Origin of the sequence: Granulicatella sp. zg-ZJ (genome assembly GCF_010892355.1) — a bacterium.
Classification (GTDB): Bacteria; Bacillota; Bacilli; order Lactobacillales; family Aerococcaceae; genus WM01.
This window is the reverse complement of sequence record NZ_WNJY01000015.1, coordinates 1-45,950: the sequence shown is the minus strand read 5'-3', so window position 1 is coordinate 45,950 and position 45,950 is coordinate 1. Positions and strand designations below refer to the sequence as shown.

The following is a 45,950-nucleotide window of genomic DNA, read 5'->3' as shown; positions in this document are numbered from 1 at the left end:
ATGTGACCGTACAACGTGTCTTAGATAAATATACAAAACAAGTTAAACCGTCTTTTCATTATCTACCTAAGGTACTATGTATCGACGAATTTAAGTCTGTGACATCTCATTTAGGGAAGATGAGTTTCATCTGTGTAGACGGATTAACACACCGTATTATTGATGTGTTACCTAGTCGCCAATTAGACCATTTAATCACTTATTTTAAACAATTTTCTAAAAAAGCAAGACATAGCGTTCGCTATCTTGTTATGGATATGAATGCCAATTATGGCAAACTTATTCAGAAGGTTTTTCCTAATGCCGTTATTGTCACAGATAGATTTCATATCATACAACATATACATCGGAATTTAAATACACTACGTATAAGAGAAATGAACTCCGAGTTGTAAAATAAAGTGCAAAAGCAAAATAGTGTTATAAAAACAAAAAAGACAGATAATTAACTTACTAAAATCCACTACAAAATTAGCAAGGTTATTATCGTGTCTAGAATAAATTATAACACAAAGCAACAATATAAGCAGCTATCCTTATCACCGTTTTCCACTGTTTGATTGAATGACGCATACACAAGGGATAGCCGATTATTTATTGGAATAAGTCCCCAAACTACGAGCTACATACGATGTCGTTCATCAATTAAGAGATGCCTTACATATAGAGATTTTAAACGATTTGAAGAAATACTCATATGGGCTAAACAGGAAGCTATTTCTCCTGGTTTACGTAGAGTGCTGAAAACTTTTAAAGGATATTTACCCTATATTAAAAATACTTTTATCTATCATCATTTCACTAACGGTACACTTGAAGGTATCAATAATGCAATTAAAGCACTTAAGAGAAATACCTATGGTTATCGTAACTTTTCACATTTTAGAAATCGTATTTTATTAATGTGTAAGTTATATGTACTGTATACCGTACCATCTACTTCACTAGTTGCTTAATAGTTTAAGTCAAAAGTGACGTACGAATAGCTCCTCCCCCGCACAGCGTGGGAGAAGAGAAATGTATCGTGTACATTTCGGTGAGCCGTACATCACTTTGTGACTTAAAGTAAAAAATAGTGACGTAACATTTGTTACATCACTACCTTTTATGAGTCATCAACCCTATTTGACATAGAGCCACTATTTCTCTCCATCAACACAATTTGACGAAGAGCCTGATTTTCAAAGTATAGCAGACTACATTTGCTTCAAATCAGAAATACGTTTGATTACAGTTTCTAATTGTTGTTTGTAATCATTGCCTTTTTGTTTTTCGGATTCAATGACATGTGCGGGTGCTTTCGCTACAAAACCTTCATTTGCTAGTTTATTTTCGACACGCGACACTTCTTTTTCTAATTTTTCTTTTTCTTTTTCAAGACGTTTGATTTCATCTTCAATATTGATTAAGCCAGCTAGTGGTAATAATACTTCTGCACCACTGATAACAGCTGTCATCACTTCTTCATCTAAGGAAATCTCTGTATCAATCGTTAGTGTAGACGGATTGCAGAAACGTGTGATGTAATCTTTATTGTCGATGAGTAAATCACTGATTTCTTTTGTATTTGCTTTAATGTATATTGGTACTGCTTTGGACAATGGCGTATTTACTTCGTTACGAATATTGCGTACCGTACGAATTAACTCGATTAAGCGTTCCATACTATCTAATGACACAGCGTCTATTTGCGCTTCATTTACAACTGGATAGCTTGCAATAACAATGGATTGCTCAGGATATAATTGTTGCCAAATTTCTTCTGTTACAAATGGCATCATTGGGTGCAACAAACGTAATGTATTGTCTAAAACATAGAGTAAAATACTGCGTGTTGTATGTTTTGCTTGTTCATTGGTACCATTTAATGTTTCTTTCGACATTTCAATGTACCAATCACAAAAATCATCCCAAACAAAGTTATATAGTTGACGTCCTGCCTCACCAAATTCAAACTTATCAAATAAATCTGTCACACGTTCTACTGTTTGATTAAATCGTGTTAAAATCCAGCAATCTGCTAATGTTTTTTCACCAGATAAGTCAATATTTTCTGGTTTTAAGCCTCCTAAGTTCATCAATGTGTAACGACTTGCATTCCAAATTTTATTGATGAAGTTCCAAGCAGCTTCGACTTTCTCTTCCATGTAGCGAACATCTTGACCTGGAGCAGAACCATTTAATAAGAACCAACGTAATGAGTCAACGCCATGTTGTTCAACCACATCCATTGGATCAATTCCATTTCCAAGTGATTTACTCATTTTACGACCGTCTTTATCACGAATCAGTCCGTGAATCAACACATTTTGGAATGGTTTTTGTCCAGTAAATTCTAAACTTTGGAAAATCATACGACTTACCCAGAAGAAAATAATATCATAACCTGTTACTAATGTATTTGTTGGGAAATAACGTTGGTAATCTGATGCTTGTATATCAGGCCAGCCCATTGTTGAAAATGGCCATAAAGCAGAACTAAACCATGTATCTAAAACATCTTCATCTTGTATCCAATGTTGACTATCTTCTGGTGCTTGCATACCTACATATAATTCACCTGTTTCTTTGTGATACCACGCTGGAATTTGGTGCCCCCACCATAATTGACGAGAAATAACCCAGTCATGAACATTTTCCATCCATGTTAAATACGTCTGTTCAAAACGTGGCGGATAAAAATCTACTCTATCTGCTGTTTCTTGTGCTTTTATTGCCTGCTTAGCCAAGTCTTTCATTCTCACAAACCATTGTGTAGATAATCTCGGCTCTACAACAACTCCCGTACGTTCTGAATGTCCAACACTATGTATCATTTTTTCGATTTTTACAAGATAACCTTGTTCTTGTAAATCTGCAACTACACGTTTACGTGCTTCAACATTCGTTAATCCTTGATAACGTTCACCTGCCAATTCATTCATCGTTGCATCATCGTGCATGATGTTAATCATTGGTAATTGATGGCGTAATCCTAGCTCAAAGTCATTTGGATCATGTGCAGGTGTTACTTTCATAACGCCCGTACCAAATTCTTTATCAACATAATCATCTGCAATAACCGGAATTTCTTTATTAACAAGTGGTAAAATAACTGTTTTTCCGATGAAATCTTTATAACGTTCATCTTCTGGATGTACCACAACAGCTGTATCTCCTAACATTGTTTCTGGTCGTGTCGTTGCCAATTCTACTGAACCACTTCCGTCTGCTAAATCATAACGAATATGATAGAAAGCTCCTTCAACATCTTTATGAATCACTTCAATATCCGATAGAGCTGTTTTTGCAGCTGGATCCCAGTTAATAATATATTCGCCACGATAAATAATACCTTTATTATACAAATCCACGAATACTTTACGAACAGCTTCTGAAAGACCACTATCTAATGTAAAACGTTCACGATCGTAGTCAACAGACACCCCCATTTTTGCCCATTGTGAACGAATAGTTTGAGCATACTCCTCTTTCCATTCCCATGTTTTTTCAAGGAATTTTTCACGACCTAAATCGTATCGAGAAACACCTTCTCCACGTAATTTTTCTTCTACCTTCGCTTGTGTCGCGATGCCGGCGTGATCCATCCCCGGTAACCATAATGTGTCATATCCTTGCATACGTTTTTGACGAATAATCGCATCTTGCAATGTCACATCCCACGCATGCCCTAAATGCAATTTACCCGTCACATTTGGTGGTGGAATAACGATGGAGTAGGGTTTTGCATCAGGATTGGCATTTGGTTTAAAAACGCCACTTTCTACCCATGTCGTATATTTTCCTTCTTCTACTTCTTTTGGATTATATTTTGTTGATAAGTCCTTTGTCATTAGTTTCTCCTTTTGTCTTTTATAAATTACTTTTTCTATAAAGCACTTAAATAAACAGTTATCATTTTATATATCGTACTTTATCCACTTTATAATGAACGTTATTTTTTAATCCATTCTCTTTCTTCTTTTAAACATTTTTTCATGTTTTTACTGCATCTGATTGATAATGATAGTAACGTTTTTACCGTCCCGTATAAGAAATCGTTTCAAAGACTCCCCCTAAAAATACATTGTTTTCCATTAGCATATTCGATACTAAATGATTTGTAATTAAGGCAATAAAATTCACATAATTACCACATTCTACAATGTCTACAACTTTACATTCAATGGATATATCAAGCAAGAGCATCAATCACTTTCGATTTTTGATATTAAGTCAAATCTATCCTGTTCAATTTCTGCATCATGTTTTTCATCGACAAATTCCCGTAAATTCTTTATGTAAACTCATTTGTTTTGTACTCTTATTACCATTAAATAAACCAATGCCCGTTGTGTCACCTTTATATCCTAAGAAAAAGATGAAAATTTTATTGATCATATTTTTCTTCGTTTTTCGTATTTTGTTCTTGCCATTCTGATTTTAATAATCCATAGCGTAATTCATCACATATTTGATTGGCATACTTATCACGCAAACGCAGGCGAGCTTCTAATGTAAAGCCTAATTTTTCTGCAACTTTTTGACTTCGTTCATTCAATGAATGACACGCAATTTCCATTTTAGAAACATTTAACAAAGTAAAGCCTATATCTATCAATGCTTTAGCTGCTTCTGGCACATAGCCACGTCCCCAAAAATCTGGATGTAACACATAGCCAATCTCTAAAATATCTCTATTGGCACCATGTCTGCGATTAAAATCAACTGAACCTATCACTCGGTCACTTCCCTTAATCGTAATACCATATCCGTCAGGAATATCGTGCTCTTGATGACTTTTTGGAAGATTTTTCATAAATTCTATTTCATCATCTACTGTTTTTATAACTGGAAACCCACAATTATCAGCAACATCTTCAATACTCGCATACAAAAACATATCCTCAACATCATCGAACGTTCGTGTTCTTAATATTAAACGATCCGTTTCGAGTTTAGGTAAATGGTAGCCGTCATATTCTCCAATAATGTTCATACTCTTTTCCTACTTATCTAAATAACGTTTAAATGCTCCTACTTCTTGAACATCCGATGTCAAATAACGATAGGCACGTTTTTTAGAATCTCCAACAAACTCAACTGGATTGACTTTCCCATGTATTAAATGCCCATTTTCATCAACACACTCTTCATCAATCCATCTCTCTTCAATCGTCGCAAGAATATGCGTATACACACCAACTTCTGTCATGCTCACAACTTGGCATTCAACATTATAAAAACACTCTGTTAAAATTGGAGCATCTACTTTTTCGCCTATCGTAAAATGTGTGTTCGCTTGGTTTAATTTATCTTTTCCGCGATTAAATCCGAATAATTCAATCAATTCCATTTGATTTTTATCAGGTACATTTAAGGTAAACTGACCTGTTTTTTTGATTTCTTCAAAAGAATGATTACCATTATATAATGCAATCGCTACTGTATTAGATACTGTATAAGCAGCGTTAATTGTTGTCACATTATAGCCATACAATTCATCTTTATATCCAATCAAAACGACTGGTGACCCGTAAAATAATTTATTTGTTTCAATATGTACTTTTTTCAAATGTATTCTCCTTTATCCTATTCCTCTAAGTTGATTATAAAAAAACGTCCTAAACAGATAGTTTATCTGTTTAGGACGCAAAACGTGGTACCACCTAAATGTTATACTTTTTATTAGTAACGAAGTATCTCTCCGAACAAACTTACTCATATTCAGTTTGTTAACTCATAAGCTACCTTCATTTTTTTTTATGTAGACAGATTTCACCAAGACTGTCCTCTCTAAAACATATCCAAAAACTACTCCTCTTAATCAACGTAAGTAAATTTTAACATACTCTTTATTAAATGTGAATGAAAAAGATTTACTTTTCTTGATTTTTACGGTTTTTTCTGACATAAATCAAACCACTCATAAATACGACTATAAATCCAACAGTTGTGATATTTGTTTCACCTGTTTTTGGTAAACTATTTTTATTTTCTACTTGTTTTTGTTGTGTTTCTTGTGCATTTTCTGATGTACTTACTGTGTTGTTTGATACATGATAACGTGATAAACCTTTATCAGTATGATATTGTGTTGTTACCTCACGAGCAATTGTAATTGGTTGACTAACAACAGGTAAACCATCTTTTTCTTTTGATGTTTCTGTTGATGTTTCTCCTGCTGCTCCCTCTGATGCTTGTTCATCATTTTTTGGGTTAGGTGCAACACCATTTAAAGCTGTTTGTGCTGCTTTTAATTGATTTAAGGCTTCATTAACTTCTTCTTGCGTTGCTAATTCATTTTTCAATACAGATTGTGCTTTTGCTGCTGCTTGATTATAAGCTTCTTGTTTTTCTTTTGTATCATATTTATAAGCATCGCTTGTTGTCACTTTATCATATTGATCATACGTTTCTTGTAAAGCGGATTTATCAACAACTGGTTTATTTTCTGGCTGAGTAATCGCAAAAATACTAAATCCTGATGTTTCAAAACTTAATTGTCCACCTTCAATTTTAGTAAATAATTGTTCAAATGTACCATCTTCTTTTTGGTGATACACTTTTGTTCCTTCTGGATAAGTACCTGATAACGTCACTGTACGATTACCATCTACTTTTATTTTATTACCATTTTTTGTTAAGTAAATATCATAGAATGTTACAGTTTGATTTTTTGGATTTACTTGTTGATTAAACTGTGTAGTTAAGTCGGTTACAACAGTGTCTTCTGTTTGTTCTTCAACAACAAGTTTTACAGTATTCACAACAGGATTTGTTAAGGTCACAGTACCGGCTACTTTATCATCCGCATTTGTACCAACAATATTTACATATTCTGGCACAATCAATGATACATCTTTACGATTTGATTTATGTTCTACTGTGAATGTAAAATCATTTTCTGATGCTGCATAATCTTCTGGTAATTCAATGTGAACTGTATAATCCCCTACTGGTAATTTTCTTTCAAAAATGAACGGATTATATTTACTTTGTGGTAATTCTGTTTTTTCACCATTCGCATCTATTGCAAAAACACGTGCACCTTCTGGAAGTGGTTTATCAAATAATACACCAAATTTATTACGGAAGATTTCTTGCATTTCAAATGTTGCGACTTGGTCTGGATTTTCTTTTGTTAACTGAACTGTCACAACTTTATTACCAACAAGTTTCACATCGTCTGTTAATAGAACCAATTCCACTGTATATGTGCCATAAGGTAATGCATAAACAGATTTACCATTTCTTGTAAATGTATCTGTCACAATTTCGCCTTTATCATTTTTAATCACATGACGTGAAATCACACCGTGTAAATCAAATGCTTCTCCGTCTAATATAAATGATAATCCGATTGTTCCTTTTTCTTCTGAAGGGAATTTATCTGATAATTTAAATGACGTTGTGTTGCCTGCATAGTCTATAATCTCAAATGTGAATTTAGATGGATCAACATTTTCTGGTAATGTGTATGAACCGTCATCATTTGGTTCAACTTCTATTTCTTCATTTTTATCATTTTTATAAGTTAATCCTTCATAACTAATGCCACTACCGTCTTCTGTAATGCGAGAAGGTTTAAATGTTCTTGTTTCTTTATCGTATGTTCCACCGACACCATCATACATTGGTGCTTTTGTATCAATTTTTACATTAAAACTTGTTTCTTGCATTTCAGAGCCAGAAACATCTGCACGATATGTTACAACATATTGATAATCGCCGTCTGGTAAAACACGATCATCATTGTCTTTACCGTTCCATTCTGTTTCACTTAGAATAGTTGATTTCACATTTTGACCACCGTCATAATATGTTTTTGCACCTTGTCCATTTCCTGTTTCAAAAACAGGATGTTCACGTTTCACATCGTCTTTTTTATAAACTGCTAAGTGCATGTTTTCATAGTTTCTAAGCACCACAGCTTTTAGTGCTACTGCATCTTGTTTTCCATCGCCATTTGGAGAAAAGGCAATTTTTGAATCATCAAATTCAGGTTCAGTGTCTGTTTCTCCTAAAACCACTTCTTTTTTACCATATTTACTTACTAAGGCTGTAAAATGATTTTCTGGATCTCTTTGTTTTTCTTCTTCTGAAGCATTAGGATCTGCATAGAAGTAGAAAGGTTTTTCTGATTCTTTAAATGCATAGATTGGTTTTTCTAAAACTGGTAAGTTTTCAAAATGACCTTTAAACCCAACATAAGGTAAGCTAATCACGTGGTCTTGTGTTTGTGGATCAGAGAACACAACAAAGCCTTCGATATATGTACCATTTTCAAATGTTTGGCTTAATTTTTCATTAAATTCAGAAATATCGATAGGAATTTGAACACTCGTTGTACCATTTGCTGGAACAACAATTGTTTGTCCTTCAACTGTTTTCAATAAACTTGGTTTTAGCGTCACAAGCCCATTTTCAACATCATCTGTATTAACAGTCGTTTTATAATGCAATGTTTTATCTTGATTAGATACATTGTGTACAACTAAATTCAACACAAATTGATTATCAATATTTCCTAAAACAACACTGCCATAATCATTGGTACCTGTTACATATAAATCGCCATAAGCAGCTTTATCTACATCAATAATACCTGCACCTTGTTGTCTTGGTGATGTATATGTTCCTTTTTCTGTATTCACATGAGGATTTGCGGTACTCATCACTAAATGCTTCAATAAAGCTTGCAATGACTCAGGTGATAATTCTGAAAAACGTTGTTTTAATACTTGTTTGACTAGTGCTACGGCACCGGCAACGTGTGGAGAAGCCATACTTGTTCCACTTTCTGTTCCGTATGTACCATTGTTAAATGAAGAATAGATAGAACCACCTGGTGCTGTTACGTCTGGTTTTAACTCTCCATCAGATGACATTCCCCAACTTGTGAAATCTGTTAGTGTATTTGCTTTGTCATTTGGAATTTTAGCTAATTCTTTTTTAAAGACTAGTTTATAATCACCTGAATGTTCTGACAATTCTTTCCCAAAAGAATGCCCTAAAGAAACAATTGGAATTTCTTTATCTAAATCATTTAAAATCATTCCCATTGTGTCTTCTCCACCTACTTCGTGGTTAAAGATAACAACCCCTGCAACTTCTCTTAACATTGCACGTATAACTTTTTCAGTAAATGGAATTTCTCCACGTTGAATTAGTGCAACTTTATCTTTTAAATCATTTTCGCCAAATTGTTCAAAATCTTCTTCTTTACCCAAATTTACATAAACATATTCATATTCTTTTGTTGGATCGAATAATTTTTGATATGTACGAATCGGCGCTATACCATTATGTTTTGTTGCATCATTTGCTAATTGTGGCACACTAACAACAGAGGAATTTAAAACTGAATTGTTCATCGCTGCAACAGAAATAGAATCATACGCAATAGATGGATCCCCTACTAAACCATAATCTGGATTACTTGCTAGAGGTGCTCTATATCCAAAACCAAATGTATTACTATTCCCTGCTGCAATAACAACAGTAATACCGGCTTTTCTAGCTAAATCAATGGCACCAGATACTGCTTGTCCTATTTCTAAAGTAGATCCTGCTGATGACCCTAAACTCATGTTAATTGAGTCAGCACCTAATTTTACTGAATCTTCAATGGCTTTCACATAAATAAAGGAGCTTGTTCCTTTCCCTCTTTTATCTGAGAACACACGCATAAACATCAGTTGCGATTCAGGAGCAACTCCTGCTACGTAATCGCCATTTGGTGCTGGTTTTGTTGGATTCCCAACGGCTGTCCCCGTTACGTGCATACCGTGTGAGTCTTCTTTTTCTTCTTTTATATCATCGTTCCAATCATTATAGTTAAACGCATAAACCAATTTATCACTATACCATTTTCCATAAGTAATACCGGCTTTTTGCTTTGCATCTTCTAATTCTTGTTTAGATTTATATTTTGCCGTTGATGTATCTGTAAGATGCAAGACATCATGTTCTGGATCAATACCAGAGTCTATAATAGATACTAATTGTCCTTGTCCTTTTATATTTTTATCCCATAGTGCTTGAACATTGATCAGTTGATTACTGTCAATTGCTTTTCCATAGTTGACCGGCGTATTAGATTCATTCGAATCCGCATTTAATGTCGGCACTTCGTAATCAACAGATACGTCTACTGATTCAACATCATTCAAGGCTTTAATTTCTTTTGCTTGTTTATAAGTTGTTTCTAATGAAACGCCATTAAATAATAGGTCGTATTCAAATAATTTTTTATACTCAATTCCTTTTGCTTGTAATGTTTTCAAAAATGCTTCACGTGCTGGTTTAGTTTGCGTTTCACGATTAGCACGACCTTCAGGTGTTTTTAAACTATTTGGATCAACTGCTGCTTCTTTTAATTTAACGATAACTTGTACAGTATCATTATCTTGATAAGGTTTTTCACCAGCAGTAATATTCGACAATTCCTCTTGTGCGTAGGCAATGTATTGCGTTGTTGGTAACACCAATGGTTGAACAATGCCAAACCCTAAAGTCAACGCCATCATACTTACCGTCAATTTTTTAGAAAATTTCAACATTCCCACTCCTTTATTAAATATAAATAACAAAAATGTTATTTCGGTTACTGATAAATTAAATTAAACACCTTAAAATGAAAAAAGTCAACATTTTTTATGGCAAAATTTTCATTTTTTATAAAAAATGAAAAAAAAAGTAACATTTCTATATTATTTAATGTTTTTCAATTTATATATGTTATAATCGTTCTTGTCATAATGAAATGGCAAATTTATTTGTAAAGGAGAAATGTATAGTGGCAGAAAAATACAGTGTTGTTTTAAAGCACGTTACAAAATCTTATGATAACCAAGATATATTAAAATCCATTGATATGGAATTAGAAAAAGGTAAATTTTATACCTTGCTAGGTCCATCTGGTTGTGGTAAAACAACAATTTTGAGGCTAATTGCTGGTTTTAGTTCTGCAACGAGTGGAGAAATTTATTTAGACGGAGAACAAGTCAATAAAATTCCTGCTCATCAACGAAAAGTAAATACCGTTTTCCAAGATTATGCATTATTTCCACATATGAACGTTTTTGATAATATTGCATTTGGTTTATCTGTTAAAAAAATAGATAAAGAAACCATTAAAGAAAAAGTAACAACCGCTTTAAAAATGGTACGTCTAAGCGGTTATGAAACACGCAAAATATCAGAAATGTCAGGTGGACAACGTCAACGTGTTGCCATCGCTCGTGCCCTTGTGAATGAGCCAGAGGTACTATTACTAGACGAACCCTTATCAGCGCTTGACTTAAAGCTCCGTACAGATATGCAATACGAATTACGTGAATTGCAACGTCGCTTAGGTATCACATTTGTTTTTGTCACACATGATCAAGAAGAAGCATTGGCAATGTCTGATTGGATTTTTGTCATGAACAATGGAGAAATTGTCCAATCAGGAACTCCAGTAGATATTTATGACGAACCAATCAATCGCTATGTAGCTGATTTTATTGGTGAGAGTAATATTATTGATGCAAAGATGATTGAAGATTACAAAGTAGAATTTGTTGGTAAAATTTTCGATTGTGAAGATGCTGGTATTCCAAGTGGAGAAGCCGTTGAAATCGTTATTCGTCCTGAAGATATTGATATTACAACACCAGAAAAAGGAAAATTAGTTGCAACTGTAGATACCATGTTATTTAGAGGTGTATTTAATGAAATTATCGCTTATGACGAAGACGGCAATGAGTGGATGATTCACACAACCGATAAAGTAAAACCTGGTGCGAAAGTAGGATTAAATTTTGAACCTGACGATATTCATGTTATGAGATTCAATGAATCTGAAGAAGACTTTGATGCTCGTCTTGAACAATACGAAGACTGAGGAGGCTGAAAATTGAAAAAGAAACACTATAATTATGCTATTCCTTATTTATTATGGATTGTGTTATTTGTCATTGCCCCACTTGTATTAGTTCTTTATCAATCTTTTTTTGATAGCAATGGACAATTTACTTTAAATAATTATATTCACTATTTTACCTCGGCTAATTATGTCAAAATGACAATCAATTCTTTTTTGTATGCGTCTCTTGTTACACTAGTGACCTTGGCTTTCAGTTATCCTATGGCTTATTTATTAAGTAGAACAAAACATAAACAGTTATGGATTCTACTCATTATTTTACCAACATGGATCAATTTATTATTAAAAGCATACGCCTTTATTGGTTTATTTAGTCAAACAGGTACAATCAATGAATTTTTAACATTTATTGGTATTGGACCTCAACAATTATTATTTACAGATGCTGCATTTTTAATTGTTGCAGCGTATATTGAATTGCCATTTATGATTATGCCTATTTTCAATTCTATTAACGATATTCCTTATTCAATGATTGAAGCTAGTGAAGATTTAGGAGCTTCTCGATTAACAACATTACGTCGGGTTATTTTTCCTTTATCTTTACCAGGCGTTCGAAGTGGTATTCAAGCTGTATTCATTCCCTCATTATCTTTATTCATGTTAACACGTTTAATTGGGGGAAATCGTGTCATTACATTAGGAACAGCCGTTGAACAACATTTCCTTGTCACACAAAACTGGGGAATGGGATCTGCTATTGGCGTTGTTTTAATGGTACTCATGATTATTGTTATGTTCTTGACACGTGATAAAAATGAAGCAGGAGGACTAAGAGATGAATAAATTTAAATGGCAAAATATATATTTATGGTTTATGTTTGCTGTGCTTTATTTACCTATCTTCTACTTGATTTTTTATTCATTTAATGCTGGTAATGATATGAACCGTTTTACCGAATTTACATTAGAACATTATACAAAAGTCTTTGAAGATAGCCGCTTGATGATTTTTATTATCAATACGTTTATTTTAGCTTTATTATCTGCATTGATTGCAACTGTAATTGGGACCTTCGGTGCAATTATGATTTATTACTTTAAAAAGAATACAACAAGACAAACTTTTTTAAATTTAAATAATATTTTAATGGTAACACCTGATGTTATGATTGGGGCAAGTTTACTGATGTTATTTACATTTTTGCTTCCTGTAAAATTAGGATTCTTTAGTGTATTGATAGCCCATGTTGCCTTCAATATTCCAATTGTTGTGTTAATGGTTCTACCAAGATTATACGATATGAATGATACAATGATTACTGCCGCTCAAGATTTAGGGGCAAACGCTCGGCAAATCATGGGACGCGTTATTTTACCAAGTATTTCAAGTGGTATTTTTGCCGGATTTTTCATGGCATTTACTTACTCATTAGATGATTTCGCTGTGACATTCTTCGTCACAGGGAATGGATTCAGTACCCTTTCTGTTGAAATTTATTCTCGTGCTAGACATGGTATTAGTTTAGAAATCAACGCTTTAAGTACGTTAATGTTTTTATTATCCTTTGTACTAGTTATTGGATATTACATTATTCAAACAACAGAACAAAGACGAAAAAAACGATAATATAACATAGAAACGGGGTACAATATGAAAAAATTATATCAGAGTGTTTTGCTTATTCTTGTGATATGCATCGGACTATTTGGTATTAAATATCAAGTAGAACATACACAAGGATTAACCGGAGATAAAGTCATTCATTTTTTTAACTGGGGAGATTACATTAACCCTGAACTCATTGGGGAATTTGAAGAAGAAACAGGCTATAAAGTCGTTTATGAAACTTTTGATTCTAATGAAGCAATGCTGGCAAAAATTAAACAAGGTGGGACATCTTATGATGTTGCTGTGCCAAGTGAATATATGATTCAAACAATGATTCATGAAAACATGTTAAACACCTTGGATTACTCAAAATTAGATAATATACGTCATATTGATGAACGATTTCTAAACATGCCATTTGATCCAAACAATCGTTACTCTATTCCTTATTTTTGGGGAACTTTAGGAATTTTGTATAATACAAAATTCGTTGATGAAGAAGAACTTCAAACATGGAATGACTTGTGGAATCCAAAATTTAAAAATAATATTTTAATGTATGATGGTGCTAGAGAAACGTTAGGTATAGGTCTGCAATCTCAAGGATATTCCTTAAATGAAACAAATACAGATGCTTTATTACAAGCTACACAAAAAATGAAGCAACTTATGCCAAATATTCGTGCAATCGTTGCTGATGAAATTAAAATGTATATGGCAAAAAATGAAGCAGCCATTGCGGTTACTTTTTCAGGAGAAGCATCTACTGCTCTAGATGAAAATGAAGATTTAGCCTATACTATTCCGAAAGAAGGATCAAATATTTGGTTTGATAATATTGTCATTCCAAAAACAGCAGATAACTTGGACGGTGCTTACGCACTCATCAACTTCTTATTACGTCCAGATATTGCGGCACGTAATGCAGAATACATTGGCTATGCCACACCAAATAAAGATGCAAAAGAACTGATAGATCCTGAAATCACATCTAACAAATCATTTTACCCAGATGATGATTTGATTAGTCGATTAGAAGCCTATAAAGGATTATCCAGGGAAAAAAATAATCAGTTTAATGATTTATTTTTAGAAATAAAAATTGAAAATAAATAGATTTACTCTATAATACAAAAGAGGTGAATTGATGCTGAAAAACGTCAATTCACCTCTTTTATCTACAATAAATTGTGTCAGTTTGGTTACCATGCAATAAAATACTAAATTTCAGTATTTTAATTATTCTCAATAGTAAAAAAGGCAGCGAGTGGCTAATGCCATTCACTGCCTTTTTCACTATTTCTTTATACAATACAATTTGATGAAAAGTCTATTTTATTCAATACCTAAAATATCTTTAATATCATCATTTGTTAACTCATGACGCATCATCACATCATTGACAACTTCATCAAAAATAGCTTTCTTTTGTTGTTGCATATCATTCATCTTATCTTCAATAGTTCCTTGAGAAATCAATCGGTATACTTGTACCGTTTTTTTCTGACCAATACGATGCGAGCGTCCCATTGCCTGTTCTTCAACAGCAGGATTCCACCATAAATCATACAAAATAATGGTATCGGCACTCGTTAAGTTTAATCCTGTTCCTCCAGCTCGTAATGAGATAAAAAAGACATCGTGTTTTCCAGCATTAAATGCTTTAACCATATCCATTCGTTGTTTTGTATTTGTTTGCCCCGTTAACATAAAACTATCGTGTCCCATGTTTTTTAAAGCATCTTGTAAGATAGCAAGCATACTTGTAAATTGAGAAAAAACTAATAAACGATGCCCTCCAGCAATAGCCGTTTCAACAAGTGTTAAAAATTGTTCTAATTTACCAACATCACCGACATAATCATCCATAATCAATTTTGGATGACAACAAATTTGGCGTAAGCGTGTTAATCCAGATAAAATTTCTAATTTATTTTTTGTAAATTCTTCACTAGAATAATGCGCTACTCTTGTTTGAATATTTTGCAAATACCCTAAATATAATGCTTTTTGTTCTTTACTCAGTTCATTATACAAAACTGTTTCAATTTTTTCGGGTAATTCTGTTAATACATCTGATTTTAATCGGCGTAATAAGAATGGTTTTGCCATTTTTGCGATTGTTTTTGTATCTAATTTTTTATAATCTCGAACATGTGGAAATAAACCTGGTAGAATAAGTGAAAAAATAGACCAAAAGTCTTCTTTTCTATTTTCAATAGGTGTACCACTCAATGCAAAAATAACATGCGCAGATAAATGGCGTAAACTACGATGTAGTTTTGTCGTGTAATTTTTAACCATTTGTGATTCATCTAATACAATGGCATGCCACTGTTTTTCTTTATATGAACGTTCATCTTGTCTAAAACTTTGATAAGATGTGATATATATTTGCACATCTTTTTTCAAGTTATCTAATCTATCTTGTTTTAACCCATTTACAATTTCTACTGATAGATTAGGTGCAAATGTATCAAATTCGTGCTTCCAATTATAAACTAACGAAGCTGGACACACAATTAAGTTCGGCCGATTATTCGTTTTCTGTTCTTCTATCTCACTTAATAAATAAGCTATCGTTTGGATTGTTTTACCTAGTCCCATGTCATCTGCTAAAATACCGCCAAATTGATGTGCAGATAACATTTTTAACCATTTAAATCCATAAACTTGATAATCTTTTAATGTTGTTTTTAAACTCTTTGGTATAGATGCACGAAATAACTCTGGATGCGTTAAGTCATAGACTAAATTAGAAAAATAATCATCCATATTAATATTTTTGTGTAAATCAGATACTAAGTGTAGTGCTTGTGTTTGATGTAATTGAATATGGCCGTCTTTTAACACATCTTTTGAGCGTAACTGATTTAAAATATGATGAACATCTTGAAAAACATCATCTCTTAAATCAACAAATTGCCCATTATCCAACTGATAATAGTGATCATTTTCTTGAATATGCTGTAAAATTTTAGAAATATCTTTATCAGAAATACCATCAATATTAAAGGATATATCGAGTAAAGAACCTTGTGTATCAAATCGTATCATTGGTATATCAACTTGAAAGGCTTTATCTTGTAAATCTTCAGACAAAATAACATGACTAAAATCATTCAACTGTGTTTTTTCACGTGATAGAAAATCATAAAATGTATCTGTAGAATGTAAATACTTTTCAAATCGCTCTCCTTTTTTAGAAAAACCTAATGTTAACAATTTATTTTCCAATCGGATAGCATCTTCTACATTATACTGATCGAATACATCTGTATTTGTTTTTATATCAATCCATAATGTATCGTCTTCTTTCGTCACATAAAGATCTGGCCTATATGTTTGTTTTTTCACAATATAACTACCATCATAATGGATATGTGTAATTTGTTCCAATAAAGGTATTGTATAATTTATAAAATCAGAAATATTTTCTGTTTTTATCAGAATAGGTTTTATTTTACGACTATCAAAAATATCTAATAATAACTCATAAATCGGCAATAAATCTTTATCTATTTTATAGAAATGAGTTTCTATTCTAAGTAACATAAAATCATCTAATATATCCAATAAATGAGGATGTTCTAAAGAACATTCTAACCCTAAACGATGTTTATTCACATAAAAATGAAGAGGTGCTTTTTCTTCAGAATAATGATAAGTTTCAACAACATGGTCATTTAGTACAAATATTACATTTTTTAAATGAGAGGTAATTTCCAAACATTCTGCTACTACCAATGGATGAATTTGAAGATATTTTAAACTAGGTACATACACATCAGGTTCAGAATACGAAAATACTTTTTTCAAAAAAACAAATAAGTGATGTGTCTGTTGATCGACTGCATAATCTTGCCAATCAATCGCATCTTTACTACCTAATGTATACGTCCTACGCTCAAAATACGTATATATTAACTCTGGTATACTTTTTACGACATATAATTTCTGTTTTCCAATTTTTAAAGAAATCAATAATCGTCTATCTCGCCATTGTGTTGTCATATTCAATGTTACTTCTACTTTAATAAAAGACGTATCAATTTCCATTTTTTTAGTTTGTGTATATAACGACTTACTTAAACGATTTAATCGAGCTGCTGTGTCAACAACTTGATGCTTTAATTGATGAGATACACTTCTTTCATATCCTTGCATATTTAAATATAATTCAGCAGCTAAAATATGTTTACAATAGCCATGTTCTTTAGAGTATTGACAATCACAAATATCCTTTCCTGTACTTGTTGCATCTAAGTAAACAGAAAATAATTGATTGTGGTCTAAAATTTCTGAGAACCATACCGTTGAGGTCGGATACTTCACAATACTCAAGACCCTATTTTCTTGTACTAATTGTTTTGCTTCATCTATCATTTTATTTGATATACCGTTGCTCATCGTATCCTCCTCACTCAACTAAATTGTAATTTTATCATACCATACTTTTGACCATTACAGTAGTAACTACTCTTTTACTCAACAATAGACACTAGCCTGATTTTCATAATATCTTTATGTAAGGATAAATCCTCAACAATATTGACTAAAGAAATATCTTTTGGCAAATGAATTGTAAAAATATTACGATACACATTTCTACCGTCCACATTTTGTACATCGAATAAAACATCATTCAATTCAATAGAATATTTTGAAAAATATTCATTTAAAAAGGCTTTTGTTTCTAGTCTATGCACAAATTGAACTTCTAATCTTTTCACATTCGGAACATGTACAATAAAACGGATGATTGTTAAAGAAAAAACAACTGCTAGAAAACTTAAACAAGCAATTTTATAATATCCCATACCTAAAGCAATACCAATGCCTGCCGATGTCCATAAAGAAGCTGCCGTTGTTAACCCTGCTACTCTTTGCTTCGTCACAACAATTGTACCCGCACCTAAAAAACCTATCCCACTTACAATAGGCGCTAATAAACGTACTTGGTCAACATCTATTTCTGGATGAATACTTAGTTTTTCATAAAAAACTGCACTTTGAATAAGGGCAACTGTCGTTGCACCTACACATACTAAAATATGTGTTCTAAGTCCTGCCGGTCTACTTTTTCGTTGTCTATCATAGCCTATAACACCTGCAAAAATAATAGCTAAAACTAATCGAATCGCAATATCTTGCGTTGTCATGTATATATCCTCCTTTATGATAACGCTTAATTTCGTAAACTTTAGTATACCATAAACGGTAAAAAATATCATCTATGAAAACATCTAGACAAGAACATATTGTTGTACTTTAAAAATAAGGCTCTTCGCCAACCTCAGTTGGCGAAGAGCCTTCATATAGATTACATTCATTGTTGTTGCTGTTTATGTTCAAATGCTTTTTTTTGCCATATATAACATGCTTTTGAGTCAATCACTAATAGCATAAATGTATTAATTAAAATAACAATAACATCATTATTTTGTTTTATCAGATATGTCTGTATTTCTACTAAAATCGTAACAATATCAACAATAATAAAGAAAATATACGATGCAGATTTTCCTCTAATCAACAAAAAACGTGCCAACATTCCTAGTATAAAAACTAAAAAATTACCAATAATTAACACGATGTTTTGTTTGTCTTCTACAATATATGTATATAAAACAAAGAATAAAATACATCCTCCAATAGCATTGTAAATCAATGGTTTTAAATCATGTTTATCGGTGTACGTAATGGTGTCTTCAAATTCAATATAGCCAATAATCGCATACACAGCTCCAATTAAGGCACTGATTACGCCACCTACTAAATCATATTGAAATTTCACAAAAGCAGTCACAAAACATCCTATAATCGTCACAATATAATAATGACGCTTCAATCCATTTGAAAAAACAACACCCATATACGCATCAAAAATATTATTTAAAATAAGTCCGACTACTAAAAAATTCATGCCATGATAGTCTTGAAAAACTGTATAAAATGTAAGTAGTAAAAACACGAGAAACCAAATTTTATCAAAATAACTTACCCATTTAGGTTCATCCATGTTCTTCCTCCTATTGTAACGCTAAATATTGTAAGGCCATAATTGTTTTTGCATCAATAATCGTACCGTCTTCAACCATTTCTAAAGCTTTAGGTATCTCTATCCATACAATATCTAAAAATTCATCTTCATCTAATGATAGTGGATTTTCAACTTCTATTAATTCTGTTGCTTCAAATAACGTAATTTTTTCTGTACAATATCCTGGAGAAACAACAAAAGTGTAAACTTCTTTCCAGTGTCTTGCTTGATAGTTTGTTTCTTCTTCTAATTCTCGTTTAGCTGCACTTAATGGTTCTTCTTTTGGAGAATCTAATTTTCCAGCAGGTACTTCAAAAAGTGATTGCTCAATCGCTTTTCTATATTGTCTAACAAGCAATACTTTATTGTCTTTTGTAGCAAGAATACATACAGCACCATGGTGTTTAATAATATCTCTTTTGGATATATTTCCATTTGGTAAGCGAACATCGTGACTTTCTACATCAAAAATAGCACCATGATACACATTTTTTGATTGTAAGGTTGTTTCTATATAATCATTCATACGTATACTTCTCCTTATTTTAAAAATGATTGAAATACGGTATCTCCTAAAAAAATACCTCTTTTTGTTAATCGAATAAAATCATTTTTCATTTCCAATAATCCAACACTCATTAAATATTGGATTGTCTTTCCATAGACACTTTCTAATGAAACACCATATTTTTTTTGAAACTGCTGTCGGTTAACACCTTCTATTTTTCGCAATCCTAAAAATAATTCTTCTTCCATAATCTGTTCTTTTGTTAATGTTTCTTTTGAAAAAATAGGAAGTTGCTTTTGTCGTAAAGGTTCTAAATAGTGCTGAATGGGTCCATTATTTTTATAACGTGTTTGATGAATATAGCCATGTGCTCCTGCTCCAAATCCAAAATAATGTCCGTTATTCCAATATGTTTTATTATGGATGGATTGATAGCCGTCCAAAGCAAAATTACTAATTTCATATTGCTTTCTTCCTGCTTTGTCTAACATTTCCATAGCCAGTTCATACATGTCTGCATCATCATCTTCGCTTGGTAAAGGAAGTTTTCCTTTTCTCATCAACTGATAAAAAATCGTTTTATTTTCTAAAATCAAAGAATAGACTGCATAATGTGGTAAATCCAATGCTAGTGCTTGTTCTAAACTATTTTTAAAAATAGATAATGTCTGATATGGCAGTCTAAAAATCAAATCAATACTAATATTATCAAACCCTGCTTTACGTGCATTTGATACAGATTGATACACATCATCAACACGATGACTACGTCCTATTTTTTCTAAAATACGATTATCAAAAGATTGAACACCCATACTCAAACGATTAGCACCATGCATTTTTAATACAGCCATTTTTTCTAAATTAACATCACCTGGATTAGCTTCTACACTAAATTCTGCTTGTGGATGAATAGATAAATATTTATGCATACCCGTTAATAGTATATCCAGTTGTTTAGCTGTTAAACTTGTAGGTGTGCCTCCACCAATATACACCGTTTTTATTTCTGTTTTAGGATATTGTTGCATCGTTAACGCTATCTCATCAATCAATAACTGAACATATTCATCAACTGGTTGTCCTTCAATATAAACTTTATTAAAATCACAATAATAACAAATATGTTCACAAAACGGAATATGGATATAGACTGACGTCATATTTGTCCTCTACTTTCAAAATACTCTCTTGCTGAAATTTCATCCATTCGTAATTCAGCGATTAAGCTCTTCACGCTATGGAATTTAATTTCTTCTCGTACATATTTTAACCATTCAATTGTAACTTCTTCGTCATAAATATCTTCACTAAAATCAAGTACATGTACTTCTACACTTACGACACGATTTTGTTCAAACGTTATATTACGTCCGATAGACGCCATTCCTTTATACCATACGTCTTTGACTTTTATACGCACAATATAAACCCCTTCAGCAAGTCTGTATTGTTTTTCATCTACTTTAATATTCGCCGTTGGAAATCCTATTTGTCGTCCTCGTGCATCACCATGAATGACATAACCACTAGTCGCATACACTCTACCTAATAATGCATTTGCTTTTTCAATATTTCCAGTTGATAGTGCTTGACGAATGGCTGTAGAACTTACTTTCTCATAATCTTGTGTTTGTTGTTCCACAATAATGACGTCAAATGTTCCTTGACTATGTTCGGCTAATGTTTCAATAGTTCCATTTGCACTTTTTCCATAACGATAATCAAATCCTGCCACAACATATTTTGTATTAAGATTGATAACATAATCTTGAATAAATTGATGAGGTTCAATCGATGCAAATGCCTCTGTAAATGAAACAAGATAGAAAATATCAACACCCATTTGTTGCAATAAAACAGCTTTTTCTTCCACACTTGTTAAATACACTTCTTTTTGCTTTGTAAATATAACGGACGGATGCTGATTAAAACTTAACACAGCCAATTTATATCCTTTTTCCCTAGCAATATCTCTTCCTGTTTCAATGACTTTTTGATGCCCTAAATGTACACCATCAAAAAAACCAAGTACTAAAACAATACCTTCTTTTTCAACCTCAACAGGCTGAAATGGATAGGTTAATTTTATAATATTCATCATGTTGATTCTCCATTACTTAATAACATTTTTTTAGGTTTGATATACCCCGCTCTTTCAGGGTGTTTGTCGTATAACGCTATAATTTTGTCACGATAAACGAAAAAAACAGGATACTGAACATGGGGCATTTCTTGTAAAATAGCACCATTTTGTACACGTGCATATACCTCATCATCAATCTCACATCGCGGATAATCTAAGAAAGCTTGTTCAACAGGAATAAGTGCCATTGAAGCATCACTCAATACTTCAAGCTGATGTAATGTAAAACATTGTTCCTGTTTAAATCCTGCACTTTGTGTACGTGTCAAATCACTCATAAATGCAGGGTATCCCATTTTCGCACCTAAATCAACAGCCAGTGTACGTACATACGTCCCTTTACTACATGTCACAGAAAATCGCCACGACACTGTATGATTATCATGTACACTTACATCAGATATACGCTTAAAGTCATATATCACGACTTGACGAACTGGTCGTTCAACCGTTTCATGATTTCGTGCATATTCATATAATTTTTTGCCATTTACTTTTACGGCTGAGTACATAGGCGGGATTTGTTGTATACGACCTAACATTGATGCCATTATTGCATCAATCTCGTCTGTTGTTGGTATTTTATCAATATTTTTAACAGCCACAATATCGCCGTCACTATCTTCTGTACTTGTTGCTATTCCTAATGTGATTTCTCCCTCGTATTGCTTTTCAGCATTCAACATAAATTCTACCATTTTCGTTGCACTACCAATACAAATTGGTAGTACGCCATCAACATTAGGGTCCAATGTCCCTGTATGTCCTACTTTTTTTGTTTTCAATATTTTTCTTAATTTAAAAACGCAGTCATGACTGGTCATGCCACGTTCTTTCCACAATGGTAATATCCCGTTCATTTTCTTACCTCATTTCTTAGACAGTATATCACTTTTTACTCATTTTTTCATTATCTACGTTTCTTCCTCTTTTACGGAAAAATTTTTTGTATACAAAAACAAGCGTACATATCTCCTGAAATGATATTTTATACATTTTAAAACTTTTTTATATAATTAAAATCATTTTTATACTTTTCATTTTCCTGATATTTTCACCCCTATTGAAAGTCATAAAAAAAAGCGTATAATATAAAATAAGATTGATTTTAAAAGACTTATAGACGAGTAAATAAAAAATGATGAATCATCAAAAAGTCCACTAATCCATTCATCGCATAAACATTTCTATGTATTTTTATTCACTTTTCTGTATGTAGCATTACCTTAAAACCACAATCTTATAGCAGAATGTTTATAAGACTTTAAAATCAATCTCCTTTTTCTAATTATCTCTCATCCTAATTCCAAAAACCTATAGAAATTGCTCCCACAATTTCTATAGGTTTTGGTTTTTTGGCAACCATAATGTGATTGCTGTATATGTATTTTCTTGTGATACTATATCCATTTTATAAGGCTGACCATAATATAATCTTAAACGTTCATCAACGTTTTGCAATCCCACACCACCTAATCGTTTGTGAGATGTCATATCCTTTGTGGTTTGTTTTATACCACGCCCATTATCCTCAATAGTAATACCATAATGTGTATCTGTTTCTGTCATAAAAACGCGAATCATCCCTTTTCTATCTAAACCTTTAATACCATGATAAATCGCATTTTCAACGATTGGTTGTAAAATAAGACGTGGTACTTTGATGTCTTTACATTTTTCTAAAAGTGTAATCTCATATTCTAATTGTTCTTCATAACGTTGTTTTTGAATAAATAAATATTGACGAATGTGGTCAAACTCATTTTCTAAAGTCATCAATTCATTTCCTGCATTTAAAGATAATCTAAAAAATTGTGCCAGCGCTTTTGTCATACTCACCACTTTTTGACTATCATTAAATTCTGCCATCCAAATAATCGTATCCAATGTATTATAAAGAAAATGTGGGTTAATTTGACTTGTTAGTGCCTGTAATTCAAAATAACGAATATCTCTTTCTTTTTCTTTAATTCCTTCTAGTAAACGATTGATTTCATCAAGCATACGGTTAAAATATAAGGATAAATCTTGTACTTCTTCACTTCCTTGAATGACCGCTCTTGCTGAATAATCCCCATGTTCAATTTGATGCATTGTTTGTTGTAATTCTTTTAATGGTCTTGTCCACTTTCTAATCAGAATAAGCAGAACACCCCCCGTTACAACAAAAATAAAAATCCCCGACAAACTAAAGGCAACAAGCAAATGTAATTGAACATCTTTTAATTCAGAAAGTGGTACAACAGCAACCAATTCCCATGTGGATTTACCTAGTTTATTTGATTGCACATAAGTATACTGCCCATTCATATACCCCATTTCTGTTTCTTTAATACGCATGATTTCAGATAAATTATGACGGACTTCTTCTGTTTGATTAGCGGATTGATACAAAATACGATTGGTTTGGTCTACAATAAATAATTCACCATTATCTTGTAAATTTAATTGTTGCAAATAATCATCAATACTATCTGATGAAACATCCATTCGTAAGACACCTATGTTTTCTCCTTTTTCATCGTGAATATCTTGTGTCATGGAAATCACTTGTATCTCTTTATTATCTTGTTTTCTTTTCATAGACGTTAACACCGCAACGCCTTTTTGTTTAATGGCTTCTGTATACCATTCTTCTTCCATCATATTTTTAGATAAAGACATATCCATACTATCTAAATTTGATAAAACGCGTCCGTCTTTTGTAATGAGTACAATGGATAAAAATTGACTATCTGTTTTTAAAAAAGTATGAATAATTTCTAGTGATGTGTTTTTATTTTCTGTTGTTTCATGCAACATATAAGACCGAATGGATTCATTGTTTGATAAAGCATACGTACTTTGCCGTAATCTCTCTAAATAAGAAGATAAATCGTGATTGACTCTATCCAATACTTGTTTCGTATTTTTTTCTGTCATATCCACAATAATTTGAGATGCCATGGCATAATAAAAACCACCTATTCCAACAAGAAATATAACCATTATCGTAAAGACATACAAAGAAACTTTGTAAGCTAAAGATTTTCGTTTCATCACTCACTATCTCCTTTTTGAAATTTCTTAGGTGACATACCAACAATTTGTTTAAATCGAATAGAAAAATAATTCACATCATCATACCCGACTTTTTGAGCCACTTCATAAATTTTTAATTCACTTGATAACAATAAAATTTTGGCATACGCAATACGTTTTTCTGTTACATAATCTTGAAAAGACATACCGAATTGTTTTTTGATGAGTGTGCTTGTATACGTCGATGCAAACCCCAACCAATTTGCTAATTTCACTAATGAAAAGTCAGGTTCTGTAAAATGCTCATTAATGATTTGTTGCATTTGATTTTGTTTAGAATCATTTATTTGTGTATCCACAACTTCTAAAAGAATTTTATCTTTTTGCTCTTTTTGAATATTTAAAATAACCTTTTTTAAAATAGTTTCAACATCTTTTTTAGATACTGGTTTTAAAATATAATCATCAGCCCCTAATTTCAAAGCAGCCAAAGCATAATCAAAATAGTCGTATCCTGTTAAAAAAACAATATGTATTTCTGGATAATATTCTTTTGTTTTTGTTGCCAATGTAATGCCATCCATATTGGGCATATTGATATCTGTTAATAAAATATCTACATGGTTTTCTTCTAAAATATTTAATGCTTTTTCTCCTGAACTCGCTTCAAGAATCGTTGTAATACCTAATGACTGATAATCTACGAGTTGCGTTAATCCTTTTCGAATAAATGATTCATCTTCTACAATTAAAATCGTGTACATCTGTTCACCTTCTTTGTTCTTATTATATCACAAATTGAATGATCCTTTTATCAATCAATATTAGATGACTACTATGATTCTGTACTATTAAAAAATTTTATCACCAATATTATTTACTATAAAATCAAAAATAGACTACACCACAATAGTCAATGGGTGTAGTCTACTTTTTTTATTCCATATACGGTAATAGATAGTCATATCCTTTTTCTGCCATTTCCATTTTTGAAATAAATTTAATAGATAAACTGTTGATACAAAAACGTAAACCACCTTTATCTTTTGGACCGTCATCAAATACATGTCCTAAATGCGAATTACCTGCACGACTTCTCACTTCAATACGTGTCATATTATAACTTGTATCTTTATGATATGTTACCACTTCTGTGTTAATTGGTTTTGTAAAACTAGGCCATCCACAACCTGATTGAAACTTATCTTTTGAGAAGAATAGCGGTTCTCCAGTTGCAACATCAACATAAATACCTTCTTCAAAAAAGTCCCAATATTGATTTGAAAATGCTTGTTCTGTTTTATTTTCTTGAGTGACTTGATATTGGTCTTTTGTTAATGTTTGTTTTAATTCTTCTTGAGATGGTTTTGGATATTTTGTCACATCAACAAGAGGCACGTTAGCTTCTGATACATCTATATGACAATATCCACCCGGATTTTTTTTCAAGTAATCTTGATGGTACTCTTCTGCTAAAATATAGTGTCTCAATGGTTCGATTTCAATCGCAGTTTTTTGTCCAAGTTCTTTTTCTTTTTCAGCAATAGCTTCATCAATCACTTTTTTATCATCGTCATTTTGATAGTAAATACCTGTACGATATTGTCTACCTCTATCATTACCTTGTTTATCAACACTTGTTGGATCAATCACACGGAAATAATACAAGAGTAATTCTCTTAAACTTACTTTAGAGGCATCATATTGAATATGTACCGTTTCTGCATGATCTGTTTGAGAAATCAAATGATAATTTGTAACATCACTTTTTCCATTAGCGTATCCAGATGTCACATCAATCACACCATTGATTCTAGAAAAATATTCTTCTAATCCCCAAAAACAGCCTCCTGCTAAGTAAAGATCTTTTAACATATTTTTATCCACAGTTTCTCCTCCTTTTTGCATTGATTTACTTTCTGAAGTTACTTGTTCTTTAACTCTATTTTCAATAGATTGTGTACTTGCATTTTTTGCACTTACATAGCGTTGTAAGAACAGTACACCTAACACAGCAACAATTACCGCTCCTATAATGACGCCTTTCTTCATAGTTCACCTCATTAGTTCACTGTTTTCATAAATTCTTTAATATCCATTGCTGACATATAACCTGTTTGTTGTTTAACAAGTGTACCATCTGATCCGATGAACAATTCTGATGGATAGCCTACGACACCTAATTTTTGGAAATACTCACCATTTTCATCGAATAGTACTGGTAAATCTGTATAAGATGTGCCATTAAACCATTTCAAGAAATCTTCTTTTGATTTTTCATTACGATAATTTGGTGCAACAATCGTCAAGACAACAAAGTCTTTTTCATTTTTAGCTAATTCTTGAGTTTCTTGTAGTGTAGACAAACAAATTGAACACCATGAAGCCCATGCTTTGATAAATACTTTTTTACCTTTATATTCTTCCAGTGTATGTACTTTACCATTAACATCCATCAATTTAAAACTTGGTGCCATCTCACCTTTATTTTTCATCATATCATCTTTCATATTTGATTTATCAGACATAGACGAACTTTCCATCATTTTATCATCTTTCATTTTGTTGTCACTCATATTTTTATCATCCATTTTTTTGTCGTCCATTTTTTTATCGTCCATTTTACCGTCTTTCATCATGGATGAGCTTTCCATCATTTTATCATCTTTCATTGCGGCTTGTCCGCAACCTGCTAATAATACACATGCTGTTGCTACTGTTCCTAATTGTTTCATATATTTTTTCATTTTATTTTCTCTCCTTATTTATTATTTATTGTTTAATGAAAAAGTGTTGATAAAAAGTTAGCTTGTCCAAATATCAATAATACGCCCATTAAAATAATCAACCAACCACCAACTTTTTTAATGCGTAACATATATTTTTTAACTTTGGCAATATGTTTTAAAAATAGTGTAGATGCTAATGAAATACACATAAATGGTAATGCTAAACCTAATGCATAGACAGCCATTAACATAACTCCTAAAAGACTATTGCTTCCTCCAGATGAGGATAATGCAAAAATCGCACTCAAAACTGGACCAATACAAGGTGTCCACCCAAAACTAAATGTAAATCCTAATAAATAAGCATTTAGTAAATGATTTTTATTACTAGACATCGTTGTCGATTTTTGTCTTTCTAAAAATGGAATATGAATATATTCAGCATGGTGTAACCCAAGAATAATAACAATAATCCCCATAATAATTGGTGTATACGGGCTTGCAATAAGTTTTCCTAAAAAACTTGCTCCAAAACCTAATGTAATGAAAACCGTTGAAATACCAAACACAAAAGCCAATGTGGTATAAACAGGTTTTGTATAAATTTTAAATCGCCCTATTTTAATAGCTTTATCACCTGTTTCCTCCATTAAAATCCCCGTATATACAGGTAATAACGGTAAAATACACGGTGAAAAAAACGATAAAATACCGGCTAAAAATGTCGTCCAAAGAAAAACGGCATCTAATTGTTGAACCATACGCTCAACTCCTTTCCTTGTTTACATGTATACTATACTAAACTATCTCTCATAAAAACATAGAATAAGATATTAAAAAACTTGAATTTAATATGAATTTTATTGAATGACGCACAAAACTAGAAAATAGTGCAAAACTCAAACTACTATCAAAAAGCGGTGAGCGAACATTGTAAAATGTCCGTTCACCGCTTCATTTATTAAAAACTACAACTTAACAAAGAGTCTAATTTTCTTATAGAACAATTTATGAGAAATACCTCTTTATTTAAATGGCTTTTTAATCATACAAATATTTCTTTTTTATATACAAAATCGTGTTGGTGGAGCAATCCACCAACACGATTTTAGAGCCTAGAACTCTTAATTTTTTGTCCCTAACATAAAACAAAAAGACAGTGACTTAACTTGTATTAAATCACTATCTTTCATAGCTATCAGCCCTATTTGACAGACAACTAGTATTTTATTTAATTATTTTGAAGCTGCTGGAGCATCTGCTGTTAACTGGATTTTATGTAAGTTGTAACCCCAGTTACCTTCATAATCTTTAACATCTAAGTTTTTCACACGTGTATTAACAGCTGTTAATGATAAGATATTGAACAATGGTAAACCAAATGCTTCTTCATTAGCATATTTTTGCCATGCATCAAAAATTTCTTTTTGTTTTTTAGAATCAAATGCTTCTGCTGAACCCATTTTAGCTAATAATTCATCATTTTTCTCAGATACATAACGTGTCATATTTAATTGAGTATTACCCCATGTATGTGATTGATTTGGGTCACCAGATAATGACCAACCAGCAACGAATAAGTCTACTTCTGGATCATCGTTTTCTAAACGATCAAAGAATGAGTTACCTTCGATTAAGCGTCCGCCTACTAATTGAACGTCTAAACCAACTTCTTTCCAGTATTTGATGTATGCTTGAGAAATCGGTTCATTATCGCCACCAGCAGACATCGCTAAATTAATCGTTAATTTTTCACCTTTTGGATTTTCACGTAATCCATCACCGTCTTTATCTTTATAGCCTGCTTCATCTAAGATTTTTTTAGCTTTTTCTGGATCATGTGGGAAACCAGGTAATGTGCTGTCATGTAATGAGCCAAATGTTGGTGCTAACATTGAGTTTGCACGAACACGTAAACCGTTGTAGAATGTTTGACCAATTTCTTCTAAGTTTAATGCATACCCCATTGCTTGACGTAATGCTTTATCGTTGATTTTTTCGTTTGTAATAACACTTGTTTCTTTTTCTGCATCCCATTTACCGAATTTAAATCCGATGTATTGGTAAGCATGACGCCATTTACCAGCTAAAGTTGCATTGTTTAATTCTTTAAATGAATCGTAAATAGCTGTTAATGTTGATACTGACATAATGTCATATTTACCTGCTTTAAATTCATCTGGAGAGTTTGTTGAGTTAACAACTTCAATGATAACACCATCTAAGTTTGGTTGACCTTTCCAGTAGTATGGGTTTGCTTCTAATTCAACAGATTCACCTGTTACGATTTTTTTGAATTTAAATGCACCTAAACCAGCTGGATTTTTACGAACTGCATCAGATGCTGATTGATCTTTAATTGCAATATCTTTCAACTGATGTTTAGGGAATGGTGTAGACCAAAATCCGCCAACATGATTCAATGATGGAGATACTTCTTTTAATTGGAATGTTACAGAATGATCATCATTTTTCTTGATACCTGAAATTGTTTCAGATTTTCCTTCATGATACTCATCCATACCAACGATATTTTTAAATGTATCGTTATATCTTTCACCTTTGTAATCTTTATGTCCAATCACTTCAAATGCATAGATATAATCATCAATTGTAAATGGTTCGCCATCTGACCATTTTACGTTTTCTTTAACTTTGATTGTGATCGTTTTTGCATCTTTGTCAATTGCTAAAGTTCCTAAACCACCTTCGACAATTTTGTAGTCACTGTTAGCTATAAATAAGCCTTCTTCTGTAAATGCTGTTACTTCTGAATCAGATGCTTCTTTTTGGTAAAGACCACTGAATACACCTGGAATAGGACTATCACTGATCAATGCATATTTTAATACACCACCTTTAATTGGTGTACCTTCATGTTCTATTTTAGACGGAAATTTTGCTAATGTTTCTGCAACATTACTGTCTGCTGACTTTGTTTCTTCTTTTGCAGTATCTGTGTTATTGCCACAAGCTGCTAATACAGCAACTGATGCTAAACCTAAAAACCATTTTGCTTTTTTTGCCATTGTAATTACTCCCTTAATAAATATTTTTACTATCTACTTTTTATAAAGTAGTTTAATAAACTAACCTAAACGTTGTTTTGCATCTGATGAACGTTTCAACGCTTCACCAATATAGTTAACACAAAGCATTAACACCAAAACAAGTAATGATGCGGGTAGCCACACCCACACTTTGTTTTTAATAATATCTGAGTTGGTTGCATATCCAATCAATGTCCCTAAACTTGGCGTAGAACTTGGTAAACCAAATCCTAAATAACTTAAACCTGTTTCTAAACCAATATTTCCTGCTAAGGATAATGTTGTATTTACAATAATAATAGAACTCATATTCGGTAATAATTCACGTGTCATAATACGCAAATCACTTTCACCTAATGTTTTAGCAGCTTTTATATACTCCATTGAAGATTCTGCTAAAGCTTTCCCACGATATAATCTTGCATTCCCTACCCATGAGAAAATACTCATGATAAAAATGAACGCAAGCATTGAATAGTTTGGTACAACTTGTAAAAATGCAATGATTAGCAATAATCTTGGTAAAATACTGATGAAATCAACAATACGCATCACAACAGCATCAACCCATCCACCATAGTATCCTGAAATCGTTCCAATAAACAACCCGGCAAGAGTTGTTAAAACCGTTACGCTAAAAGCAATTGTCAATGAGTTTCTTGCACCAATAATCAACTGGAATAAAATCTCACGACCACCTTCATCGGCACCCATAATGTAACCTTTTGTACCTGGTTTGGCAAAACGATTTGTAATAAATACTTCCATTGCTTTTTTACTATCTAAAAACATAGATGTAATAAAAATACCTAAAATCAATGTCGCAAAGATAATAAATGCTGTCATCGCAACTTTATCACGTTTAAATTCACGAACAATAACACCAAAACCAACAACGGCTTTTTTGTTATCTTTTTCTTGTTTTAATTTATCTTTTTTAGCCACTTTTAGTCTCCTTTCTACTGAATGCGAATGCGTGGATCAACTAATGCAAGTGCCACATCCGATAGTAAGGAACCAAATAAACCGGCTAACCCATACATTAAAATCAGAGCTGTCATTAGTGAGTAGTCACGTCCATTGATTGAATCGATAAATAATTTACCCATCCCAGGGAATGAGAAAATGTTCTCAATAAAAATTGAACCAGATAAAATACCTGTAATATCATATCCAATAAATGTCACAATCGGTAAAATAGAGTTTCTAAAAATATGTCTTGAATATACTTTATTCAAAGGAACACCTTTTGCACGTGCTGTACGTACATAGTCTAAAGATTTCGCATCAATAATACCTGATCTTAAATATTGAATGGTACCAACTGTTGATAAAATACCCATAATTAAGGATGGTAATAAAATGTGATGGAATCTATCCCAGAAGTACGCTAGACCAGTTAAAACAACACCAGATGTTTCAGTACCACGAGTTGGGAACCAACCTAATGAATATCCGAATAGCCAAATAGCCAATAATCCGGCAACAAACCCTGGAATTGAAAAGTTTAAAAAGTTTAAGAAAACAATAATTTTATCAGCCCATGAATTTTGGTAACGACCAGCTATCATACCTAAAGGAATAGCTACTAAATACATAATCACAACTGTTAAGATAGATAACCACACCGTATTACTCAAACGTTCACCAATAATATCAACAACAGGACGTTGGTTTTGATAACTGTTTCCTAAATCTCCATGAAATGCTTTACTAATCCAACGACCATATTGTACATACCATGGATCATTCCAACCATTTGCTTGTCGAATTGCTTCAATGTCTTTTATCGTTAATGAAGCACTCGCTTTCCCAGATAACGCATCCCCAGGCATCATTTTAGCCAATATGAAAATTAATAGGCTTAAAATTAAAATTTGAGGAATCATGACCAATATTCTTCGTAAAATCACTTTCCACATTTACATCGTACCTCCTTTTTGAACTGAAGATAGTGCGACTTTATGTGTATTGCTAATATTTTCTAAATCATACACACGCCCATTTTTATCGAAGTATTCTGCTTGATTTTTTGCATACTCACTTTCAACTTTCAAACGTTTCATTTTATTTTCTTCAGCTGAATCAGGATTAACAGATGGAATTGCGGATAATAAACGTTGTGTATAAATATGTTTTGGATTTTCATAAATATCTTTTTTGTTACCATACTCTACAAATCGTCCACGATACATGATAGCTAAATCATCTGACATGTGTTTGACAACACCTAAATCATGAGAAATAAATAAATAAGCAATACCATATTCATCTTGAATACGTTTCATGTAGTTTAATACTTGCGCTTGTACAGATAAGTCCAATGCAGATACCGGTTCATCAGCAATCACTAATTTAGGTTTGGATGCAATAGCACGTGCCACCCCAATACGTTGACGTTGACCACCTGAAAATTCATGTGGATATTTCGTTAAAATATCTTCCGTAAATCCGATAATGTCTAATAATTCTAAAATACGACGTCTTTCTTCATCTGGTGATAATTTTTCAAAATTACGTAATGGTTCTGATAAAATATCTTGAATACGTTTTTTAGGATTAAAACTTGATAAAGAGTCTTGGAAAATCATTTGAACGTTACGGTTGTATTCAGATGTACGTTTTTTTACTTGTTTTGTAATGTCTTCTCCATTGTAATAAATTTTACCAGAAGTAATTTTTTCTAAACCAATAATAGCTTTACCAATAGTTGATTTACCTGATCCAGATTCACCAACTAAACCATACGTTTTACCTTCTTCAACATCTAAGTTAACACCATCCACGGCATACACATGATCTGTGACACGATTCCAAAATCCACTACGAATTGGATAATGTACTTTTAAATTTTCAACTTGGATAATACCCACGATTATTCTCCTTCCCCATCAAAATGAAAATGTTTGTAACAAGAACATCTCACAAAATGACCAGGCGATACTTCGTGTAAAACTGGATCTTTTTCGTGTGCGTCTTCGGAAATCCACGGAATACGTGGTGCAAAACGGCACCCTGTACGATCTAAGTTAATTAAAGACGGTACGCTACCTTGAATCACATGTAAGTCTTCTTCACTATCATCTTGAGGCATTGACTGTAATAATGAACGTGTATACGGATGTAACGGATTATTAAATAATTCATTTACTGGAGCTACTTCAACAAATTGTCCTGCATACATAACAGCTACTTTATCGGCTGTTTCAGCCACTACCCCTAAGTCATGGGTAATTAAAATAATTCCTGCTTCGGTTTCTTCTTGTAAATCATTTAATAAGTCAAGAATTTGCGCTTGGATTGTTACGTCTAACGCTGTTGTTGGTTCATCAGCAATAATAATTGGTGGTTTACAAGCCAAAGCTATCGCAATAACGACACGTTGGCGCATCCCACCGGATAATTCATGTGGATATTGCTTTGCCACACGCTCTGGATTAGGAATACCTACTTGAGTTAATAATTCCAACACACGTTGACGACGTTCTTCTTTGTTCATTGTCGTATGATAAATCAGTGTTTCTTCAATTTGTTTAAAAATCGTCATCAATGGATTTAATGCTGACAATGGATCTTGGAAAATAACACCAATGTCGTTACCACGGATTTTTTCAAATTGTTTATCTGTAAATTCTGCTAAGTTATCTTGTCTATATAAAATTTCACCAGATATACGTGTGTTTTTTGCATCATGCAATCCAACAATTGTTGTTGCTAATGTACTTTTACCACAACCTGACTCACCTACAATAGCTAAAATTTCATTATTTGATAATGTAAATGATACACCATCTACTGCATCATAAAATTGATCGTTGTAACGAAATCCTGTATGTAAATCACGTACATCTAATAACGTTTTTTCATACGTCAAAATAATTCCTCCTTCTTCATTTAACTTCTCTATACTATCCTATCATCACGACGAATACATAACATGTATAACAACATTATATAGATTATGCTCATCAAAAGCAACTTATATTTTCATTTTTTTTTAATAAAAAACAATTTAGTCAATAATATAGCCATATTATTATACTACAAATTGTCTGAATATTCTATCCTATTTTATATTTTTTATAAAAAAAGCTAAGCAAAGTGCCTAGCTTTTATGATTTAGAAGCAATATACGAAACAATATCTCCTATTGTTTGAATATGTTCTGATTCTTCATCAGAAATTGTTCCCCCAAATTCTTGTTCAAAAGCCATAATCAATTCAACGACCGAAATAGAATCTGCTTGTAAATCTTCTTTAAATCGTGTTTCTTTTGATAAATCGCTTTTATCTGTATTAAACTGTTCAGACACAATGTCTAAAACTTTCTCATAAATTTTTTCTTCCATTAATTATCACTCTCTTTCTCATTATCGAAATGATTTGCTAAATCTTCAATCACATGGGAGTCTAAAATTGTTCGAATTTGCTTTAATGTGTAATAAACAGCTGTGCTGTCTGCTGAACCATGTGTTTTCACAACAGGTGCTTTTAAACCAAATAAAACAGCACCACCGTGTTTAGAATAGTCTAACACATCTTTTACGCCACTTAAAGCATTTTTAACGAGTAATCCACCTAGTTTTGTTTTAAGGTCACCTTGTTTAATCGTTGATTTAATTAACTGAACCATGGACAAAGCTGTTCCTTCAACGGATTTCAAGACAGCATTTCCCGTAAAACCGTCTGTTACAACAACATCGGTTTCTCCTAATAACAAATCTCTTGCTTCAATATTCCCAATAAAATGAATATCCTCTAATTGCAATAATTGTTGATACGCCTGCTTCGTTAACTCATTTCCTTTTGAAGCCTCCGCTCCATTGTTTAACAATGCTACTCTTGGTTTATCTATTTTTTGTACAAAACGTGCATAGTACGAACCTAAAATAGCAAATTGAACGAGATGATGTGGTTTACAATCCGCATTAGCACCAACATCCATAAATACAAACGCACGACTTGGATCTGTTATAACAGGTAAAGTTGGCATTAAGCCCGGACGTTCAATGCCTTTAATTCTTCCAACGATAAATAACCCCGCAGCTAACAATGCGCCTGTATTCCCTGCCGAAAACATGGCATCTGCTTGCTTATCTTTAACAGCTTGTGCCGCCAATACCATAGAAGCATTTTTCTTTTGTCTAATAGATTTTACTGGTTCATCATCACTATTTATTTTTTCATCTGTATGTACAATGTCAATTCTTGTATCATCTGTTAAATATTCTTTTATCTTTGTTTCATCACCATATAAAACAAAGGTAATATCTTGAAATTCTTTTGCTGCACGCATCACACCTTCAACGACTGATTGCGGTGCAAAATCGCCTCCCATTGCATCTACTGCAATTTTTTTCATGAAGCACCTCCTTTAATCACTACAACTTTATCTTATCAAAAGTCTTTTTTCTTAACAACTCATACGCTTTTTTTTTATAAGGATTTTGTGAATGCACAATGTCCATTGCATCTTGTCTAGCTTGATTTAATATGTGAACATCTCGAATAATATCTGCACAAGAAAAATCTGGAATACCAGATTGTTTTAATCCAAAAATATCTCCTGTTCCTCTCATTTCTAAGTCTTTTTGACTCAGATAAAAGCCATCTTGACTTTCAACCATGATTGCCATACGTTGTTTTCCTTGTTCTGTTTTAGGATTAGCAACTAAAATACAATAAGATTGTTTATCCCCTCGTCCAACACGTCCACGTAATTGGTGTAATTGTGCTAATCCAAATCTTTCTGCATCTTGAATAACCATAATTGTTGCATTAGGCACATCCACACCCACTTCAATAACGGTCGTAGAAACTAAAATGTGAATATTATTTTGTTTAAATCGTTTCATGACATCGTCTTTTTCATCAGCTTTCATTTTACCGTGCAATAAACCGACCGAATACTCATAAAAATACTCTGAAATATATTCATACATTTTTTGTGCATTTTGTACATCTTCTAATGCTTCGGACTCTTCAATTAGAGGTGTAATCATATATGCTTGGTATCCTTTATCTATTTCTCGTTTCATAAATTCAAGTACTTTTTCCATTTCCTGCTCTTTTACCCATCTTGTAATAATTTTTTGCCGTCCAGCAGGTAATTCATCAATAACGGATACATCCATTTCACCAAATAATGTCATTGAAAGTGTTCGTGGAATTGGGGTAGCCGTCATATACAGTACATTTTGAAAAACAGCTTTTTCTTTTAGCTTTTGTCTTTGCATCACACCAAAGCGATGCTGTTCATCAATAATAATTAAACCTAACTCATAAAACTGAATGTCTTCTTGAATAAGTGCATGTGTCCCAATCAAGCAATCTAATTGACCATTCAATACATCTAATAACATTTGTTTTCTTTCTTTTACTGTCGTACTACTTGTCAATAATCCTACTTTTATCGAGGTACCTTGAAATAATGTTTGAATGGTTTTGTAATGCTGTTGTGCTAATATTTCTGTTGGCACCATAAAAGCAACCTGTTTCCCGCTAAATACACACGCTGCTATGGCAATACTTGCCACAACTGTTTTACCACTTCCAACATCTCCTTGTAGCAAACGATTCATATCAAATGGAGCAAGTAAATCTCTACAAATATCATTGCTTACTTTTTTTTGTGCATTGGTTAAAGAAAACGGAATGGTATCAATATAAGCTTTCAACTTATTTGTGTCGTATTTTAAAGAACCTGTTTTTGTTTTGTGCCTTTCGTATTTTAACAAGTTTAATTTTAGTTGGTAGAAAAACAATTCTTGATAAATCATTCTTCTTCGTGCTTCATTTGCCGATTGCTGATTTTCAGGAAAGTGCATGTTTTCAATAGCGTGCATATAATCCATAAAAGCATATTTATCCAAAATCTCATCGGGTAAGACTTCTTCAATAACATCTTTATAATCATCAAAAGACTGTTTAATCAATTTCACTAAGGTTGCTTGCTTCATTGATTTTGTTGTGTGATAAACAGCTGAAAATTCAGTATCTTGATTAGCTGTGCCGAGCAATTTCATGCCTAATAATGTTTGTCTTTTTTCTTCCCACTTCCCATATATAGCAATTTCTAATCCAATTTGACATTTATCTTTTAAATAATGTTGATTAAAAAAAACAACGTTTATCACTTGTGCACCTATACCTAAACGGAACGATAATCTATTCTTTCTCCCTGCATAGAAACTAACCACTGGATCTGTTAAAATTGTTCCTTTTAAACTAATTTTATCTTGATCTAACACTTCTGTTAAATCACGAATTTGAATATCTTCATAGCGAAATGGAAAATGTAAAAGTAAGTCTTCTACGGTTTCAATACCTAATTGATTTAAATCTTGCACTCTTTTGGGACCAACTGACTTTAATGTATCGACACGATCATAAATACTTTTCATACCATTCTCCTTTACTTTTTATATATCATATCAAAACAAGAAAAAAAAATCACCCAATACAAATGAAAAAAGAGGCAAATTGACGTCTTTAAACATCCATTCACCTCTTTACTTATAGTCCCAATTTTTATTGGTTATTCACTTGCCAACAAGAAATGATATACTGGTTGATCTCCTAATTGAATATCAAATTCAATATCTTCAAATTCTTGTTCTAAAACAGAAACAATTTCTTCAGCTTCTTCTTGTGTTGCGTCTTCTCCAATTAAGATTGTGACAATTTCAGTATCATCAGAAATCATTTGACGTAATGTATCAAGCGTTACTTCTTGTTTATCTTTTTGAGAAAAGACGATTTTACCGTTAATCAATCCCATAAAATCATTTTCTTTAATGTCTATGCCGTCAATTTGTGTATCACGTACCGCTATTGTAACTTGACCACTGACAACAGAAGATAAAGCATTTGTCATGTTCTCTTTATTTTCTTCTAATTGGTTTAGTGGATTAAATGCAAGTAGAGCTGTCATACCTTGTGGAATTGTTTTGGTCGGAACAACAACAGCAGGTGTATCGCTCACTTGAGCAGCTTGATCTGCTGCCATTTGGATATTTTTATTATTTGGTAGAATAATCACTTTTTCTGCATGTGCTTCTTCAATAGCTTTTAAAATATCCTCTGTACTTGGATTCATTGTTTGTCCACCATTGATAATGACTGTAGCACCCATATCTTTTAATAACGTTTGTACACCATTTCCAGCAGCAATTGCAATAATACCATATTCTGCTTTTTCAACTGGTTTTTGTTTTGTTGCTTTATTTGTTAATACATCTTCATGTTGCAAACGCATATTATCTACTTTAATTTTAATAAGTGAACCAAATTTTTGACCATAATTCATGACTTCTCCTGGTCGTTCTGTATGTACATGAACTTTAATGATTTCATCATCTGCTACAACTAATAAAGAATCTCCTAAGTCATTTAAATAATTACGGAATGTATCATAATCAAATGTATCTGTAACAGTTTCTCCTTCTCCAATACGTACCATAATTTCTGTACAGTAACCAAATTGAATATCTTTTGTATCCACTGCATGTGCAACATTAGAAAAGTTTTCATGATGCGCAACAGATGCTAAGTTCGCTGAAATACCTTTTCCAAATGATGTTGGTAATTTTTCACCTGTTAAAGATTCTAAAAATCCTTCATAAACAAATAGTAATCCTTGTCCACCACTATCGACAACACCAACTTCTTTTAAAACTGGCAATAATTCTGGTGTGTTATCTAATGATACTCTAGCACCTTCAACAATGGCACGCATAACATCAATAATATTATCTGTTGTTTTTGCTTTTTCCTCTCCTGCTTTTGCAGATTCTCTAGCAACAGTTAAAATAGTACCTTCAACTGGTTTCATTACAGCTTTATAAGCTGTTTCAACACCGTGTGTAAATCCTTGTGCAAATTGTTCAGCAGTTAAAGAGTTGTATGTTTCAACCGATTTTGAAAACCCCCTAAATAATTGCGATAAAATAACACCTGAATTTCCTCGTGCTCCCATCAATAAACCTTTTGCTAAATCAACAGCTAAAGCACCTACTACTTCTTCTTGAGATTGAGCGACACGTTGTGCTCCTGATGTAAAGGACATGTTCATATTTGTTCCAGTATCTCCGTCTGGGACAGGAAACACATTCAAAGAGTTTACTAATTCAGCATTTTCATGTAGACGTTCACAACCTACTTGCACCATATCTTTAAATGCTTGTCCTTTTAGTTCTTTCATTTCCAATTCAAAATCCTCCTAATAGTCATGTCATTGACTTTCTCAAAAATACTAGTCCTGTACGATACGTACACCTTGTACATAAACATTTACTGAATGTACATCAATACCCAATAAATGTTTTAAATCATAGCTAACTTTAGATTGTACATTACGGCAAATTTCAGAAATTTTTGTTCCATAGTTAACAAAAATATAAACATCTACCATGACTTGATTGTCTATTTGACGAATGACCACACCACGAGAATAATTTTCTTTTTTCAAAATAACATTGATATTATCTCGAATTTGATGCTTACTTGCCATACCAACAACACCATAGTTGTCTGTAACAGCTGTTCCAACAACTGTTGCAATAACCTCCTGTGTTAAATCAATATGACCATTTTTTGTTTCAATTTTTACTGACATATAAATCCTCCTTTATCATACGATTTATAGCATATCATCTTGATAATAACATACTTTATTATCTATATCTATCTTTTTTATAGAAAAATATGAGGCTCTTCCGTTCATAGAAAGCATTCTATGAACGAAAGAGCCTTTTTTATGTATTTAAATGATGATTTTTCTCATTGTAAATATATTTTATCTTTATTTCAAACCTAATTTACGAATGAGATAAACTACTTTGCTGCAGTAAAGCGGTCGTTTGCTTTATTCCAGTCTACTAAGTGCCAGTATGCATCAACATAGTCTGGACGTCTGTTTTGATAGTTTAAATAGTATGCATGTTCCCAAACATCTAAAGCTAAAATTGGTGTTTTACCTTCCATGATTGGTGAATCTTGATTCGCTGTTGATAACACTTCTAATTCTCCATTATTTAATGCCAACCATGCCCAACCAGAACCAAAACGTGTTTTAGCGGCAGTATTAAACGCTTCTTTCATTGCCTCTACACTACCAAATTTCGCTTCAATTTCTGCTTTTAATTCGCCAACTGGTTCAGTCTTAGTTGGTGTTAAAGATGTCCAAAAGAATGAATGATTAGCGTGTCCACCACCATTATTTCTGACTGCAGTTTGAATGCTTTCTGGTAATTTATCTAAATGTGCAATAATTTCTTCAACTGATTTTCCAAAAAATTCAGGTGCTTTTTCTAATGCAGCATTTAAATTTGTTACATACGCTTGATGATGTTTTTCATGATGCAAATGCATTGTCGCTGCATCGAAATGTGGCTCAAGTGCCTCATAAGCATAAGGTAATTTTGGTAATTCAAAAGTCATAATACTCCTCCTAAGGTGTGTACAAACACACGCGTTTTTTATATGTTTTTAGCATACCATACTTTCACAAACATGAAAAGGCTTTTGCTTTTGTACGACGCTATTTTTAAACATTTAAAGTTTATTATTTCACAAGCAAATCACTTGTTTTTTTCTATTCTTTTCATCTATATTTACGTCGTGCGAAATGCACAAATACAGTTTCAAAATATTTGGACTATTTTGGAGGAATCATTATGTCAAAAGAAATTCGTGTACTATTGTATTATCAATATGTACCAATCGAAAATGCAGAACAATTTGCAAAAGAACATCTTGCATTTTGTAAAGAAATTGGTATTAAAGGTCGTATTTTAATTGCCAACGAAGGTATCAATGGTACTTGTTCAGGAACCATTGAACAAACACAACAATACATGGATCACATGCACAAAGATCCAAGATTTGCCAATATGGTATTCAAAATTGATGAAGAAAATAATATGGCATTCCGTAAAATTTTTGTGAGATATCGTCCAGAACTCGTTAATTTAGGTTTAGAAGAGGATGTTAATCCTTTAGAATTAACAGGACAATATTTATCCCCACAAGAATTTAGAGAAGCTCTGCTAGATGAGGATACAATCGTTTTAGATACACGTAATGACTATGAATATGATTTAGGTCATTTTAGAGGTTCTGTTCGTCCTGATATACGTAATTTTAGAGAATTACCTCAATGGGTATTAGACAACAAAGAAAAATTTATGGAAAAACGTTTAGTTGTATATTGCACAGGTGGTATCCGGTGTGAAAAATTCTCTGGCTGGTTAGTACGTGAAGGATTTAAAGATGTTGGGCAATTACACGGCGGTATCGCAACTTATGGAAAAGATCCAGAAGTACGTGGTGATTTATGGGACGGAAAAATGTATGTATTTGATGACCGTATCGCTGTAGATATCAATCAAAATGAACATATTGTCGTTGGTCGTGACTGGTTTGACAACACACCTTGCGAACGTTATGTCAACTGTGCTAACCCTCGTTGTAATCGTCAAATTCTATGTTCAGTTGAAAATGAAGAAAAATATTTAAAGAGCTGTTCACACGAATGCCGTATTCATCCGGAAAATCTTTACGTCAAACGTCATGAGCTAACACGTGATGAATTAGAACAACGTCTACAAAAAATTGGTGAAACATTAGCAACAAATGCATAAATAAGAAGTTAACCTAAAAGCAAAGGATTTTACTTCTTAAATAAAAAAGACTTGAAATCAACATTTTTAATGAGTTGGTTTCAAGTCTTTTTGAGTAATTCCGCTTCTTAATAGAGTAGTTCTGATGATCAAACATGCTCTAAAATTGTTTATTTAATCCGTTTTTGGTATAATGAAATCGTTTATGAAGTGAAAAAGGAGTCTTATCATGCCAATACAATACCCTGCGGGTACTGTTTTATCTACTAAAACATCTCAAAATAATATCATACACGGCAAACGGGGCATGATTTTTGAGGAACAAATCAATCAGTCGAATCTTTACTATTTACAAAAGAAAATTGCAGTGATTCATAAAAAGCCAACACCTGTTCAAGTTGTAAAAGTAGACTACCCCAAACGTAGTGCTGCTAAAATAACAGAAGCCTACTTCCGTCATGCTTCAACAACAGATTATAATGGTGTGTACCAAGGTTTTTATATTGATTTTGAAGCAAAAGAAACGAAAAATAAAACATCTTTTCCTCTGATAAATTTTCATGAGCATCAAGTACAACACATGGAGCAATGTCTTGAACAACAAGGAATAACGTTTGTTCTTTTTAAATTTTCTTTCCATAATCGCGTCTTTTTATTAAAGGCTCAACACTTTATTCAATTTTGGAGAGAAAAACATAAAGATGGCAAGCGTCAATCAATCCCCTTGTCATATATTGAAAAGTATGGCTATGAAATTCATATAGGCATGTATCCTATTATTCCTTATTTAGATATTGTGAAGCATTTGATTGATACAAACAATAAATTTTAATAGTGTTATATAGGAGGCTATTTTATTTATGGTAAAAACACAAACACGTTCTAGTAAGCCTGTTAACAAAAAGAAAAAGAAACCCAATACAAAAAAAGGACTTGGCAAAAAAATTTTATTAAGTTTTTTAGCGGTACTATCCATTCTTTTTCTAATTGTTGTGAGTGTGACAGCTTACTTCATATCAACAGCACCGAGTATTACACAAGAGGCTTTAATTGGGACAATTCCGTCTACGATTTATGATAAAAACGGTGAGATTATTACAAAACTTGGAGGAAACGATCGTATTTTGATTGATCCAAGCGATATTCCTGAAAATGTCGCAGATGCTGTTCTATCTATTGAGGATAAACGTTTTTACGATCACAATGGTGTTGATTTTGTTCGTATTGGCGGTGCCTTTATTACAAACTTAGCAAAAGGAAAACTTTCTCAAGGTGGTAGCACAATTACGCAACAACTTATCAAACTATCCGCTTTTTCGACGTCAAAAGAAGATCAAACCATTAAGCGAAAAATTCAAGAAGCATGGTTAGCCATTCAAGCAGAAAAGCAATACACTAAAGAAGATATTTTAGCTTTATATTTAAATAAGGTGTATTTAGCAAATAATATTTATGGATTCGGTACGGCAGCACAATATTATTTCGGAAAAGATGTCAATAAATTAGATATTGCCGAAGCTGCTTTATTAGCAGGTATGGTTCAAGCACCAAATCACTATGATCCATATGTCAATCCAGAAGCTGCTCTACAAAGAAGAAATACTGTTTTAGGTACAATGCTATCAAACCAAAAAATCACGCAAGAAGAATTTAATATCGCATCTGCTTTACCTATTACTTATAATTTGGTCGATCATAAAAATGATAAATCAGCGGCAGAATTATCTATTGATTCTTATGTACAAGCTGTTGCTGCTGAAATTTCAGAGAAAACCTCTTTAAATCCATATACAGATGGTCTATCTATTTATACAAACCTAGATATGAATGTCCAAAATAAATTGTTAGATATTTTAAATACAACAAATTACATTGACTGGGCAAATAATGATGTCCAAGCTGCCGTGACAGTTGTTGACCCAAATAATGGGGCTATTGTGGCTATGGTGGGAGGTCGAAATATCAATGTCCAATTAGGTTTAAATCGTGCAACAGTTGCTTCTAGAAGTGTTGGATCAACATCAAAACCTTTAGTCGATTACGGCCCTGCATTTGAATATAAAGACTACTCAACTGGTCAGTCTGTTTCAGATTCACCAATCAATTATTCAGACGGGACACCTTTATATAACTGGGATTTCCGTTATTTTGGATCAACGTCTATCCGAACAGCACTTGCTGCTTCACGAAACACTCCTGCTCTACGCACATTACGAGATGTCGGTTTAGATAACGCTTATGCGTTCTTATCTAAATTAAAAATAGATGTTACAAATAACGGTGTGCCTGGATTAGTAGAATCAAATGCTATTGGTTTTGAGGCAAGCCCTTTACAAATGGCGGCCGCTTATAGTGCCTTTGCAAATGGTGGTACTTACTACAAACCATTTACAATCAATAAAATTATTACACGTTCTGGAGAAGAAGCAAGTTATGTTGGCGAAGGGACACGTGCCATGAAAGACTCCACAGCTTACATGATTACAGATATTTTAAGAGGTGTACCAACAACTTATGCCACAAGTGCAGACATTCCTTATTTATATCACGCAGGAAAATCAGGAACAACGAATTATACAGAAGATCAATTAGCTACTGTGACAGGTGGTAAAACCGTTCCATTTGCAGCACCAGATGCGTGGTATATTGGCTACACAAAACGATACGTTGTATCAACTTGGGTAGGATACGATACTCCAAATGAACTCAATCATTATTTAGATCAAACTGAATCAACCTATGCACAGTTAATTTATAAATACATTATGTCCTATTTAGCACAAAATGGTGATAATACACCTTGGGAAAAACCAGATAGCGTTGAACGTTACGGATCAGAGCTATATTTAAAAGGGAAACGTCCTGTTTATACAGAAATTGAAAGAGATGTAACCACACGACGTAGAGATGAAGATTCTGACGACGATAAAGAAAAAACAACAATTAGTTTTACAACAAAAAGTTTTTCATTCTCATCACGTGAAGCTACAACACGTGAAACAACGACTAAAAAAGAGGAAGATAATTAAAACAAAGAGCTTTATATCAACTACTTTTAATAGTTGATATAAAGCTCTTTACTATTTAAATAAAGGGCTCTATAATAAATCGTGTTGGTGGTAATAATCCACCAGCACGATTTTGTATATAAAAGTGGACAAAAAAAGAGAAATACCTGTATGATTAAATCACCACAATTAAACAAGGAGGTATTTCTCATGGATTATTATACAAAAAAATTGTTGACATTAACAGATAAATCTTTCATAGCTGATGAACATTGGTTAGAAGAAAAAACAATAAATGGTATTCCACACCACTTTATTAAAGGTACTTGGACAAAGCCTTGCCACACCTGTCCACATTGTC

The 45,950-nt window shown here is 32.6% G+C and carries 37 protein-coding genes and 1 other annotated feature; of the genes, 9 read left to right on the top strand and 28 right to left on the bottom strand.

From position 1 onward, the window contains the following. The coding region (locus GMA11_RS05550; protein WP_163546229.1) for a transposase at positions 1-395 on the top strand (395 nt) is incomplete at its 5' end. A 165-nt stretch (positions 396-560) separates the two neighbouring features. Continuing rightward, the gene (locus GMA11_RS09515) at positions 561-956 is read left to right on the top strand and encodes a transposase (RefSeq protein WP_163546228.1); all 396 of its coding nucleotides are present in this window, start codon (positions 561-563) and stop codon (positions 954-956) included. A gap of 240 nt (positions 957-1,196) precedes the next feature. On the opposite strand, the gene GMA11_RS05540 is transcribed toward GMA11_RS09515, so the two are convergent. The 5 genes from GMA11_RS05540 to GMA11_RS09470 form a co-directional block, all read right to left on the bottom strand. Beyond that, complete coding sequence (locus GMA11_RS05540) at positions 1,197-3,833, bottom strand: valine--tRNA ligase (protein ID WP_163546227.1); 2,637 nt, start codon at positions 3,831-3,833, stop codon at positions 1,197-1,199. 418 nt (positions 3,834-4,251) lie between these two features. Then, on the bottom strand, positions 4,252-4,380 hold the full coding sequence (locus GMA11_RS09435) for a hypothetical protein (protein WP_255466010.1): 129 nt from the start codon (positions 4,378-4,380) through the stop codon (positions 4,252-4,254). Continuing rightward, positions 4,370-4,978, bottom strand: coding sequence for a GNAT family N-acetyltransferase (locus GMA11_RS05535; protein WP_163546226.1), 609 nt, complete (start codon positions 4,976-4,978; stop codon positions 4,370-4,372). Before GMA11_RS05535 ends, GMA11_RS09435 begins: the two co-directional genes overlap by 11 nt. A gap of 9 nt (positions 4,979-4,987) precedes the next feature. Continuing rightward, on the bottom strand, positions 4,988-5,554 hold the full coding sequence (locus GMA11_RS05530; protein WP_163546225.1) for a flavin reductase family protein: 567 nt from the start codon (positions 5,552-5,554) through the stop codon (positions 4,988-4,990). 68 nt (positions 5,555-5,622) lie between these two features. Beyond that, positions 5,623-5,819: a binding site (T-box leader), on the bottom strand. A gap of 39 nt (positions 5,820-5,858) precedes the next feature. Next, complete coding sequence (locus GMA11_RS09470) at positions 5,859-10,544, bottom strand: S8 family serine peptidase (RefSeq protein WP_163546224.1); 4,686 nt, start codon at positions 10,542-10,544, stop codon at positions 5,859-5,861. 203 nt (positions 10,545-10,747) lie between these two features. Between GMA11_RS09470 and GMA11_RS05520 the strand changes: the two genes are divergently transcribed. The 4 genes from GMA11_RS05520 to GMA11_RS05505 are packed head-to-tail and all read left to right on the top strand — an operon-like array spanning position 10,748 to position 14,579. Next, on the top strand, positions 10,748-11,869 hold the full coding sequence (locus GMA11_RS05520) for an ABC transporter ATP-binding protein (protein ID WP_163546223.1): 1,122 nt from the start codon (positions 10,748-10,750) through the stop codon (positions 11,867-11,869). Between the two features lie 12 nt (positions 11,870-11,881). After that, complete coding sequence (locus GMA11_RS05515) at positions 11,882-12,697, top strand: ABC transporter permease (protein WP_163546222.1); 816 nt, start codon at positions 11,882-11,884, stop codon at positions 12,695-12,697. After that, positions 12,690-13,481, top strand: a complete 792-nt coding sequence (locus tag GMA11_RS05510; protein WP_163546221.1) for an ABC transporter permease — start codon at positions 12,690-12,692, stop codon at positions 13,479-13,481. The genes GMA11_RS05515 and GMA11_RS05510 overlap by 8 nt, the downstream gene beginning before the upstream one ends. A 24-nt stretch (positions 13,482-13,505) precedes the next feature. Beyond that, entirely contained in the window at positions 13,506-14,579 is a 1,074-nt protein-coding gene (locus GMA11_RS05505; protein ID WP_163546220.1) for an ABC transporter substrate-binding protein, read from the top strand. A gap of 219 nt (positions 14,580-14,798) precedes the next feature. On the opposite strand, the gene GMA11_RS05500 is transcribed toward GMA11_RS05505, so the two are convergent. The 23 genes from GMA11_RS05500 to GMA11_RS05390 all read right to left on the bottom strand — a co-directional run bounded on the left by GMA11_RS05500 (position 14,799) and on the right by GMA11_RS05390 (position 41,400). Beyond that, positions 14,799-17,873, bottom strand: coding sequence for an SNF2-related protein (locus GMA11_RS05500; RefSeq protein ID WP_163546219.1), 3,075 nt, complete (start codon positions 17,871-17,873; stop codon positions 14,799-14,801). 74 nt (positions 17,874-17,947) lie between these two features. After that, positions 17,948-18,625 (bottom strand): MgtC/SapB family protein, encoded by a 678-nt coding sequence (locus tag GMA11_RS05495; RefSeq protein ID WP_163546218.1) that lies wholly within the window; start codon positions 18,623-18,625, stop codon positions 17,948-17,950. Positions 18,626-18,792: 167 nt separating this feature from the next. Then, entirely contained in the window at positions 18,793-19,485 is a 693-nt protein-coding gene (locus GMA11_RS05490) for a nicotinamide mononucleotide transporter (RefSeq protein ID WP_163546217.1), read from the bottom strand. A gap of 10 nt (positions 19,486-19,495) precedes the next feature. Further along, positions 19,496-20,032, bottom strand: coding sequence for an NUDIX hydrolase (locus GMA11_RS05485; RefSeq protein WP_163546216.1), 537 nt, complete (start codon positions 20,030-20,032; stop codon positions 19,496-19,498). A gap of 14 nt (positions 20,033-20,046) precedes the next feature. After that, positions 20,047-21,177, bottom strand: coding sequence for a radical SAM family heme chaperone HemW (hemW, locus tag GMA11_RS05480; protein WP_163546215.1), 1,131 nt, complete (start codon positions 21,175-21,177; stop codon positions 20,047-20,049). Then, positions 21,174-22,118 carry a riboflavin biosynthesis protein RibF gene (gene ribF / locus GMA11_RS05475; RefSeq protein WP_240332478.1) on the bottom strand — a complete coding sequence of 315 codons (945 nt, stop codon included), beginning with the start codon at positions 22,116-22,118 and terminating at the stop codon, positions 21,174-21,176. Before ribF ends, hemW begins: the two co-directional genes overlap by 4 nt. Beyond that, entirely contained in the window at positions 22,115-23,020 is a 906-nt protein-coding gene (gene truB, locus GMA11_RS05470; RefSeq protein WP_163546214.1) for a tRNA pseudouridine(55) synthase TruB, read from the bottom strand. Before truB ends, ribF begins: the two co-directional genes overlap by 4 nt. 478 nt (positions 23,021-23,498) lie before the next feature. Beyond that, complete coding sequence (locus GMA11_RS05465; RefSeq protein WP_163546213.1) at positions 23,499-25,199, bottom strand: sensor histidine kinase; 1,701 nt, start codon at positions 25,197-25,199, stop codon at positions 23,499-23,501. Then, complete coding sequence (locus GMA11_RS05460; protein WP_163546212.1) at positions 25,199-25,945, bottom strand: response regulator; 747 nt, start codon at positions 25,943-25,945, stop codon at positions 25,199-25,201. The genes GMA11_RS05465 and GMA11_RS05460 overlap by 1 nt, the downstream gene beginning before the upstream one ends. Before the next feature lie 172 nt (positions 25,946-26,117). Continuing rightward, a complete protein-coding gene (gene msrB / locus GMA11_RS05455; protein WP_163546211.1) occupies positions 26,118-27,233 on the bottom strand; it encodes a peptide-methionine (R)-S-oxide reductase MsrB in 1,116 nt (371 codons plus the stop codon). Between the two features lie 11 nt (positions 27,234-27,244). Continuing rightward, positions 27,245-27,928: a redoxin family protein gene (locus GMA11_RS05450; RefSeq protein WP_163546210.1), complete on the bottom strand. Its 684-nt coding sequence runs from the start codon at positions 27,926-27,928 to the stop codon at positions 27,245-27,247. A gap of 32 nt (positions 27,929-27,960) precedes the next feature. Then, positions 27,961-28,671, bottom strand: coding sequence for a cytochrome c biogenesis protein CcdA (locus GMA11_RS05445; RefSeq protein ID WP_163546209.1), 711 nt, complete (start codon positions 28,669-28,671; stop codon positions 27,961-27,963). Positions 28,672-29,145: 474 nt separating this feature from the next. Next, entirely contained in the window at positions 29,146-30,939 is a 1,794-nt protein-coding gene (locus GMA11_RS05440) for an oligopeptide ABC transporter substrate-binding protein (RefSeq protein ID WP_163546208.1), read from the bottom strand. Positions 30,940-30,999: 60 nt separating this feature from the next. Continuing rightward, entirely contained in the window at positions 31,000-31,905 is a 906-nt protein-coding gene (locus GMA11_RS05435) for an ABC transporter permease (protein ID WP_163546207.1), read from the bottom strand. Positions 31,906-31,919: 14 nt separating this feature from the next. Beyond that, a complete protein-coding gene (gene opp4B / locus GMA11_RS05430; RefSeq protein WP_163546206.1) occupies positions 31,920-32,882 on the bottom strand; it encodes an oligopeptide ABC transporter permease in 963 nt (320 codons plus the stop codon). After that, the gene (locus GMA11_RS05425) at positions 32,883-33,836 is read right to left on the bottom strand and encodes an ATP-binding cassette domain-containing protein (RefSeq protein ID WP_163546231.1); all 954 of its coding nucleotides are present in this window, start codon (positions 33,834-33,836) and stop codon (positions 32,883-32,885) included. Then, positions 33,836-34,834, bottom strand: a complete 999-nt coding sequence (locus GMA11_RS05420; RefSeq protein WP_163546205.1) for an ABC transporter ATP-binding protein — start codon at positions 34,832-34,834, stop codon at positions 33,836-33,838. Before GMA11_RS05420 ends, GMA11_RS05425 begins: the two co-directional genes overlap by 1 nt. 238 nt (positions 34,835-35,072) lie before the next feature. After that, on the bottom strand, positions 35,073-35,309 hold the full coding sequence (gene acpP / locus GMA11_RS05415; RefSeq protein WP_163546204.1) for an acyl carrier protein: 237 nt from the start codon (positions 35,307-35,309) through the stop codon (positions 35,073-35,075). Beyond that, positions 35,309-36,322, bottom strand: coding sequence for a phosphate acyltransferase PlsX (gene plsX, locus GMA11_RS05410; RefSeq protein ID WP_163546203.1), 1,014 nt, complete (start codon positions 36,320-36,322; stop codon positions 35,309-35,311). Before plsX ends, acpP begins: the two co-directional genes overlap by 1 nt. A gap of 19 nt (positions 36,323-36,341) precedes the next feature. After that, positions 36,342-38,363 (bottom strand): ATP-dependent DNA helicase RecG, encoded by a 2,022-nt coding sequence (recG, locus tag GMA11_RS05405; protein ID WP_163546202.1) that lies wholly within the window; start codon positions 38,361-38,363, stop codon positions 36,342-36,344. Positions 38,364-38,497: 134 nt separating this feature from the next. Next, the gene (locus GMA11_RS05400; RefSeq protein WP_370516577.1) at positions 38,498-40,168 is read right to left on the bottom strand and encodes a DAK2 domain-containing protein; all 1,671 of its coding nucleotides are present in this window, start codon (positions 40,166-40,168) and stop codon (positions 38,498-38,500) included. Between the two features lie 45 nt (positions 40,169-40,213). Further along, entirely contained in the window at positions 40,214-40,576 is a 363-nt protein-coding gene (locus GMA11_RS05395) for an Asp23/Gls24 family envelope stress response protein (RefSeq protein WP_163546201.1), read from the bottom strand. 218 nt (positions 40,577-40,794) lie between these two features. Beyond that, on the bottom strand, positions 40,795-41,400 hold the full coding sequence (locus tag GMA11_RS05390; protein ID WP_163546200.1) for a superoxide dismutase: 606 nt from the start codon (positions 41,398-41,400) through the stop codon (positions 40,795-40,797). A 236-nt stretch (positions 41,401-41,636) separates the two neighbouring features. Here GMA11_RS05390 and GMA11_RS05385 point away from each other — a divergent pair, with 236 nt between their 5' ends. The 3 genes from GMA11_RS05385 to GMA11_RS05375 all read left to right on the top strand — a co-directional run bounded on the left by GMA11_RS05385 (position 41,637) and on the right by GMA11_RS05375 (position 45,610). Further along, positions 41,637-42,602, top strand: a complete 966-nt coding sequence (locus GMA11_RS05385; protein WP_163546199.1) for a rhodanese-related sulfurtransferase — start codon at positions 41,637-41,639, stop codon at positions 42,600-42,602. A gap of 208 nt (positions 42,603-42,810) precedes the next feature. Continuing rightward, complete coding sequence (gene recU, locus GMA11_RS05380) at positions 42,811-43,413, top strand: Holliday junction resolvase RecU (RefSeq protein ID WP_163546198.1); 603 nt, start codon at positions 42,811-42,813, stop codon at positions 43,411-43,413. A 28-nt stretch (positions 43,414-43,441) separates the two neighbouring features. After that, positions 43,442-45,610: a transglycosylase domain-containing protein gene (locus GMA11_RS05375; RefSeq protein ID WP_163546197.1), complete on the top strand. Its 2,169-nt coding sequence runs from the start codon at positions 43,442-43,444 to the stop codon at positions 45,608-45,610. Positions 45,611-45,950: the final 340 nt, after the last annotated feature.

Coding starts and splice junctions, on each gene's coding strand:
- plsX (WP_163546203.1), bottom strand. CDS start 36,322: ATGAAAAAAATTGCAGTAGATGCAATGGGAGGCGATTTTGCACCGCAA.
- GMA11_RS09470 (WP_163546224.1), bottom strand. CDS start 10,544: ATGTTGAAATTTTCTAAAAAATTGACGGTAAGTATGATGGCGTTGACT.
- acpP (WP_163546204.1), bottom strand. CDS start 35,309: ATGGAAGAAAAAATTTATGAGAAAGTTTTAGACATTGTGTCTGAACAG.
- GMA11_RS05450 (WP_163546210.1), bottom strand. CDS start 27,928: ATGAAAAAATATATGAAACAATTAGGAACAGTAGCAACAGCATGTGTA.
- ribF (WP_240332478.1), bottom strand. CDS start 22,118: ATGATGAATATTATAAAATTAACCTATCCATTTCAGCCTGTTGAGGTT.
- GMA11_RS05535 (WP_163546226.1), bottom strand. CDS start 4,978: ATGAACATTATTGGAGAATATGACGGCTACCATTTACCTAAACTCGAA.
- GMA11_RS05440 (WP_163546208.1), bottom strand. CDS start 30,939: ATGGCAAAAAAAGCAAAATGGTTTTTAGGTTTAGCATCAGTTGCTGTA.
- opp4B (WP_163546206.1), bottom strand. CDS start 32,882: ATGTGGAAAGTGATTTTACGAAGAATATTGGTCATGATTCCTCAAATT.
- hemW (WP_163546215.1), bottom strand. CDS start 21,177: ATGACGTCAGTCTATATCCATATTCCGTTTTGTGAACATATTTGTTAT.
- GMA11_RS05505 (WP_163546220.1), top strand. CDS start 13,506: ATGAAAAAATTATATCAGAGTGTTTTGCTTATTCTTGTGATATGCATC.
- GMA11_RS05520 (WP_163546223.1), top strand. CDS start 10,748: ATGGCAAATTTATTTGTAAAGGAGAAATGTATAGTGGCAGAAAAATAC.
- GMA11_RS05385 (WP_163546199.1), top strand. CDS start 41,637: ATGTCAAAAGAAATTCGTGTACTATTGTATTATCAATATGTACCAATC.
- GMA11_RS05495 (WP_163546218.1), bottom strand. CDS start 18,625: ATGACAACGCAAGATATTGCGATTCGATTAGTTTTAGCTATTATTTTT.
- GMA11_RS05485 (WP_163546216.1), bottom strand. CDS start 20,032: ATGAATGATTATATAGAAACAACCTTACAATCAAAAAATGTGTATCAT.
- GMA11_RS05395 (WP_163546201.1), bottom strand. CDS start 40,576: ATGTCAGTAAAAATTGAAACAAAAAATGGTCATATTGATTTAACACAG.
- GMA11_RS05500 (WP_163546219.1), bottom strand. CDS start 17,873: ATGAGCAACGGTATATCAAATAAAATGATAGATGAAGCAAAACAATTA.
- truB (WP_163546214.1), bottom strand. CDS start 23,020: ATGAACGGGATATTACCATTGTGGAAAGAACGTGGCATGACCAGTCAT.
- GMA11_RS05510 (WP_163546221.1), top strand. CDS start 12,690: ATGAATAAATTTAAATGGCAAAATATATATTTATGGTTTATGTTTGCT.
- msrB (WP_163546211.1), bottom strand. CDS start 27,233: ATGAAGAAAGGCGTCATTATAGGAGCGGTAATTGTTGCTGTGTTAGGT.
- GMA11_RS05490 (WP_163546217.1), bottom strand. CDS start 19,485: ATGGATGAACCTAAATGGGTAAGTTATTTTGATAAAATTTGGTTTCTC.
- recG (WP_163546202.1), bottom strand. CDS start 38,363: ATGAAAAGTATTTATGATCGTGTCGATACATTAAAGTCAGTTGGTCCC.
- GMA11_RS05460 (WP_163546212.1), bottom strand. CDS start 25,945: ATGTACACGATTTTAATTGTAGAAGATGAATCATTTATTCGAAAAGGA.
- GMA11_RS05375 (WP_163546197.1), top strand. CDS start 43,442: ATGGTAAAAACACAAACACGTTCTAGTAAGCCTGTTAACAAAAAGAAA.
- GMA11_RS09435 (WP_255466010.1), bottom strand. CDS start 4,380: ATGATCAATAAAATTTTCATCTTTTTCTTAGGATATAAAGGTGACACA.
- recU (WP_163546198.1), top strand. CDS start 42,811: ATGCCAATACAATACCCTGCGGGTACTGTTTTATCTACTAAAACATCT.
- GMA11_RS05465 (WP_163546213.1), bottom strand. CDS start 25,199: ATGAAACGAAAATCTTTAGCTTACAAAGTTTCTTTGTATGTCTTTACG.
- GMA11_RS05540 (WP_163546227.1), bottom strand. CDS start 3,833: ATGACAAAGGACTTATCAACAAAATATAATCCAAAAGAAGTAGAAGAA.
- GMA11_RS05445 (WP_163546209.1), bottom strand. CDS start 28,671: ATGGTTCAACAATTAGATGCCGTTTTTCTTTGGACGACATTTTTAGCC.
- GMA11_RS05390 (WP_163546200.1), bottom strand. CDS start 41,400: ATGACTTTTGAATTACCAAAATTACCTTATGCTTATGAGGCACTTGAG.